Raw genomic sequence first — 56899 nt, 5'->3', positions numbered from 1 at the left:
AGTGGACGACCGGCGTGGCCGCATCGTGGGCTGTGGCGCATGAGGTCGAGCCGTACCGCGCGGTGTTCCTCACGGTGGCGGGCATGCTGGCCGCGGGCACGATTGCGTTCCTCGTGCTGCCGCGGGCGCCGGCGCGAGCTGGCTAGCGCTTGATCGCCAGCATCAGCACGCCGCCGGCGATCAGCCAAAACGCTTTCGCACCTCCCATTGGCTGAGTCTGCGCATGGCGGAGGCGTACACATGATCGCGCCCATACATCTCCCGATGATCGGCTGAACCGAAGGCCGGCTTTTCGCAACCGCCGCGCCGCGTGACCGGGCAGCGGCGCAACACGTCGTAGTACGTCACATCGAGCATCGTCCGCCGCAACTCGGGCAGCGGCGCGAGCGTGACCTCGTCGATCACATGAAAGACAGGCGCCTTGCCGGCCGGTGGCCTGCTCCGCGCAGCGCGATAAGCCAGCTTCTGCGCCTTGCGCGCTTCATGCAGGCGCCGGTTGGGCAGCAGGATGCCGGTGACCGGATGCACGAAGAGTTCCACATGTGCCGCTTCACTCAGTAGCGTGCGAAGGCGGCTCCGCCACCGCTCGGCAGGCACCCACACCTGGCCGTCGCGCAGTTCGGCCCTGCGCTCCACGAAGCCGTCGATGTGCTCGAAGATGTGCGCCTGCACCGTGCTGCGGCGGTCAATGCCGCTACAGAGTTCGGCGTACACCTTGTCCCACGGCCGGTGTACCTGCTTGTGCAACCAGCGCTTGAGCGGCGCGAGGTTTTCGCTGAGCCACTTCGGGTGGGCATGGCCACGCTTCATGCCCAGGTGCGACCCCCGGTCCTTGCTGTTGCGCCACTTGCGCCCATCTCCCTGCACGCGCCAGCCGCCTCGCGGCCGCTCGACGATGACCTTGTCCATGTCTTCACGCATCGTCGCCCCTCCCGCCCAGGCTGCGCGCAGCCTTCTGCAGCGCCACCTTCTGCGCACGCCGTTCCGCGCGGTGCGTACGCAGGTGACGTCCTGCGCCCTGGCTCGATTCGCCGCGCGCCATCGCGGCCACCACTGGATTGCGGGGTGCCGTAGTCGGCACCGAAAAATAGAACCGGCCCAGACGCTTGTCGTCGTCGCGGGCCTTTCGTTGAGCACTCATGTGCACACACTCCAAAAAACAAAAAGGCCCCGGCGAATGGCTGCGCGGGGCCTTTGTCGACGGGCCTCGGCGGATGCGTGGATGCACGTCCGGCCGGGGCGGTCGGTGTGCGGGTCAGGTGTTCAGGAAACGGTTCATTGAATTGGTTTGTCGCCCGGGAGGTTGGTCGTCGCCAGGCGCGGTGAAAAGAAACTGTTGCTGAAAAACGAAGGGCGGATTCTGTCGAGCGCGCTCGTGATGCGCAAGCGCCGCACGCGCGGTTGTGGCGCAAAGCCGACGCGTGAATCCAGTTGCGCGGCCGCGCCGTATTCGACTCAAGCGCATCGCGCCTCCGAGCTGCCGGCGGTTTCCGCAGAGAACTTCAAGAACCATTCTTTTCAGGAGCCTTCAATGAAAAAACTCATGATTGCAGTCGGCGTTTCGGTCCTGCTCGGCGCTTGCGCGGGCGGCATGGGCGGCAGCAGCGGCGGCATGTCGTCGACGAACCCGATGGTCGGCGGCGCCGCGATGTACCCGACGAAGGACATTGTCGACAACGCCGTGAATTCGAAGGACCACACGACGCTGGTGGCCGCAGTGAAGGCCGCGGACCTGGTCGGCACGCTGAAGAGCCCCGGCCCGTTCACCGTGTTCGCACCGACCAACGCGGCCTTCTCCGCGCTGCCGGCCGGCACTGTCGACACGCTGCTCAAGCCCGAGAACAAGCCCACGCTGACCAAGGTGCTGACCTACCACGTGGTGCCCGGCAGGATGGACGGCCCGGCGCTCATGAGCGCCATCAACGCAGGCGGCGGCAAGGCCACGCTGAAGACCGCGAGCGGCGGCACGCTGACCGCGACGATGAGCGGCAGCAACGTGATGGTGACCGACGCCAAGGGCGGCACGGCGATGGTGACGATCGCCAACGTCTACCAGTCGAACGGCGTGATCCACGTCGTCAACAAGGTGCTGCTGCCGGGTTGATCGTCGGTCAGCTTCGCTGCGCGGCCTCGGCTTCGTCGCGCAGCCACTGCGCGAAGTCCTGCGCGTCGCGGTTGCCCGCGGCGCGCCTCGACATCTCGATGAAATAGCCGCGGTGCGATGCGGCGCCTTCGCCGAGCGGCGCCACGAGCCGGCCATCGCGCACCAGTTCGCTCAGCAACGGCAGCCGGCCGATCACCACGCCCTGCCCCGCCACCGCGGCGGCCACGGCATCGGCGTACTGCGTGAAGCGCAGCGTGCTCTTCATGCGCAGGTCTTCCAGCCCCATCACCTTGAGCCAAGGCTCCCAGTCGGCGGTCGGGGCTTCGCTGTGGTCGGGGTATTCCACGGTCAGCAGCGTGAGCTTCGAAAAGTCCGAGAGCTGGCGCAGCGATGCGGCAAGCTGCGGCGAACACAGCGGGATGACGGACTCCTCGAACAGCGCCGGTCCGATGCCGCGGCCAATGGGCGCGAAGCGCACGGCCAGGTCGATGCGGCTGCTTTCCAGGTCGAGCACGTCGAGCGTGGCCGACACGCGCACGTCGACCTGCGGATGGCTGCCGGTGAAGCGCGCCAGTTTGGGAATGAGCCAGATCGACGCGAAACCCGGCGTGGTGGTGATCGCCACCTGGCGCGGCGCCGAACTCGCACGCACACGCGCCGTGGCGTCGCGCAGCCGCTCCAGGCTGTCGGTAACGGCTCGCTGCAGCACGCCGCCGGCCTCGGTGAGCGCCAACGCGCGGTGGCGGCGCTCGAACAGCAGCACGCCCAGGCTGGCTTCGAGCTGCTGGATCTGCCGGCTGACGGCCGATTGCGTCAGGTGCAGTTCGCCAGCCGCCAGCGTGAAGCTCAGCCGGCGCGCGGCCGCCTCGAAACTGCGCAGAAGTTCGAGCGGCGGCAGCTCGCCGCTCATGGCGCCTGGGGCTTTCGCATTCTCTGGGTGCATGCAACGAGTTCCGAATAACCGTGTGCAAATGGGAGGTCGGCTCACTATATTCATTCGTATCACGAATGCAATGGAGCTTGCCATGAGCACCTCTTCTTCCAACACCTCCCGCTTCCACGTCAACCTGCCGAAACGTTCCGTCTTCACCGTGCCCGACGGCGCGGGCGTGGGCATCGAGTGCCGCAGCGGCTCGGTGTGGGTCACGCTCGACCGCGATACGCGCGACATCGTGCTGGAGCCCGGCGACCGCTTCGAGAGCACCGACCACCGGCGCGTGCTGGTGTCGGCGCTGGAGCCGTCGTGCATCACGGTGTCTGACGCACAGCCGGCGGCCATGCCACTGCCCGCGCGTTCGCGCGCATGGTCGCCTTGGCGACTTCTGCCCCACGGGTTGTCCCCGGCTTGACCGTGCTCCATGGGCGCCGAACCATCGATGCCCATGAGCCCCGACGCACCGACACAACCCTTCATCCTCCAGGAACAGGCCGACGGCATCGCAACGCTGACGCTGAACCTGCCCGCCAAGCTCAACCCGATCGCGCACGGCCTGCAGGTCGAACTGCGTGATGCGCTGGAACGCACACGCGACGACCGCTCGGTGCGCGCCGTGATCCTCACGGGCGCCGGCAAGGCCTTCTGCGTGGGCGCCGACCTGAGCGCGATGGCGCCGGGCGACAAAGACAAGTCACTGGGCACACAGACTGCCGAGTGGATGCAGGAGCTCAGCAACCCGCTGATCGAAACGCTGCGCAGCTTGCCGGTGCCGGTAGTTGCCGCAGTCAATGGCCCTGCGGCCGGTGCCGGCGTGGGCCTGGCGCTGGCAGCCGACGTGACCATCGCGGCACGCAGTGCCTACTTCTACCTGCCCTTTTTGCCGAAGCTCGGCATCGTGCCCGACCTCGGCTGCACCTGGGCCATTCCGCGCCGCGCCGGCCGGGCGCGCGCGATGGGCATGGCCCTGCTCGACGAGCGCGTAGGCGCGGGGCGTGCCGTGCAGTGGGGGCTGATCTGGGCCTGCGTGGACGACGAGCAGTTGCTGGAAGAAGCCAAGGGCATCGCGCAGCGCCTCGCCCGCCTGCCGGCGCATGCCGTGCTCGAAGCGCGCGAAGCCTTCGAGGCCTCCGAGCACCACACGCTGAAGGAGCAGCTGCACTACGAGAGCGAGCGCCAGCGCGAGCTGATCGACCGCCCCAGCTTCCGCGAAGGCGTGAGTGCTTTCCTGCAGAAGCGGCCGCCTGTCTTCGAGAGCCGCTGACATCCTGACACGCCGGCACTGGCGCCTGCCTTAGGGCTGCGGGAGAATCCCGCGCATGCCCATCCTCAACGCCTTCTACGCCCAGTCGGGCGGCGTCACCTCGGTCATCAACGCGTCGGCCTGCGGCGTGATCGAAACGGCGCGCCGGCACCCGGACCGCATCGGCAAGCTCTACGCCGGGCGCAACGGCATCATCGGCGCGCTGACCGAGGAGCTGATCGACACCGGCGCCGAAACTGCCGAAGCAATCGCAGCGCTGCGCAGCACACCTTCGGGCGCCTTCGGCTCGTGCCGCTACAAGCTCAAGTCACTGGAGAAGAATCGGCGCGAGTACGAGCGGCTGATCGAGGTGTTCAAGGCGCACGGCATCGGCTACTTCTTCTACAACGGCGGCGGCGATTCGGCCGACACCTGCTTCAAGGTGAGCCAGCTGTCGCAGTCGTTGGGCTATGCGCTGCAGGCCATCCACGTGCCCAAGACCATCGACAACGACCTGCCGCTGACCGATTGCTGCCCGGGCTTCGGCTCGGTCGCGAAGTACGTGGCGGTGTCGACCATCGAGGCTTCGTTCGATGTCCGCTCGATGGCAGCCACGTCGACCAAGGTGTTCGTGCTCGAAGTGATGGGCCGGCACGCGGGCTGGATCGCCGCGGCGGGCGGCCTGGCGGCGGACCAGGGCATTCCGGTGGTGGTGCTGTTCCCGGAGATCGAATTCGACAAGGCACGCTTCATCGCACGTGTCGATGAACTGGTGAAGCAGCACGGCTACTGCTCGGTGGTGGTGTCCGAAGGCTGCCATCACCCCGACGGCACATTCCTCGCGGAGCAGGGCACGCGCGACGCCTTCGGCCATGCGCAGCTCGGCGGAGCCGCGCCGGTGGTGGCGCAGATGGTCAAGGAAGCGCTGGGCCACAAGTTCCACTGGGCCGTGGCCGACTACCTTCAGCGCGCGGCGCGCCACATCGCCTCTGCCACCGACGTGAAGCAGGCCTACGAGCTGGGCCAGCGCGCGGTGGAGCTGGCGCTGGAAGGCCGCAACGCGGTGATGCCGACCATCGAGCGCACGTCCGACGTGCCGTATGCCTATCGCATCGGCAGCGCGCCGCTCGAATCCGTCGCCAACGTCGAGAAGCCGATGCCGCGCGATTTCATTTCGGACGACGGCTACGGCATTACCGAGAAGTGCCGTCGCTACCTGCTGCCGCTGATCGAGGGCGAGGACTACCCGGCCTACAGCGGCGGGCTACCGGTGTACGTGACGCTGCAGAACGTGGCCGTGCCGAAGAAGCTGCCGGCCTTCGAGATCGCATGACCACTCTGGCGGCAGTCCCGGGCCTGATCGACGCCACGCGCTGTCCGCTGTGCGGCGAGCCGAACCGCTGCGCGATGGAGATCGAACGAGAGACGGGGCAAACGCAGCCACCCTGCTGGTGCATGCAGGTCGACTTCAGCAGGGCGCCGCTCACGAACCTGCCGGAAGACATGCGCGGGCTGGCGTGCATCTGCATGCGCTGCGCGACGGGCGAGTCGCCGCCTCAGGGCTGACCGGAGCTTTGCGATTGCGTCTGTGATTGCACCTGCTCGGGTGCAGGGTCGGCCACATCGCCAGCCACCACCATCGTCGGCGCATCACCCGGCCGCTGCTGCGTGATCACGCGGTGAATGAACTGCAGCTTTCCCACCGCCACGCGCGGCAGCACGAAGGGGTAGTAATCGGGCTGGCCCATGCTGCGCGACAGTTCGTTGAGCACGTTGGTGAGCAGCACCCAGCCATTGATGAAGTCCAGGAACTTGCCGGCATCGGGATCTTCCGGCTGCCACAGGTCGTCGAGGGTGAACAGGTCGCTCGTGAGCTCGACGTTGGTCGCGTCGACGCCGAAGCTCATCGCCGTGTCTGCGGTGTCGGCCATGTGCAGGTAGTGGGCCCAGGTCTCGGCCCAGTCTTCCCACGGATGGGTGCTCGCGTAGCTGCTCACGAAGCGGTCGGCCCAGTCGGGCGGCGGGCCCTGCTCGTAGTGCGTCTGCAGCGCGGCGGCGTAGTCGGCGCGGTCGTCGCCGAAGAGCGCGCGGAAGTCGTCGATCCACGGCGTGGGCAGCACCAGCAGGTCCCAGTAGTAGTGGCCGATCTCGTGGCGGAAGTGGCCGAGCAGCGTCCGGTAGGGCTCGCGCATCTCGGCGCGGATGCGCTCGCGCACGGCGTCTTCGGCCTCCTCGGCGTTGAGGGTGATCACGCCGTGCTGGTGGCCGGTCATCACGTGCGGGCCGCCCGGCATGTTGCTGAGGAAGTCGAAGGTCAGGCCGTGCACGGGATCGACATGGCGGCTCACCACCGGCAGACCGAGCGCAAGCAGCTGCGAGATGAGCCGTCGCTTGGCGGTTTCGAGCTTGCGCCAGAGTTCTCCGTTGCTCTCCAGCGAGAGATCGGGGATGGTGCGCGTGACGCTGCAGGCCAGGCAGTAGCCCGGCGCAAGGCCTTGGGTATCGGGAGGCAGTTGTTCGCCGTCGCGCGCGGCGGGCACCATCCAGCTGCAGGCGGCCGGCGTCATGAGGTTCGCGCAGCGGCGGTAGGTGTTGCCGTGCGGATCGCCGAACACGGTGAAGGTGTCGGGCTGCGCGCCCCCGCCCACGGCCGGTGCGAGCGGCATGACGCCGAGCCGGTCGATCACGTAGCCGAGCGGCGTGTGGCAGGCCAGGCATTCGCTGTTGCGCAGGAAGACGGGGCGGCCGCACTGGCAGCGATAGGCGCGGCTGACGGTCGGCGAGGCCAGTTCGGCCGCAAGCGTAGGCGCGCCTTCGGGCTCGATGGCAGCCTGCGGGGCATTGGCTTGTTCGTCGGGTGAAGAGTCCATGTTCTTGTCTTGATCTTCTTGACGCGGAGGGGACAGCGGATGCATTGTGCGGCCGCCTCGCGCAGTCCCGGCCGTGCAAAGACCGATATGCTTGTAGGACGACGGACCCCGAGACATTCCGCCGCCCCATGACCTCCCCACAGACTTCCGAAGCCGCGATCGCGCCGGCCCCGCCTTCCATCGGCTCGCTGCGCGAGCGCTATGGCGAACGCTACCGCTGGTACTTGCTGCTGTCGGTCATGGTGGGGACGATGGCGTCGATCATGTCCTCGACCATCGTCAACGTTGCGATTCCGGGCATGAGCCATCATTTCTCGCTCGGCCAGGAGCGCGCGCAGTGGGTGAGCTCGGGCTTCATGGTGGCGATGACGGTCTCGATGCTCACCACGCCGTGGCTGCTGTCGCGCTATGGCTACCGGCGCACGTACGTGGGCACGATGCTGTTGCTGCTGGTGGGGGGCATCGTGGGCGGCGTGGCCAACGACTTCTCCTTGGTGCTGTTCGCGCGCGTGGCCGAAGGGCTGGCGGCGGGGGTCGTGCAGCCCATTCCGGCCATCATCATCCTGCGCGCCTTCGAGCCGCACGAGCAGGGGCGTGCGAGCGGCATCTTCGGCATGGGCGTGGTGCTGGCGCCGGCCATCGGGCCGAGCATCGGCGGGGTGCTGGTCGATCTGTTCGGCTGGCGCTCGATCTTCTTCATGGTGGTGCCGTTCTGCCTGGCCTCGCTCTGGCTGGCCTACAAGTTCGTGCCCAAGACTGCGCCCGGCGGCGTGGCCGCGGTACGCGGCAGCGGGCTCGACGCGCGCGGGCTGGCGCTGGGCACGGTTGGCACGCTGTGCCTGCTGAACGGGCTGGTCGCGCTGCGCGGCGATTCACCGCTGCAGGCGGGCCTGCTGCTGGCCGGTGCGCTGCTGGCGTTCGGCATCTTCGTGTGGTGGCAGCGGCGACTCGCGGCCTCGGGCGGCACGCCGCTGATGAACCTGGCGCTCTTCCAGTACCGGCAGTTCGCGATGGGCAGCGTGGTCGCCTTCATCTACGGCACGGCGCTGTTCGGCTCGACCTACCTGCTGCCGGTGTACATGCAGGTGGGGCTGCACCTTTCCGCATCGCACGTGGGCACCATCCTGCTGCCGGCGGGCATCGTGCTGGCGCTGACCATCGCCGGCGTGGGCCGGCTGGCCGACAAGCATCCGACCTGGGTGCTGGTGACGATCGGGCTCGTGCTGCTGGCAGCCTCGTTCGCGCTGATGATGGTGCTGCGGCTCGACAGCGCGCTGTGGCTGCTGGTGGCCTTCGCGATCATCGGGCGCATCGGGCTGGGCTTCATCCTGCCCTCGCTCAACCTGGGCTCGATGCGGCCGCTGGCCAAGCCGCTGATCCCGCAGGGCGCGAGCGCCATCAACTTCGTGCGCATGCTGGGCGGCGCGGCTGGCGTGAGCCTGTGCGCGATCGTGCTGGAGTGGCGTCTCGCGGCGCACGGCGATTCGCTCGCCAACCCGATGACCAGCCCGGCGCGGCTCGCGGCCTTCGACGAGGTCTTCGCGATGCTCGCCGGCCTTTGCGCGCTGGCCATCTGCGCAGCGTGGCAATTGCGCCGCCCGCCACAGTCAGGGTAAGCACCAAGTAGTACAAAAGAACCCATCGTCTCTAATTGTGAAAATTTGTTAAATCAGTTGGGATGGGTCTTACATGCAACGCAGAAGTTTTATCGCCTCGACGGCCGTGGCGGCCGCCGGGCTCGCTCGGCTCTCTTCCGCGCAAGCCGCCGAAACGGGGGTGAGCGACAGTGAAATCGTGCTCGGCAGTTCGGCCGTGCTGAGCGGGCCGCTCGGATCGCAGATCAAGGTCGTGCACAACGGTGCCGCGCTGGCGTTCGATGCCGTCAACGAACAGGGCGGCGTGAACGGGCGCAAGATCAAGATGGTGGCGCTGGACGACGAGCTGAAGGCCGACAAGGCGGTAGAGAACTACACCAAGCTGCTGAACGACCATCGCGTGTTCGCCTTCTTCGGCTGCGTGGGCTCGGGCACCACGGCCGCCGCGGCCAAGCTGCTGCAGCAGAGCGGCGCGCCCAGCGTGGGCGGCTACGGCGTGGGCGACAGCGCGCGCGAACGCGTCGCGGGATCGGCTTACTTCGTGCGCGCCAGCAACGCCCGTGAAGCGCAGGCCCTGGTCGAGCACCTGGCGACCATCGGTGTGAACAAGATCGCGATCGCCCACCTCGACAACCCCGGCGGCGCCGAGGCGGTCAAGCTGATCGAGGCGGCCATGGTCCCCCACAAGCTGGTGCCGACGGCCAAGGTGGTCGCCAAGGGCGACGGCTCCGACGCCGCCGCCGCCGGCAAGGCGCTGGCCGACAGCCAGTCGCAGGCCATCCTGATGTACCTGGCCGGCACCGTGGCCGGCGAGGTGATCAAGGCCACCTACGCCGCCGGCAGCAAGCCGATGTTCTACGGCATGTCGATCGTGCCGGGCGAAGTCACGGCCAAGGTGGTGGCCCTGCAGGCGGGCGGCCTCGCGATCTCGCAAGTCATGCCCTATCCCTGGGGCGAGGTGGAGACGGTGACGCGCGACTATCGCCGGCTGGCGGAGCGGGCACAGGTACCGGTGGGTTACGGCAGCTTCGAGGGCTACCTGAACGGGCTGGTGATGATCGAGGCACTCAAGCGCACCGGCCGCGACCTGACGCGCGCCCGCCTGCATGCGACGCTGCGCGCGCTCAAGTTCCGCCTGGCCGGCATGGACATCGATTTCTCGACCGGCAACACCACCGGCTCGCGCTTCATCGAAATGGTGCGCGTCACGCCCGAGGGCCGCTTCGTGCGCTGAGCGGCGAGCGGATCCGCCGCACGGCCGGCCGGCACTCGCGCTCTAATAGCGCCATGTGCCAATTGCTAGGAATGAACTGCAACACGCCGACCGACGTGACCTTCAGCTTCACGGGGTTCGCGCAACGCGGCGGCCGCACCGACCACCACGCCGACGGCTGGGGCATCGCGTTCTTCGAGGACCGCGGGCTGCGCCATTTCGTCGACCACCAGCCGGCGAGCGAATCGCCGGTTGCGGAGCTGATCCGGCGCTATCCCATCCAGAGCCGCAACGTCGTGGCGCACATCCGCAAGGCGACTCAGGGCGAGGTCAACCTGCAGAACTGCCACCCCTTCGTGCGCGAACTGTGGGGGCGCTACTGGGTGTTCGCCCACAACGGCGATCTGAAGGAATTCCGCCCGCGGCTGCACGGCAACTTTCATCCGGTGGGCAACACCGACAGCGAACACGCCTTCTGCTGGATCATGCAGGAGCTGGCCAAGTCGCATGCGGGCGTGCCGAGCATCGAGGAGCTGACGCTCACGCTGCGCGAGCTGGCGCCACAGCTCGCGAGCCACGGCACCTTCAACTTCATGCTGTCCAACGGACAGGCGCTGTGGGCCCATGCCTCGACCAACCTCTGGTACGTGGAGCGCCGCCACCCCTTCGTGACCGCGCAGCTGTCGGACGAAGACGTGGAGATCGACTTCGCGCAGCACACCACGCCCAACGACCGCGTGGCCGTGGTCGTCACCGCGCCGCTGACCACCAACGAGACCTGGACACCCTTCGCGCCGGGCGAGCTGCATGTGTTCGTGGACGGGCAGCGATCCGGGTTCTGACGCAGATGTGAAGCCTTTCGACTGACACTTTTTTGCAACATTGCAAGAAAGTATCAACAGGTGGATGCAATCGAGTGAACAATAACCGTTCTCATTTGCATCTTATCTGGATCGTCCATGTCCGCTCCCCGCTTCTTCCTCCGGCCAACCGTGGTCGCGTCGCTGCTCGCGCTCAACACCGTGGCCGCCCTGGCCCAAACCACCACTGCCGAGCCGGCTGCGGCAGCGGCCAGCGGCACGCTCTCCACGGTGACCGTGGAAGCCAGCGCCGATGCATCCGCCGAAGGCCTGACCAAGCCCTATGCGGGCGGCCAGGTGGCGCGCGGCGGGCGGGTCGGCATCCTGGGCAACCAGGACATGATGAGCACGCCGTTTTCCAGCACCAACTACACCAACGAACTGATCCAGGACCAGCAGGCCAAGAGCGTGGCCGACGTACTGCTGAACGATCCGTCGGTGCGCCAGGCGCGCGGCTTCGGCAACTTCCAGGAGCTGTACGTGGTGCGTGGCTTCCCCGTCTACTCCGATGACGTCTCGTACAACGGCCTCTACGGCATGCTGCCGCGCCAGTACATCGCCTCTGAGTTCTTCGAGCGCGTGGAAGTCTTCCGCGGCGCCAACACCTTCCTGAACGGCGCCGCGCCCGGCGGCAGCGGCATCGGCGGCGCGATCAACCTGCTGCCCAAGCGCGCGCCCAACGAGCCGCTCACCCGCGTCGGCTTCGGCGTGCAGACCGGCGGCCAGGGCTTCGTCAACCTCGACCTGGCCCGCCGCTTCGGTCCCGACGACAGCCTGGGCATTCGCGTGAACGCTGTGCGCCGCGAAGGCGGCACCGGCGTGAAGAACGAAAGCCAGCAGCTCAGCGCCTTCGGCGTGGGCCTCGACTGGCACAACCGCAACGTGCGCCTGTCGGCCGACTTCGGTTACCAGGACTACGACCTGAAGGACGGCCGCCCGAGCCTGACGCCCTCGTCCACGCTGCCGATTCCCCGCGCGCCCGACGCCCGCACCAACTTCGCCCAGCCCTGGACCTACTCGAAGGAAAAGGACAAGTTCGCCACCTTCCGCGGCGAAGTCGACATCACCGACAACATCACGGCCTGGGCCGCCGGCGGCGTGCGCCGCAGCGACGAAGACAACGTGCTGTCGAACCCCACGCTCACCGACTCGTTCGGCAACACCAGCAACACTCGCTTCAGCAACACCCGCAAGGACCGCATCGGCACCGCCGAGCTCGGCGTGCGCGGCAACTTCGCGACCGGCCCGGTGAAACACACGGTGGTGGCCTCGGTCGCCAAGTACAGCAACGACCGCGACAACGCGTACACGATCTCGCGCGGCACCATCCGCAACAACATCTACGCACCGTACGCAACGGCATACCCGGTCGCCAACGCCTTCACCGGCAACACGCTGGAAGACCCGCGCCTGACCGACAAGATCGACACCTCGAGCGTGGCCATCGCCGACACCATGTCCTTCATGGACGACCGCCTGCTCGTCACCCTCGGCGCGCGTCGCCAGACCATCGAGCAGACCAGCTTCGCCTACACCACGCTCAAGCAGACGAGCACCTACGACAAGAGCAAGACCACGCCGGTGGCCGGCGTCGTGTTCAAGATCACGCCGACTGTCTCGGCCTACGCCAACTACATCGAAGGCCTCGTCAAGGGCAACGTCGCGGGCACCACGGTGAACAACCGTCCTGTCACCAACGCCGGCGAAATCTTTGCGCCCTACCAAGCCAAGCAGAAGGAAGTCGGCGTCAAGTACGACGGCGGCACGCTCGGCGCCAGCGCCGCGTTCTTCACCACGGACCAGCCCACCTACTACTACTCGGGCCAGACCTACGGCCTGTACGGCAAGCAGCGCAACCAGGGCCTCGAGTTCTCGGTGTTCGGCCAGCCCACCAAGGGCCTGCGCTTGCTCGGTGGCCTGACGCTGCTCGACGCCAAGCAGAAGAACACGCAAGGCGGCGCGACCGACGGTCTCACCGCCATCGGCGTGGCCAAGCAGCAGGCCAATCTCGGCGCCGAATGGGACGTGCCCGGCGTGCGCAACCTGTCGCTGAACGCACGCGTGCTGTACACCTCGAAGCAGTACGCCAACGCCACCAACACGCAGTCGGTACCGTCGTGGACGCGCTTCGACATCGGCGCGCGCTACCTGGTCGACCTCGGCAACGGCCGCGCGCTCACGCTGCGCGCACGCATCGACAACCTGTTCAACAAGTCGTACTGGGCCTCGGTGGGCGGCACGCAGGGCAGCAACTACCTGGTGCTGGGCGCGCCACGCACCTTCGCGGTGAGCGGCACCATCGACTTCTGACCTGCTGCGTCAGCGGCCCTGCGTGCGCAGGGTCTCTTCCAGCGCATCGATGAACATCGCCGGCACGTCGAAGCCGGTCTGTTCGGTGATCTCCTGGAAGCAGGTCGGGCTGGTCACGTTGATCTCGGTCACCGAGTCGCCGATCACGTCGAGCCCTATCAGCAGCAGCCCGCGCGGCGCGAGCGCACGGCCCACGGTCTCGGCGATCTCGCGGTTGCGCGCGGTCAGCGGTTGCGCCACGCCCTTGCCGCCCGCAGCCAGGTTGCCGCGCACCTCGGTGCCCTGCGGAATACGCGCCAGCACGAAGGGCGCCGGCTCGCCCGCGATGATCAGGATGCGCTTGTCGCCCTGCACGATCTCGGGCACGAAGCGTTGCACCATGATCGTCTCTGCGCCGTCCTTGTTGAGCGTCTCGACGATGGAGCCGAGGTTCAGCGCGTCCTGCCGCACGCGGAAGATGCCCATGCCGCCCATGCCGTCGAGCGGCTTCAGGATGATGTCGCCGTGCTCGGCGTGGAAGTCGCGCACGGCCTGCGAGCTGCGCGTTACCAGCGTGGGCGTGGTGAACTGCGGAAACTCCATGATCGCGAGCTTCTCGGGGTGGTCGCGCAGCGCGCGCGGCTTGTTCACCACCTGCGCGCCCTCGCGCTCGGCCTGCTCCAGCAGGTGCGTGGCGTAGATGTATTCGGCGTCGAAGGGCGGGTCCTTGCGCATCAGCACGGCGTCGAAGTCCTTCAGCGCCTTGGCCTCGGTGATGTCGACGCTGTACCAATCTTTCGGGTCGCCGGTCAGCGTGATCTGCTGCACCGTGGCCGTGACCACGCCGCCCGACTTCCACTGAATGTCCTGCGGCAGGCAGGCCGCGATGCGGTGGCCGCGGCGCTGGGCCTCGCGCATCATCGAGAAGGTCGTGTCCTTGTAGATCTTGAAATGATCAAGCGGATCGGCGACGAAGAGGATGTTTTTCATCAGGCGTTCTTTCTTGCGGTGCCGGGAGCGGCGGCTGCCACCGGGATATCGGGCGCGATGTTGCCGGAAGCGGCGATGTCCTTGCCGGCCGGGGCCTTTTCTTCATGCGTCCGGCCGGGCTTGAAGGATCGCATCGGGCGATTGTGCCGGGAGGCCGGCAGCACCAGATTGTCAACAATCTGAATTACATAATGTCAACCATCAGGCACGGGAATTGCACGAACCCAGTCGCGACATCCCGCCGTGCACCGCCATGGCCCAGCAAGATTGGAGAACCCCGTGGACGCATCCGTTTCGCAGCAGAGCAACCCCGCGTTCGACCCCGCCGCCGTGGTCGACGAGTTCCTTCGCCTGGTGATGATTCCCGACCCGCAGTCGGCCTCCCGCTTCACCGCGCCCGGCATCCGCATCCGCTTCACCGGCAACCGCCCGATGCAGGCGCCCGGCGACACCTCCGCCTTCAACGCGAAGCGCTATGCGTGGGTCAAGAAGAAGATCGAGCGCACCGAAACGGTGGCCGGCGGCACGCCCGAGGAAACGGTGGTCTACAGCCTCGGCACGCTCTACGGCGCCTGGCCCGACGGCACGGCCTTCGAAGGCAATCGCTATGTCGACCGCTACGTGGTGCGCCACGGCCTGATCGTGCAGATGGACGTGTGGAACGACAGCGCCGAATGGCTGCTGGTGCGCGCCGGCCTCGCCGTGCTGTGATGAGGCCCCAGGCATGACGACGCGCTGGCCCGACCGGCTTCCCACACACGACCGCTTCGACTACCGGCCCATCACGCGGCGGCCCGACTACGTGTGGCCGAACGGCGCGCGACTGGCGGTGTACATCGGCTTCAATGTCGAACACTTCGCCTTCGGCGACGGGCTGGGCGCATGCATCGGCCCGGCCTCGCCACAACCCGACGTGCTCAACCACGGCTGGCGCGAGTACGGCAACCGCGTCGGCGCGTGGCGCTGCCTGGAGCTGTTCGACGCGCTCGCGCTGCCCACCGGCGCGCTCGTCAACACCGCGCTGTACGACCACTGCCCCGAGTTGGTCCAGGCGCTGGTGGCGCGCGGCGACGAGCTGATCGGCCACGGCCACAGCAATGCCGAACGCCAGGGCGCGCTCGACGAAGTGCACGAACGCGCGCTGCTGCAGCGCTGCCGCGAACGCATGGTGCGCGAGAGCGGGCAGGCACCCGCCGGCTGGCTCTCGCCATGGATCTCGGAAAGCGCCGTCACGCCCGACCTGCTGGCCGAGACCGGCTACAGCTACACGCTCAACTGGTGCCACGACGACCAGCCGCTGCGCATGCGCACACGCGGCGGCGGCTCGCTGTGGTCGGTGCCATATCCGCAGGAGCTCAACGACATTCCGATGATCGTCGGCCGCCTGATGGACGCAAAGGACTTCAGCTCGATGGTGATCGACAACTTCGAGGAGATGCTCGAACAGTCGCGCACGCAGCCGCTGGTGATGGGCCTGGCGCTGCACCCGTACATCGTGGGCCAGCCCTATCGGCTGCGGCACCTGCGCACCGCACTCACGCACCTGGCGCAGGCGCGCGACCGGGGCGACATCTGGTTCACCACGCCGGGAGCGATCGCCTCGCACGTGGAAGGGCTCGCGAAGGAGCGCCCAGGAGAATTCGACTGAGGCGCCCTGCCTGAGCCTCAGATTTCGATCTTCGACCCCAGCTCCACCACCGCATTGTTCGGCAGCCCCAGGAACGCCGCCGCCCCGCTCGCGTTGTGGTGCATCTGCGCGAACAGCTTCTCGCGCCACGGCGCCATGCCGCTGCCGAGCGTCGGAATCACGACGTCGCGCGACAGGAAGTAGCTGGTCGTCATCGGCTCCAGCTGGCAGCCGCGCATGCGCGCGTTTTCGAGCGCGCGCGGCAGGTCGATGTCGTTCTTGAAGCCGTAGTGCACGATGATCTGCCAGCAGTGGTGGCCGAGCGCCTCGATCTCGATGCGCTTGTCCATCGGAATCCACGGCACCTCGTGGTTGCGCACGGTGACGAACATGTTCTGTTCGTGCAGCACCTTGTTGTGCTTCAGGTTGTGCAGCAACGCATTCGGCACGGTGCCCGGCTCGGCCGTGAGGAACACCGCCGTGCCGTCGACACGCGCCGGCGGGCTCACGAACACCGAGTCGAGAAAGGACTTCAGATCGATCGCGTCGGCATGCTGCGCCTCGCCCATCAAACGGCGTCCTTCCTTCCACGTCATCATCAGCGTGAAGACGAAGCCGCCGATCAGCAGCGGGAACCAGCCGCCCTCGAACAGCTTGAGCAGGTTCGACGCGAAGAACAGGAAGTCGACCACGAAGAAGACCGCTGTCGATGCGATGCACAGCGCCAGCGGAAGCTTCCACGCGTAGCGGATCACGAAGAAGGTCAGCACCGTGGTGATCAGCATGTCGGTGGTCACGGCAATGCCGTAGGCCGCGGCCAGGCTGCTCGACGAGCGGAACATGACCACCGCCAGAACGATGGCCACGAACAGGCCCCAGTTGACCAGCGGAATGTAGATCTGGCCCGCCGTGCGCACGCTGGTGTGCTCGATGTTCAGGCGCGGCAGGTAGCCCAGCTGGATGACCTGGCGCGTGACGCTGAAGGCGCCCGTGATGAGGGCCTGCGACGCGATCACCGTGGCCGCCGTGGCCAGCAGCACCAGCGGAATGAGCGCCCATTCGGGCGCCATCATGAAGAACGGGTTCTTCACCGCCTCGGGGTTCTCCAGCAGCAGCGCGCCCTGGCCGAAGTAGTTGAGCGTCAGCGCCGGCATCACGACCGAGAACCACGCAATGCGGATCGGGCTCTTGCCGAAGTGGCCCAGGTCGGCGTACAGCGCCTCGGCACCGGTCACGCACAGCACGGTGGCGCCCAGCAGGATGAAGCTGGTGCCCGGGTTGTCCCACATGAACTTCAGCGCATAGAACGGGTTCAGCGCCTTCAGGATCTCGGGGTGGTGCAGGATCTGCGACACGCCAAGCACGGCAATCGCCAGGAACCACACGAGCGTGATCGGCCCGAAGAACTTGCCGATGCCCGCCGTGCCGCGCTTCTGCACCACGAAGAGACAGAACAGCACGACCAGCGTGAGCGGGATCACGTAGTGCGTGAAGTGCGGCGACACCACCTCCAGGCCCTCGACCGCCGAGAGCACCGAGATGGCCGGGGTGATGACCCCGTCGCCGTAGAAGAGCGAAGTGCCGAAGATGCCGACCACCAGCAGCAGGTGGCGCAGCCTGGGCTTGTCGGCCACCGCGCGGGAGGCCAGCGCCAGCATGGCGACGAGGCCGCCCTCGCCTTCGTTGTCGGCCCGCAGCACGAGCACGACGTACTTGATGGAGACGATGACGGTGAGCGTCCAGAAGAACATCGAGAGGATGCCGTAGACGTTCTCGACGGTGAACGGCACGTGGCCGTGGCCGAACACTTCCTTGACGGCATACAGCACGCTGGTGCCGATGTCGCCATAGACGACGCCGATGGCGCCGACGATGAGGCCGGCTGAGAGATTTTTGGGGGCTGACACGAAGTCGATGGGAAAAGGGCAGGCTGCTGGAATCGACGCGTCAGACACGCCGGGGCGAGGCAAGTGTGAACTTTAGTCCACCTGCGTCACCCTCCCGCCCTTTTGTTTCCGTTGCTGTGGGGCCGCTATTTTGCCGTTGCTTGTGGTCGGCGCAAGCCGCCACAAGCCGCCCCGGCAATCATTCGTAGATTTCGGCGTCCGGATCGGTCGCTTCCATCTCGTAGCTGGCGGCCACCATGGCCAGCCGTCCGACCACGCCATACATGTAGAAGCGGTTGGGCGCGCTGGCGCCAGGCTTGGCGCCGGGCTGTGGCAAGTGCGCACTTTCAGAAAAAGCCAGCGGCACGAAGCTCGCACCCGGCAGCTTGAGGTTTTCGTCGGCGGCGCGCTCGGCATGCACGCGGTAGAAACCGCCGACCACGTAGCGATCCATCATGTAGACCACCGGTTCGGCCACGCCGTTGTGCACGCGCTCGTTGGTGAGCACGCCTTCCTGGACGATCAGCTCGGTGGGTTCGCGCAGCTCGCGGCCGGCGCCGGTCTTGCCGGCCGGGGCGCTGCTGGCGGTGCCGCGCGGCTTGCCGATCAGCGCCTCGACGTCCTTGGCATCGCGCACCGTCACCACGCCCGGGCTGCCGCTGCCGCTGTGGCCGCCCTTGACGACCACAAACGGCTTCTCGTTGATGCCGTATTCCTTGTACTTGCGGCGCACCTTGGTCAGCACCGCATCCACATGGCTGGTCAGCACGTCGATGCCGCGGCCCTCGGCCACATCCACGCCTTCGGCGCGCGCATAGATCGGGTTGATGAGCCACGGGTCGATGCCCAGCAGCTTGCCGAGGCGCTTGGACAGCTCCTCGTAGCTGTGCAGGTGGTTGCTCTTGCGGCGCACCGACCAGCCTGCGTGCAGCGGCGGCAGCAGATACTGCTCATGCAAATCTTCGAGGATGCCGGGCGTTCCCGCAGAAAGCTCGTTGTTGAGCAAAATTGTGCACGGATCGAAGTTCTTCAGCCCCAGTCGGCGCTTGCTGCGCACCACCGGCTCGAGCGTCACGGTTTCGCCGTTCGGCAGTTCGATCTTCTTGGGCGACTTGATGGCCGGATCGATTGACCCAATGCGCACGTTGAGCCCCGCCATGTGGAAGATGCGCACCAGTTGCGCGACGTTGGCGAGATAAAAGGTATTTTTGGAGTGATTTTCCGGAATGACGAGCAGGTTGCGCGCTTCCGGACAGATCTTCTCGATGGCCGCCTGAGCAGCCTGCACCGCCAGCGGCAGCATCTCCTTGGTGAGATTGTTCCAGCCGCCCGGAAAGAGGTTGGTGTCGACCGGGGCCAGCTTGAAGCCGGCGTTGCGGATGTCGACGGCACTGTAGAACGGCGGCGTGTGCTCCATCCACTCGAGCCGGAACCAGCGCTCGATGGCGGGCATCGAGTCGAGCACCCGCTGCTCCAGTTCGTTGATCGGGCCGGTCAGGGCGGTGACGAGATGCGGAACCATGCGGCGGCCTTGTTGGTTTTGTGCTTAAAGGTGGAGCGGAATTGTAGGATTTGGGGATGGCCGCCCCAATGACAAGACCGCACGCGGGCGCATCGGATCAGGTCCGGACTTCGCCCTGCCCCAGCACCACGTACTTGAGCGAGGTCAGTCCTTCGATGCCCACCGGACCGCGGGCGTGGAACTTGTCGGTGCTGATGCCGATTTCGGCGCCCAGCCCGAACTCGAAGCCATCCGCGAAGCGTGTGCTCGCATTGACCATCACGCTGGCCGAATCGACCTCGCGCAGGAAGCGTTGCGCATGCACGTGGTCGCGCGTGACGATGGCGTCGGTGTGGTGGCTCGAATAGCGGTTGATGTGCGCGATGGCCTCGTCCACGCCGGCCACCACCTTGATGCTGATGACGGCGGCCAGGTATTCCTCGGACCAGTCGGACTCGACCGCATCGACCACCCGGGCCTTCGGATCGAGCGCCTCGTCGGCGCGCAGGATGGCGGCAGCCACCGGGTCGCAGCGCATTTCCACACCCTTGGCCGCGAAGATGGCGGCAATCTCGGGCAGGAAGTCGTCGGCCACGGAAGCCGACACCAGCAGGCCTTCGGCGGCGTTGCAGGGGCTGTACTTCTGGGTCTTGGCGTTGTCGACGATGCGCAGCGCCATGTCGAACTCGGCCGTGTCGTCCACGTAGACGTGGCAGTTGCCGTCCAGGTGCTTGATGACCGGCACCTTGGCGTCGCGGCTGATGCGCTCGATCAGCCCCTTGCCGCCGCGCGGAATGATCACGTCGACGAACTCGGGCATGGCGATGAGCTGGCCGACGGCCTCGCGGTCGGTGGTCTGCACCAGCTGCACCGCTTCGACCGGCAGGCCGGCTTCGGCCAGCGCCTCGGACACCAGCAGCGCCAGCGCCTTGTTCGACTCGATGGCTTCCGAGCCGCCGCGCAGGATGGCCGCGTTGCCGCTCTTGATGGCAAGGCTCGCAGCCTCGATGGTCACGTTGGGCCGGCTCTCGTAGATCATGCCGAAGACGCCGATCGGCACGCGCATCTGGCCCACGCGGATGCCGCTGGGCTGCTGCTTCATGCCGATGATTTCGCCGATGACGTCGGCCATGCCGGCAAGCTGTTCGCAGCCGATGGCCACGGTCTCGATGACCTTGGGCGTGAGCTTGAGACGATCGACCATCGGCGCCGAGAGGCCGGCGGCGGTGGCGCGTTCCAGGTCCTTCTGATTGGCGACCGCCAGCACCGGGCCGGCTTCGCGCAGACGCCGGGCCAGCGCCTTCAATGATATGTTTTTGGTAGCTGCATCCGCACGGGCCATGAGGAATGCAGCGGCTTTGGCTTGCAGACCCAGGGTCTGCATGTGCTCGCTGACGTTGAACGCGTTCATGTACGCATTTTCCCACGCCGACCTGTGACCCGGCTTACACGGGCCTTTTGATGGCTGGAGCCATCGCGCCCAAGCGGATCAGGCGCGCCGAGGAGCGGTCGCCGCGCTGCTGCAGGCGCGGCACAGCATCAGCGCCAGCCGCTGCAGGGCCTGCCAGCCGCTAGCGGGCCAGTCGGGCTGCTTCAGCCCCTTCACGATGCCGTCCACCACATGCGCCGCACGCAGCAGCCGGGTCAGCATGCGGTCGTCCAGCCGCGGCAGCACGCGCTCGAAGGCGCGCTCACGCGGGCCCCAGATGCGGTTCTCGCGCAGCGCCATCGGCAGCGGGCGTCCCGAGGCCATGGCGTCCTTCACGCGCTTGAGCGCGCGGATGTCCTCGGCAATCGTGTAGTGCACCAGCACCTCGGCCTCGCCCTCGGCCTGCAGGCCATCGAGCATGCGCGCCACGCGCTGTGGATTACCGGCCAGCACGGCTTCGGACAGCTTGAACACGTCATAGCGCGCCACGTTGTTGACCGCGCCTTCGACCTGCTCCCAGCTCAGCTCGCCGGCCGGGTGCAGCAGCGCGAGCTTCTGGATTTCCTGGTGCGCGGCGAGCAGATTGCCCTCCACGCGATCGGCAAAGAACTGCAGCGTGCGCTGGCCTTCGTCGCCGGGCATCACGCGCTGGCCCTGCTGACCCAGGCGCTGCGCGATCCATTGCGGCAGCGCGCTGCGCTCGATCGGGTCGACCTGGATGCTCGCGCCGTTGTTCTCCAGCGCCGAGAACCAGGCGCCGGTGCGCGTGGCCTTGTCCAGCCGCGGCAGCATCACCAGCGTGAGCGTGCTGTCGTTGCCGGGCGCGGACTCGGCCATCTGCTGAAGGGCCGCGCTGCCGTCCTTGCCGGGCTTGCCCGAGGGGATGCGGATCTCGACGATCTGCTTGTCTGCGAACAGCGAGAGCGAGCCCCCGGCCGCGAGCACCGCGCTCCAGTCGAAGTGCGCGCCGGCCACGGTGTAAGAGCTGCGCTCGGTGTAACCCTGCGCGCGCGCGGCGGTGCGGATGGCGTCGGCCGCTTCCTGCGCGAGCAGCGGCTCGTCGCCGTGGATCGTGTAGAGCGGCTTCAGGCCCTTCTGCAGGTGGGCTCCGAGCTGGGCGCTGGCAAGTTGCATGGAAATGGAATGGCCGGAGCGCGCAGGCTCAGAGTTCCTTGACGGCCGCCAGGCGGCGCATCAGCTGCTGCGCGATGTCCGACTGCATGTCGCGGAACAGCAGGTCGGCTTCGCCTTCCTTGGCCAGCGCGTTGGTTTCGTTGAAGCTCAGGTCGCGCGTCTGCGAGACGTCGGTGGCCGGCAGCAGGTCTTTACCGCCCGGCGTGCGCAGGCGGAAGCGCACCTTCAACTGAAGCTGCAGCTCGCGCACCAAGCCGGCCGAGTTGGTCGAGATCACGATGCGGTTGCGGTCCTCGCTGAGGATCTCCAGCACCACGTCGGCGGCCGGCGACGAACCACCGGCGGTGGACGTGTCGGGCGTCACCAGAGTCACAGTGCCCGTCGCCCGCAGCTCGCGCCGGATCTGGTTGATCATGGCCGAGTTGCCCGACACCTGCAGCGTCTTGAACGCGAAGACAGGCGCCTTGCGCAGCTCGAAGCCGCAACCGGCCAGGCCGAGCGAAGCGCCCGCCGCCGTCAATCCGAGAAGAAAGCCGCGGCGCGGCAGCGAGACATTGCGAGTGTTCATGCTTGAGTCGTTCAAAGGACCACGTTGACCAGACGGCCGGGAACCACGATCACGCGCTTGGGCGGCGCGCCTTCGGCGAAGTTGACGAAATCGTCGCAGGCAAGCGCAAGCTTCTCGATCTCGTCCTTCGATGCGCCGGCCGGCACGCTGAGCTTGCCGCGCAGCTTGCCGTTGACCTGCAGCATGAGTTCGATCTCGTCCTGCACCAGCGCACCGACGTCGACCGCGGGCCAGGGCGCGTCGAGCAGGCCGCCCAGATCCTTGTCGTAGCCGAGTTCGTTCCACAGCTGCTGGGCGATGTGCGGCGTGGCCGGGTAGAGGCAGCGCAGCAGGATGCCGAAGCCCTCGCGCATCGCGGCCGCGTCGCCCGCGCTGCCGTCGGGCTTGAAGCCTTCCAGCGCGTTGAGCAGCTTCATCGCGCCCGACACCACCGTGTTGTATTGCATGCGCTGGTAGTCGTAGTCGATCTGGCGCAGCACGGTGTGCACCTCGCGGCGCAGCGCCTGTGCATTCTTGCCGTATGTTGGCGGCCCTCCCAGGGTCACAGGCTGTTCCGCCTGCGCCACGCCGAAATTCCACACCCGGCGCAGGAAGCGGTAGCTGCCTTCGACGGCCGCGTCGTTCCACTCGAGCGTGGCTTCGGGCGGCGCGGTGAACATCGTGTACAGGCGCGCGGTGTCGGCGCCGTATTTCTCGATCAGGTCCTGCGGGTCGACGCCGTTGCGTTCGCTCTTGCCCATCTTGCCGACGCCGCCGTACTCGACCTTCGTGCCGTCGGCGGTGGTGCCGCCGGTGATGCGGCCCTGCGCATCGAGCACCGTCGCGACTTCGCTGGGCGGGAAGTAGTCCTTGCCGCCCTTTTCATTGCGCTTGTAGAAGATGTGGTTGAGCACCATGCCCTGGGTGAGCAGCTTGCTGAAGGGCTCGTCGGCCTTCACGAGGCCAAGGTCGCGCATCACCTTGGTCCAGAAGCGCGCGTACAGCAGGTGAAGAATCGCGTGCTCGATGCCGCCGATGTACTGGTCCATCGGCATCCAGTAGTCGGCGCCGCCGGCCACCATCGCCTCTTCGTTCTTCGGGTCGCAGTAGCGCATGAAGTACCACGACGAATCGACGAAGGTGTCCATCGTGTCGGTCTCGCGCCGCGCGGGCTTGCCGCAGACGGGGCAGACCACGCCGGCGTGGAAGCCTTCGTGCTTGTGCAGCGGGTTGCCCGAGCCGTCCGGCACGCAGTCGGTGGGCAGCACCACGGGCAGGTCTTTCTCGGGCACCGGCACCGCGCCATGTTCGTCGCAATGGATGATCGGGATCGGCGTGCCCCAGTAGCGCTGGCGGCTCACGCCCCAGTCGCGCAGGCGCCAGGTGGTCTGCAGCTCGCCCAGGTCCTTCTGGCCCAGCGCATGCGCCACGGCGGCCACGGCCTCCTTGTACGACATGCCGCTGAAGTTGTCGGAATTGATGGTCACGCCGCGCTGCTTGTCGGCGTACCAGTCCTGCCACTTGTGATAGTCGAAGTGCGGCTCGTCGTCGACCAGCACCACCTGGATGATCTCGATGCCGTACTTGTTGGCGAAGGCGAAGTCGCGCTCGTCGTGCGCGGGCACGCCCATCACGGCGCCGTCGCCGTAGCCGATCAGCACGTAGTTGCCGACCCACACGGGCACCTGCTCCTCGGTGATCGGGTGCTTGACGGTCAGGCCCGTGGGCACGCCCTTCTTCTCTTGCGTGGCGAGTTCGGCCTCGGTGGTGCCGCCGCTCTTGCACTCCTCGATGAAGGCCGCGACCTTGGGGTCGAGCGTGGCGGCATGCGCGGCCAGCGGATGCTCGGGCGCCACGGCGCAGAAGGTCACGCCCATGATGGTGTCGGCGCGCGTGGTGAACACGTACATGCGGCCGTCCTGGATCAGCTTGCCGCTTGCGTCCTTGATGTCATGCGTGAAGGCGAAGCGCAGGCCCTCGCTCTTGCCGATCCAGTTTTCCTGCATCAGCTTGACGCGCTCGGGCCAGCCCGGCAGCTTGTGCTGGGTGTGTTCGAGCAGTTCCTCGGCGTAGTCGCTGATCTTCAGGTAGTAGCCCGGGATCTCGCGCCGCTCGACCGTGGCGCCGGTGCGCCAGCCCTTGCCGTCGATCACCTGCTCGTTGGCCAGCACGGTCTGGTCGACCGGGTCCCAGTTGACGACCTGGGTCTTGCGATAGGCAATGCCCTTTTCGAGCATCTTCAGGAACAGCCACTGGTTCCACTTGTAGTAGCTCGGGTCGCAGGTGGCGATCTCGCGGCTCCAGTCGATGGCCAGGCCCATGGCCTGGAGCTGGCCCTTCATGTAGGCGATGTTCTCGTAGGTCCACTTGGCCGGCGGCACGCCGTTCTTCAGCGCCGCGTTCTCGGCCGGCAGGCCGAAGGCGTCCCAGCCCATGGGCATCAGCACGTTGTAGCCGCTCATGCGCAGGTGGCGCGTGAGCATGTCGTTGATCGTGTAGTTGCGCACATGGCCCATGTGCAGCTTGCCGCTGGGGTACGGCAGCATCGAGCAGGCGTAGTACTTCTTGCGGCTCGTGTCCTCGGTGACGCGGTAGGCATCGGCGGCGCTCCATTGCGCCTGGGCAGCGGACTCGACGTCGCTGGGTTTGTAGCTGGGATTCATGGCGGTTCGGCAAGAGCCCGGCTCGGAGCGGCCGGGAACGCGGGATTATCGCGCCCGGGCGAAAGCCCCGGCCGGCAGACTCTAGACTCGGGGCACGTAACCTGCGTGTTGCGCGGGTAACGCCTGCCGTCCGACAGGTTTTTCGCACCGCCTGGAACACCATGAAACTGCGCCTGAAACACCTCGCCCTGGGCCTGGCGGCCGCCGCCGTCGGCCTCGCCGCCACGCCCCTGTGGGCCCAGCAGAACGACAAGCCCCTGCGCATCGTCGTGCCCTTCGCCACCGGCGGTGCGCAGGACGTGATCGCCCGCTACCTGGGCGCCAAGCTCACCGACAAGCTCGGCCAGCCCGTCATCATCGACAACAAGGCCGGCGCTGGCGGCATCGTGGCCGCCGACGCGGTGGCCAAGGCGACCGACGGTGCGACGGTGCTGCTGGCCACTGGCGGTGCGATCACGATCGCCCCCCACCTGCAGCCCAAGCTCCCCTACGACCCGGTGCACGAGCTGGTGCCGGTGGCCCTGGTGGCCGACACGCCGATGACGCTGTCCGTGCGCACCGAGAGCCCCTACAAGACGGTGGCCGACGTGCTGCGCGATGCCAAGGCCAAGCCGGGCCAGGTGACCTATGCCTCGACCGGCAACGGCACCGTGTCGCACCTGACCGGGGCACTGCTGGCGCAGGCGAGCGGCACGAACCTGCTGCACGTGCCCTACCGGGGCGCCGCACCGGCCATGACGGACCTGCTGGGCGGCCAGGTGGCCGCCATCGTCACCAGCGTGGCCTCGATCGAACCCATGGTCGCCAGCGGCAAGGCGCGCGTGCTCGGCACCTTCTCCCGGGTTTCCCTTCCCAGCATGGGTTCGGCCCCGACCATCGGCGAGGCCACCGGCCTGCCGGGAATGGAAGTGCCGGTCTGGGTCGGCGTGATGGCGCCGGCGCGCATGCCGGCGGCGAGCGTCGAGAAGCTGTCGGCGGCGCTGCTCGAGGTGTGCAACCTGCCGGAGACGAAGCAGCGCTTCGCCCAGTCGGGCGCGGTGAACACCTGTGGCGGCCCGGCTGCCCTGGGCAAGGTCGTGACGGAAGACAGCCAGCGCTGGGCGAAGGTGATCAAGCAGGGCGGGATCAAGGTTGACTGAGTTTTCGGGCAAGAAGTACCGCGTCGGCATCGCGGGCACCGGGGCAATCGCGCTGGCCAGCGCGGCTTGGCTGCGACAGGCGGGCCACGGCGTCACCGTGTGGTCGCCGGGTGGCCAGGGAGCAGAAGCCTTGCGCACGCAGGCACTGGAGGCCAGCGGCATCCAGTCGTTTTCAGTGACCGTCGAGGTTGCCGACGACGCGGCCGGACTGTGCGCGGCCTCGGATGTGCTGCTGCTGGCCCTGCCGGTCAACGGCCACAAGCGCGTGATGGATGCGCTCTTGCCCTCTCTGCGCGACGGCCAGACCGTGATCGTCAGCTCGATGGCCTCGCTGTCGTCGCTCTATCTCCATGAAGCAGCCCGCCGCGCCGGCCGGCAGATCACTGTCGCCAGCTTCGGCACGACCGTTCTGACCGCGCGCCGCGAATCGGGCACGCAGGTCAGGGTGATGACGCGACGCAAGGCCGTCGGCGTCTCCGCCCTGCCCGGCTCAAAAGTCGGCGAAGCCGTCACGCTGTGCACCGCCCTCTTCGGCGACGGCTTCTCCGCGCAGGACGGCGCCCTTGCCAGCGCCCTGGCCAACGTCAACCCGCAGTCGCACGGCCCGCTCGCGGTCTTCAACTGGACCCGCATCGAGCGCGCCGAGAACTGGCCGCAGTACCACTGCATGACGCCCGGCGTGTCGCGCGCGATCGAGGCACTTGACCAGGAACGCCGCGCCGTGGCGGCAGCCTTCGGCATCGAGCTCGGCCCCATCGAGGCGCACTTCGCGCGCTCCTTCGGCACCACGTCGGAAAAGCTCGAAGACATTGCCGCCGAACTGCACGCCAAGCGCGGCGGCCCGCCCGGCCCCACGCAGGTCGACACCCGCTACGTGACCGAGGACATGCCCTACGGCCTGGCGTTCGTCGAGGCGCTGGGCGCCATCGCCGGCGTGCCGACACCCGCGACGCGCACCATCGTGGAAGCAGCCTCGCTGGTCAACGGCGTCGACTTCCGCCGCGAGAACGATTTGCTCGAACCGCTGGGCCTGGCGAGCGAAACCGTCGCCGGGCTGCTCGCGCGCCTATGAACCGTCTGCTTCGGGGAACACCGGCTCCCCGAGGTTGAGCATCAGCCGGTTGGCCCAGGCGAAGATGGCAACCGAATGGATCAGGTCGAGTATTTCCAGCTCTGTCAGCCCGACCTCCTTCAACCCGCGCACGTCGTCGGCCGAGACCTTGTCGGGTTCCGCGCCAAGACGGATCGAAAACTCGACGATGGCCTTCTCGCGCGCCGTGGTGCCGGCGCCCGCCGGCTCCTCGAACACCTGCGAGATCACGTCGTTGCGCTTGGCCAGCTGCTCGAAGCGCTGCGCATGCACCGAGGCGCAGTACACGCAACCGTTGACGCGCGACTCCACCGTGGCACCCAGCTCGCGCTCGGCGCGCGGCATGCCGCCCGGCGCGAACATGATCGCGTTGAAGGCAATCGAGCGCTGCAGCAGTATCTCGGGCTGATGCGCCAGCACCAGAAAGTACGGCGACGTGCGCGCCTGCGGGCTCATCTCGTCGAGCGCCGCCAGTTGCGCCGGCGTGGCGGTGTCGACGTTCACCGTGTCGAGCCACGGCTTCCACTTCAGCACCTCGTTGGTGAAGCCCTTGATGCGGATCGGGGCCGTCATGCCGCCACCTCCACCGCTGCCAGCGCCTTCAGCCCCGCGGCGACGCGGATCTGGTACGACAGGAAGGCGATCAGCTGGCTCATCGCCACGATGGCGGGCGTCGACAGACCGCTGTCGACCAGCGACTGCACAGCCGCCTTGTCGCCCTCGATGGGGCGTTCGATCAGCTTGCCGGTGAAGGCCAGCACGGCCTGCAGGCGCGCATCGGCCACGGGCTTGCCGGCGTCCACCGCCGCCGTCAGGGCGCTGTCCGCGCCTTCGGCCGCCAGCCGGTCGCGGTAATGCGCGGCAAGGCTGTCCGCCTTCGACACGCGGCAGGCATGCAGCGCCACCAGCAGCCGCTCGCTCACTGACAGGCCTTCGACGGCCGGGGAAAACATCGCGTCGTAGCTGCCTTGCGTCGCGGCGACGACCTTGTCGCGCTGGCGCCGCAGCGCCCAGGTGGGGTGGTCTGGCGCCAGCGGGACGGCGGCATCGATCACATCGGAAGTGGGAGTGCTGGTTGTCATGGTTCAGTTTCTTTCCTGAGGCGGCAGCGCGGGCGTCCATTCGTCGCCGAAGAGTTCCGGCTCGGCGTAGGCCTCGAGGTTGGCGTAGTGGTGGTCGAAGTCTTCGCGGTAGAACAGGCTGGCGATGCCGCTCGCCAGCCGCTTGGCGCCGTCGCTGATGGCCGGGATGTCGCCCGACACCGTGCCGTGCGACAGCGCCGCCGGGTAGCAGAAGCAGTGGATGCGCCCGAGCCCCGGGCATTCGCCCGGCAGGCGCTCCTGGAATTCGAAGACCGGCCCGAGGTCGGGCGAGTCGGCCAGTTCCTGGTCTTCGTCGCCGGGAGCGGGCACGAAGCGGTCTTTCCAGGTGCGCACCTGGGCGGCGATGCCGTCGAACTCGGGGCGGTTCGGCCAGTCGACCTTGAAGCCGGTCGAGACGATGAGGAAGTCGAATTCGAAGTCGCCCTTCGGCGTCGACACGCGCATCGAATCGCCCTTCGGCTCGATGGCCAGGATCGGGCAGTCGAAGTTGAAGAAGGCATTGGCGTGCCCCGACACCCGCAGCGTGCTGCCGTGCGGCGGCGGCACGTTCGCCACGTTGATGTAGTGGCGGATGCGCCACTTGAGTTCGTCGGGCAGGTCGTAGTGGCCCTGCGTGAGCCCCGGCACGCCCGCGCCCTTGCCCTTGTTGACGCGCGGCAGGTCGGGCCGGCGGATCAGCAGCTCGACGCTGTGCGCACCGGCCTCCAGCGCGGTGCCTGCACTGTCCATGGCCGAAGAGCCCGCGCCGACCACGCCCACGCGCAGGCCCTTGAGCCGGCCGTAGTCCATCTCGTCGGAGGAGTGCGCCCACTTCGAGCGCGGCAGCGCGTTGACGAAAGCGGGAATGGCCGGCCCGCCCAGACCGTCTCGCCCGGTGGCGAGGACGACCCGGCGCGCCGGCACGCTGCGTTCGCCTTGCGGCGTGCGCAGGTCGAGGCGCACGCCGGTGGCGTCGGGCAAAGGATGAATGCCGGTCACGGCCGTGTCGTTGCGTACGTCCACGCCCATCACGCGGCGGTACCAGACCAGATAGTCCATCCACTGCAGGCGCGGGATCTTGTCCATCGCCGTCCAGGCCTCCAGCCCGAACTGGGCCTCGAACCACGCACGGAAGGTGAGCGACGGCAGGCCCAGCGCGGGACCGGTGAGCTCCTTGGGCGAGCGCAGCGTCTCCATGCGCGCCGTGGTCGCCCAGGGGCCTTCGCTGCCTGCGGGCGAGCGGTCGAACACCACCGCGCGAATGCCCAATTGCGCCAGCGCGACCGAGGCAGCCAGGCCGGCCTGCCCGCCGCCGATGACGGCCACGTCGAGCACCGGTTCACCGCCGACTTGCCGCGCGGGCATCCAGTTGCGCCCGGGCCAGCCGAGGTATTCGAGGTCCTGGGCAAGCCGCGCTTCGAGCGCGGCGAGGGAAGAAGAGGCGGAATCTGATGTCGTCATTTTGAAAAGCGGGAGCGGCGCCCAGTGTAGAAAGCTTCACGGGTCTTCGCGCCATGCACCGCCGCCCCGCACCTGCGTATCACTGGCCCGAATTTCGCATGCCACAATGATTTCAGACCACAGGGACCGGCATGGGCAGCAATACCGACAGCAGCGAATGGTGGCGCGGTGCGGTGATCTACCAGATCTACCCGCGCAGCTTCATGGACAGCGACGGCGACGGCATCGGCGACCTGCCGGGCATCACGTCCCGGCTCGAGCACGTGGCCAGCCTCGGCGTCGACGCCATCTGGGTTTCTCCTTTCTTCCGTTCGCCGATGAAGGACTTCGGCTACGACGTGGCCGATTACCGCGCCGTAGACCCGATGTTCGGCACGCTGGCCGACTTCGACGCCATGCTGGCGCGGATGCACGAACTGGGCCTGAAGCTCGTCATCGACCAGGTGTTGTCGCACACGTCCGACCAGCACGCCTGGTTCGCCGAGAGCCGCTCGAGCCGCGACAACCCCAAGGCCGACTGGTACGTGTGGGCCGACCCCAAGCCCGACGGCACGCCGCCCACCAACTGGCTGTCGGTGTTCGGCGGCTCGGCCTGGCAGTGGGATTCGCGCCGGCGGCAGTACTACCTGCACAGCTTCCTGGCGGAGCAGCCCGACCTCAACTTCCATTGCCCCGAAGTGCAGGAGGCGCTGCTGGGCGAGGTGCGCTTCTGGTGCGAGCGCGGCGTGGACGGCTTTCGCTTCGACGCCTGCAACCACCAGTTTCACGACGCGCAGCTGCGCGACAACCCGCCGGCCTCGCTGGCCTCGATAGGCGAAGTCAGCACGGTGCGCGCCGACAACCCCTATGCGATGCAGCAGCATCTGTACGACAAGAGCCAGCACGAGAACCTGGCGTTCCTCGAGAGCCTGCGCCGGCTGCTCGACGGCTACGGCGCGGTGGCGCTGGGCGAGGTCGGCGACGAAAACGCGCCGCCCGTCATGGCGCAATACACCGATCGCGGCAAGCGGCTGCACCAGGCCTACAGCTTCAGCCTGCTGACGGCCGACCACAGTCCCAAGCACCTGCGCCACCAGGTCGAAGCCCTTGACGAAGCACTCGAACCCACGAACGGCTGGGGCTGCTGGGCGATGTCGAACCACGACGTGCCGCGCGTCGCCACGCGCTGGAGCGACGGCGGCGCACCCGACACGTGCCGCGACCGGCTCTGGCTGACGCTGCTGCTGGCGCTGCGCGGCAGCGCGAGCATCTACCAGGGCGAGGAACTGGGCCTGCCCGAGGCCGAAGTGCCGTTCGAACTGCTGCAAGACCCGTACGGCCGCGCTTTCTGGCCCGAGTTCAAGGGCCGTGACGGCTGCCGCACACCGATGCCATGGACCGCCGAGGCGCCGAATGGCGGCTTCACCACCGGCGCGCCCTGGCTGCCGGTGTACGGCGCCCACCTGCCGCTGGCCGTCGAACGACAGGCCGCGGACCCTGGGTCGATGCTGGCCTTCAGCCGTAAGCTGCTGCACTGGCGGCGCACGCAACCGCTGCTGCGCACCGGTGGCATCCGCTTCGTCGACGCACCCGAGCCACTGCTGCACTTCGAGCGACGCGACGGAAAACTCTCGCTGCGGGCGGTCTTCAACTTAGGGAGCGAGCCGGTATCGATGCCGCTGCCCGACGGGCTGATGCCTCTCGTCGGACAGCCGCTTGAGCACACCGCCGTCATGCAGACCGTGGATGAAAAGCGCATGCTGACGCTGGCGCCGTACGGCGTCTTCTTAGGCACACCCGCCGTTGAAGGACGAAGCTGACCACCATGCCCTTGAAGCCGCTGCCCGAGTCCGAAGTCCATGCGCTGATGCGCGCGGAGCACGGCGATCCGTTTGCCGTGCTGGGCCCGCACGAGAGGCCCGAGGGCCTGGAAGTGCGCGCGCTGCTACCCGGCGCGCAGCGCGTGGCCGTAGTGCATTCGCGCACCGGCTGGCCGCTGGCCATCCTCGCGCGGCACGAAGGCTCGGACCTGTTCAGCGGGCTGGTTCCGGCGGCCGAAGCCCGCATGGGCTACTCGTTCCAGGTCGACTGGGAGGCGCACACCTCGCGGCTGGAAGACCCGTATCGCTTTCCGTTCGTGCTCGGCGAAACCGATGTTTGGCTGCTGGCCGAAGGCACGCACCTGCGGCCGTGGGAGCGGCTGGGCGCGCACATCCGCGAGATGGACGGCGTGAAGGGCGTGGCCTTCGCAGTCTGGGCGCCGAATGCGCGGCGCGTGTCGGTGGTCGGCAACTTCAACAACTGGGACGGCCGGCGCCACATGATGCGGCTGCGCCGCGAGTGCGGCGTGTGGGAGATCTTCGCGCCGCACGTGACCGTCGGCGACAGCTACGAGTTCGAGATCCTGTCGGCGCAGGGCGAGGTGCTGCGCAAGGCCGATCCCTTCGCGTTCTCGTCGCAGCTGCGGCCCGACACGGCCTGCGTGGTGCAGCCCCTGCCCGCGCCGGTGAAGATGCCCGAAGGCCGTGCCTCCGCAAACGAGCGCCACGCGCCGATCAGCATCTACGAAGTGCACCTGGGCTCGTGGCGCCGCAAGAACGGTCACGAATGGCTGGACTACCGCGACCTGGCCGACACGCTGGTGCCCTACGTGCGCGACCTGGGCTTCACGCACATCGAGCTGCTGCCGATCACCGAGCACCCCTTCGACGGCTCGTGGGGCTACCAGCCGATCGGCCTGTACGCGCCGACCTCGCGCTTCGGCACGCCGGGCGACTTCCGGCATTTCGTCGAGGCCGCGCATGCGGCCGGGCTGGGCGTGATCCTCGACTGGGTGCCCGCGCACTTCCCGACCGATTCGCACGGCCTCGGCCGCTTCGACGGCACGGCGCTGTATGAGTACGCCGACCCGCGCGAGGGCTTCCACAACGACTGGCAGACGCTGATCTTCAACTACGCCCGCACGGAGGTGCGCAACTACCTGGTCGGCAATGCGCTGTACTGGCTGGAGCGCTACGGCGTGGACGGCCTGCGCGTGGATGCGGTGGCTTCGATGCTGTACCGCGACTACAGCCGCAAGGCCGGCGAGTGGGTGCCGAACGTGCTTGGCGGACGCGAGAACCTGGAGGCCATCGACTTCCTGCGGCGCATGAACCGCGTGGTGGGTATTGAGCGGCCTGGGGCGGTGACGCTGGCCGAGGAGTCGACGAGCTTCCCCGGCGTGACCCGTCCGCCGGAAGACGGCGGGCTGGGGTTTCACTACAAGTGGAACATGGGCTGGATGAACGACACGCTGTCGTATGCGGGCACGGACCCGGTCTATCGCAAGCACCATCACCAGCAGATCACCTTCGGGCTGATGTACGCGCACAGCGAGAACTTCGTGCTGCCGCTGTCGCATGACGAGGTGGTGCATGGCAAGGGCTCGCTGATCGGGCGCATGCCCGGGGACGAGTGGCAGAGGTTTGCTGGCCTGCGCAACCTGTACGGGTACCTCTGGGCGTATCCCGGCAAGAAGTTGTTGTTCATGGGCGGGGAGTTCGCGCAGTACGCGGAGTGGAATGCGGACCGCGGCCTGGACTGGCATCTGCTGGAGCATGCCTCTCATCAGGGAGTGCGGCGGCTGGTGCGCGACTTGAACAACGTGTATCGGCACTTTCCTGCGTTGCACGAGCTTGACCATGACGGGGCGGGGTTCGAGTGGATCGTGCATGACGATGCGGATCAGTCGGTGTTTGCGTTCGTGCGGCGGGGGCGGGATGGGGCGTTTGTTGTGGCTGTTTGCAACTTCACGCCTGTGCCTCGGCATGGGTATCGGTTGGGGGTTCCTGCTTCGGGTTCCTACCGGGAGGTCATCAATACGGATGGGGCGGTTTATGGGGGGAGTGGGGTTGGCAATGGGATTGTCGAAAGCGCTCCTGTTGCTTGGCATGGGAAGGCGGATTCGATCTCGATCAGCGTGCCTCCGTTGGCTACTGTGATGTGGGTGTTGGCTTGAAAGCTTGTGACTTGGTTTGCTTCCCGGAGCCGGGTCTCGGCCCGGCGGCCGACCTACTTTTCTTTGCTTCGCCAAAGAAAAGTAGGCAAAAGAAAGGCGACCCTGCTGTCTGCGTCCCTCCGCTTCGCTACGGGCAACCTGCGGTGCTCGACGTAGACGGGGGTCCGCAGAACTCGCTTCGCTCAAACAGCTGCGGCCCTGATCCCGTCTACGTCTGCGCTCCTCGGCGCAGCCAGAAGGGATTGGGGAACCCAGCAGGCCATCGCTTCGCTCGGCCCCCGAACATCCAACAGCCAATACCAAGCCGAGCGAAGCAAAGGCCCGTTCCGTCTCCCCTCCCCTCTGGCTGCGCCGAGGAGCGCAGCGTTTCGCGGATCAGGGCTCGCCCTTGTCTGAGCGAAGCGAGTTTGGGCGAGACCCCGCGAAACGCGAGCACCACAGGTTGCCCCTTCGCAAAGCGAAGGGGTCGCAGACAGTGGGGTCGCCTTTTCTTTGGCTACTTTCTTTTGGCGAAGCAAAAGAAAGTAGCTCGCCCGCCGGGGCGAGTCCCGGCCCCGGAAAGCAAACCCACCCAAAGGCCAGCCAAATGCTGAGCCCAGGCACCCCCTTCCCCTTGGGCGCAACACCTTCACCACAAGGCGTGAACTTCGCCTTGGCAGCCCCGACAGCAGAAGCAGTAGAACTCTGCATCTTCGACACCACAGGCAAAAACGAACAACAACGCCTGAAACTGCCAACACAAACAAACGGCATCTGGCACGGCCACCTCCCCAGCGCATCTCCAGGCCTGGTCTACGGCTACCGAGTCCACGGCCCCTGGTCCCCTCAAGAGGGAACCCGCTTCAACCCAGTCAAGCTGCTGCTCGATCCCTACGCCAAAGAGATCGTGGGCAACTACGACGGCAGCGACATCTTCCTGGGCCACGACCCAACGAATCCAGACAAGAGAGACACCCGAGACAACGCCGCAGTCGCCCTCAAGGCCCGGGTAGCTGCACCCGGTCCGGCACCAGCAGCCACTCCCGGCCACGCTCGCATCGCAGCAGGCGACCGAGTCCTCTACGAGCTGCACGTAAAAGGCCAGACAAAGCTCCACCCCGCCGTCCCCGCAGCCCTGAGAGGTACCTACGCCGGCCTGGCGGAACCCGCCGTACTCGACCACCTCCAGGCCCTGGGCATCACAACCCTGAGCCTCATGCCCGTCCAGCACCGAGCAGACGAGCAGCGCCTGCAGCACATGGGCCTGAGCAACTACTGGGGCTACACCACTATCGGCTGGTTCGCCCCCGAAGCCCGCTACTGGAGCGGCCGCCCCGGCACCACCCCCGCCGGCGAATTCCGCGCCATGGCCGACGCCATCCACGCGCGCGGCATGGAACTGGTGATAGACGTCGTCTACAACCACAGCGCCGAAACCGACGAGCTCGGCCCCACGCTCTCGTTGCGCGGCATCGACAACGCCCTTTACTACCACCTGCGCCCCGACGACCGCGCCCTCTACGAGAACTGGACCGGTTGCGGCAACTGCCTCAACCTCGGCGAGCCGCGCGTGCTGCAGCTGGTGATGGACAGCCTGCGCTTCTGGGCCTGCGAGATGGGCGTGGACGGCTTCCGCTTCGATCTCGCCCCGGTGCTCGGGCGCGATGCACAACGGGGGTTCGATGCGCGCGCGCCCTTCTTCGCCGCCATCGCCCAGGACCCGGTGCTCTCGCGCACGCTGCTCATTGCCGAGCCATGGGACATCGGCCCGGGCGGCTATCGCCTGGGCGAGTTCCCGCCCGGCTGGCTCGAATGGAACGACCGCTACCGCGACACGCAGCGTGGCTTCTGGCTGCGGCAGGTCCACGACGACAGGGCGAGCCTCGGCGACTTCGCCCATCGCTTCACGGCCTCCAGTACCCAGTTTGCGCACAACGGCCGCGCGCCGACCGGGAGCGTCAACTTCGTCACCGCGCACGACGGCTTCACGCTGCGCGACCTCGTGAGCTACAACGAGCGCCACAACCTCGCCAACGGCGAGGACAACCGCGACGGCCACGGCCACAACATGAGCAACAACTGCGGCGTCGAGGGCCCGAGCGACGACCCCGCCGTGCTGGCATTGCGCATCCGCCTGCAGCGCGCGCTGCTCGCCACGCTGATGCTGTCCCAGGGCACGCCCATGCTGCTGGCCGGCGACGAGCTCGGCCACAGCCAGCAGGGCAACAACAACGCCTACTGCCAGGACAACGAAACCACCTGGCTCGCATGGATCGGCGCGTCCGCCCCCGGCAGCGACGCCGCCCGCATGAGCGCCTTCGTGGCGCGCCTGGCCGCCTTGCGCCGCGAGGCCCCGGCCCTGCGCAGCACCCGCTGGTGGCCGGCCGAAGCGCCGCAGGGCACGCCACCGGGCATCCGGTGGCTGCGCCCCGACGGCGAACCGATGACGCCCGCCGACTGGAACAGCACGGGCACGGCCCTTGCGATCCTCTTTGGCGATGGCACCGACGACAACAGCAGCGCGTGGCTGGTGATGGTGAACGCAGGTCCGCAGACCGTGTCCTTCACGCTGCCCGCGGGTACGTGGCGCCTGAGCCTTTCCACCGATCCCGGGCACGACCCGGGCGAGGTGGGCCAACCGCTCGGCGACACGGCACAAGTGCCTTTTTCAAGCATCGGGATTGCAAGAACGTAGGAGCCAGGCGCACGGCGCGGTGCTAGTCTCGATGCAGAAACTCTGACGACGAATTCCAACAAGCGAATAGACGAACGAACGGAGACACAGGATGGACAACCTCACACCGCAAGCGCACCCGCAGCAGGAGCTGCAGGCCCATCAACTGGTACGCCGCACCATCGCCCTGGTGCTGGCCGGCGGGCGCGGCTCCCGCCTCAAGCAGCTGACCGACCGGCGCGCCAAGCCGGCCGTGTACTTCGGCGGCAAGTTCCGCATCATCGACTTCGCGCTGTCCAACTGCCTGAACTCGGGCATCCGGCGCATGGCGGTGGTCACGCAGTACAAGTCGCACTCGCTCATGCGCCACCTGCAGCGCGGCTGGAGCTTCTTGCGCGCCGAGCTCAACGAGATGGTCGACGTGCTGCCCGCGCAGCAGCGCGTGGGCGACGAGCACTGGTACCGCGGCACGGCCGATGCGGTGTTCCAGAACCTCGACATCATCCAGACCCGCTCGACCAAGCACGACTACGTGGTGGTACTTGCCGGCGATCACATCTACAAGATGGACTACTCGATCATGGTGAAGGACCACGCCGAGCACGGCCTGGGCTGCACGGTCGGCTGCATCGAGGTACCGCGCATGGAAGCCACGGCCTTCGGCGTGATGGCCATCGACGACGGCCGCCAGATCACTGCCTTCCTGGAAAAGCCCGCCGATCCGCCCGCCATGCCCGGCCACCCCGACGTGGCGCTGGCGAGCATGGGCATCTACGTGTTCGACTCCGAGTACCTCTACCAGCTGCTCGAAGAAGACAGCGTCAACCCCGATTCGAGCCACGATTTCGGCAAGGACATCATTCCCCGCGCCGTGGCCCAGGGCCGCGCGCTAGCCCATCCTTTCGGCATGTCGTGCGTCACGCGGGCCTCGCGCGGACCCGACGCCAAGGCCTACTGGCGCGACGTGGGCACGATTGATGCATTCTGGGCAGCCAACCTCGATCTGGCCTCCATCACCCCGGAGCTCGACATCTATGACACGGACTGGCCCATCTGGACCTACCAGCGGCAGCTGCCACCGGCCAAGTTCGTGCTCGACCGGCACGGCCAGCACGGCATGACGGTCAACACCATCGTCTCGGGCGGCTGCATCGTCTCGGGCTCCAAGGTCAGCAGCTCGGTGCTGTTCTCGGGCGTGCGCATCCATTCCTTCTGCGAGATCAACGAGGCCGTGCTGCTGCCCGACGTGGAAGTCGGCCGCGGCGCCCGGCTCAACCGGGTGGTGATCGACCGCGCCTGCGTCATACCCGACGACATGGTGATCGGCGAAGATGCCGCGGCCGACGCCGCCCGCTTCGAGCGTACCGAGAACGGCGTGGTGCTCGTGACACGCGAGATGCTCAAACGACTGGCCGCCTGAGGCCACAACGCCCCACGATGCGAATCCTCCAGGTCAGCGCCGAGCTCTTCCCCCTCCTCAAGACCGGCGGCCTGGCGGATATCGCCGGCGCCCTGCCCCTGGCGCTCATGGCCGAAGGCGAGGACGCGCGCGTGCTGCTGCCGGGCTTTCCAGCCATCGTGGCGGGCGTGCGCGACCTGGCGCCCGTGGACGGTTTCAACGCGCCCTGGGGCGAGCGCTTCGGGCTGCGCCTGGGGCACATCGACATCGACGGGGCGCCCGGCATCCCGGCCTACGTGATCGACGCACCGGCGCTCTACGGCCGGCCCGGCAATCCTTACGAAGACACCTCGCGCCAGCCCTACGGCGACAACCACCGCCGGTTCGCCTTGCTCGGCTGGGCCGCGGCGCAACTGGCGCAAGGGCTCGATCCGCAGTGGCGGCCGGAGGTGGTGCACGCGCACGACTGGCACGCCGCGCTCGCGCCGGCCTACCTGCACTTCGCGCGGCAGGCCGGCGGCCCGCACGTAGGCAGCGTCTTCACCGTGCACAACCTGGCCTACCAGGGCATCTTCGCGCCCTGGAACTTCACCGAGCTCGGCTTGCCCGGCGCCGCGTTCCAGATGGACGGGCTCGAATACCACGGCCAGGTCTCGTTCATGAAGGGCGGCCTGTATTTCGCCGACCGGCTCACCACGGTCAGCCCGACCTACGCGCTCGAAATCCAGACGCCCGAGCAGGGCTGCGGACTCGACGGCCTGCTGCGCCAGCGCAGCGGGGTGCTCAGCGGCATCCTCAACGCGGTCGACGACAAGGTCTGGAACCCGGCGACCGACGCCGCGCTGATGCAGGGCTATCACACGCCCGAAGGCCGCCACATGGCCGGCAAGGCACGCTGCAAGTCGGTGCTGCAGCATCAGCTGGGGCTGGCCGAGCGGCCGGATGCGCCGCTCTTCATTCTCGTGAGCCGGCTCACCGAGCAGAAGGGCCTGCACCTGGTGCTGGGCGGGCTCGATGCGCTGCTCGCCCAGGGCGGCCAGCTGGCGCTGCTGGGCAGCGGCGAGACCTGGCTGGAGGAAGCCTTCCGGCAGCGCGCGGCTGCCACGCCGCAATCGGTCGGCGTCACCATCGGCTACAACGAGACGCTGGCGCACCAGATGTTCGGTGCGGGCGACGTGACGCTGGTGCCGTCGCTCTTCGAGCCCTGCGGCCTCACGCAGATGTACGGCCTCAAGTACGGCAGCCTGCCGCTGGTGCGCCGCGTCGGCGGGCTGGCCGACACGGTGGTCGACAGTTCGCTCGAAGACATGGCCAGCGGCGAGGCCACCGGCTTCGTCTTCGACAGCTTCGAGGTCACCGACTACGAGCGCGCGGTGCGCCGCGCCTTCGCGCTTTACGAGCGTGCGCCCGACTGGCGGCGCGTACGCGGCAACGCCATGCGGCGGCCGGCCGACTGGGCCACTGCGGCCGCGCAGTACATCGATGTCTACCGGCAGGCGCTCGAACAGCCGCGTGCCTGACCACCACAACAACTTCCACGCAACAAGGGCGCCCATGACGATCAAAGACTTCGCCTATGACCACCCCGACCGCGACGTCGCGGCCTTCAAGCGCGCGGTGGCCAACAAGCTGATCTACGCGGTCGGCAAGGACCCGGTCGCCGCCAGCCAGGACGACTGGCTCAACGCCACCTCGCAGGCGGTGCGCGACCAGCTCGTCGAGCGCTGGATGATGACCACGCGCGCCAACTACGCGCAGGACCTCAAGCGCGTCTACTACCTGTCGATGGAATTCCTCATCGGGCGCACCTTCACCAATGCGCTGCTGGCCGTGGACCTCTACGACACGGTGCGCGAGGCACTGGCCGACTTCGGCGTCGACATGGACGCGCTGGCCGAGCGCGAGCCCGACGCTGCGCTGGGCAACGGCGGCCTGGGCCGGCTCGCAGCCTGCTTCCTCGACTCGATGGCCACGCTCGGCGTGCCGGGCATGGGCTACGGCATCCGCTACGAATACGGCATGTTCCGCCAGCGCATCGTCGACGGCCAACAGGTCGAGACGCCCGACTACTGGCTCACGCGCGGCAACCCGTGGGAATTCCAGCGGCCCGAAGTGAACTACCGCGTGCGCTTCGGCGGCCACGTGCAAAAGCGCGAGGGCACCAACGCCCCTTACGGCGCGGCCGACTGGGTCGACACGCACGACGTGCTGGCCGTGGCCTACGACACCATCATCCCGGGCTACGGCACGCAGGCCACCAACACGCTGCGCCTGTGGTCGGCGCGCGCCACCGAGGAAATCGACCTCTCGGCCTTCAATCGCGGCAACTACATGGGCGCGGTCGAGAGCAAGAACCAGTCGGAGAACGTCTCGCGCGTGCTCTACCCCGACGACTCCACGCCCTCGGGCCGCGAGCTGCGGCTGCACCAGGAGTATTTTTTCTGCAGCGCCAGCGTGCAGGACCTGCTGCGCCGCTACCTGCGCAACCACAAGACCTTCGACCAGCTGTCCGAAAAAGTCAGCATCCACCTGAACGACACGCACCCCGTGCTGGCGGTGCCCGAGCTCATGCGCCTCTTGCTCGACGAACACGGCCTCGCGTGGGACGTGGCCTGGGCGCACACGCAAAAGGTGTTCAGCTACACCAACCACACGCTGATGCACGAGGCACTGGAGACCTGGCCGGTGGAGATGCTGGGGCGCATCCTGCCGCGGCACCTGCAGATCATCTACGACATCAACGCGAAGTTTCTCGCCACCGTGACGCAGAAGGTCGGCAACGATGTGGAGCTGATGCGCAGGCTGTCGCTGGTCGACGAGGCCGGCGAGCGGCGCGTGCGCATGGCCTACGTGGCGGTGCTGGCCAGCCACTCGATCAACGGCGTGTCGGGGCTGCACTCGGAGCTGATGAAGCAGTCGATCTTCTCGGATTTCGCGAAGATCTTTCCCGAGCGCTTCAACAACAAGACCAACGGCGTCACGCCGCGCCGCTGGCTGGCGCAGGCCAACCCGCCGCTGGCGGCGCTGCTCGACCAGCGCATCGGCAAGGGCTGGCGGCGCGACCTGTCGCAGCTCGAGGCGCTCAAGCCCATGGCCGCGCAACCGGCCTTCGTACGTGCATTCCGCCATGCCAAGCGCGAGAACAAGCTGCGGCTGGCCAACTGGGTCGAGCAGCACCTGAAGCTCGACATCGATACCGACGCGATGTTCGACGTGCAGGTCAAGCGCATCCACGAATACAAGCGGCAACTGCTCAACGTGCTGCACGTGGTGGCGCGCTACCACCGCATCCTCGACGCTCAGGCGGCGGGTGGGCCGATCGACATCGTGCCGCGCGTGGTGGTGTTCGCGGGCAAGGCGGCTTCGGCGTATGCGATGGCCAAGCTCGTCATCCGGCTCATCAACGACGTGGCGAGCACCATCAACGCCGACGCGCGCGTGGGCAAGCTGCTGAAGGTGGTGTTCCTGCCGAACTACAGCGTGAGCCTGGCCGAGATCATCATGCCGGCGGCCGACCTGTCGGAGCAGATTTCCACGGCGGGCACCGAGGCCTCGGGCACCGGGAACATGAAGTTCGCGCTCAACGGCGCGCTCACCATCGGCACGCTGGACGGCGCGAATGTGGAAATGCGCGAGAACGTGGGGCCGGAGAACATCTTCATCTTCGGCAACACCACGCCCGAAGTGGCCGACATCCGCGCACGGGGCTACCAGCCGCGCGAAATCTACGAAGAGAACGCCGAGCTCAAGCGCGTGCTCGACGCGATCCGCGACGGCGCGTTTTCAGCAGGCGAACCGGCGCGCTACCAGGGCATCTACGACGCGCTGGTGAACTGGGGCGACCACTATTTGCTGCTGGCCGACTACGCGAGCTACGTGGCCAAGCAGGCCGAAGTCGATGCGCTATACCGCGACTCGGATGCGTGGACGCGGATGGCGATTCTCAATGTGGCGGGTATGGGTGCGTTCTCGTCGGACCGCACGATTGCGCAGTACGCGCATGAAATCTGGCACACCAAGCCCGTGGTGCTGGGCTAGGCTAGCTTCCGGGCTTCTTCGGCGGCTCGGCCTCGGTCACAAAGCCGATGCGGCTCAGCCCGGCCTTGTTCGCGATGCCCATCAGCGCCACCACCTTGCCGTAAGGCACGGTCTGGTCGGCGCGCAGTTGCACTTCGGTGTCCTTGTTGTCGGCAGCGGCCTTTTCGAGGCGGGTGGCCAGTTCTTCGTCGGTCACGGCCTGGTCGTTCAGGAAGACCTTGCCCGAGGCATCGACGGACAGACTCACGAACTTGGGCGCGTCGTTGGGCTGGCCAGCGTCGGTCTGCGGCAGGTCGAGCTTGATCGAGCTGGCCATCAGCGGCGCAGTGATGATGAAGATCACCAGCAGCACCAGCATCACGTCGACCAGCGGCGTGACGTTGATGTCGGACAGCGGCCGCTGCGCGCCCGCTCCCATGGCACGTCCACCGCCGCCGGCGCTGCTACCCAGTGAAGTGCGACCGAAGGCCATGGTGCTGAGTGCTCAGACCGGCATTGGCCGCGCGGGCGGCGGCGCAGCGGGCTCCGGCGGGGTGCCGAAGCTGCCCAGCAGGTCGTGCGCGAAGCCTTCGAGCTCGGCCTCGATGCGGCCGATGACGCGGCCGAAGACGTTGTAGGCCAGCACGGCCGGAATAGCCACGGCCAGGCCGAAGGCCGTCATGATGAGCGCCTCGCCGACCGGTCCGGCCACCTTGTCGATGGTGAAGCCGCCGGTCTGGCCGGCAATGCCCGTCAACGCGCCGTAGATGCCCCAGACCGTGCCCAGCAATCCGACGAAGGGCGCCGTGGCGCCGACCGTGGCGAGCAGGATCTGCCCCGCCTGCAGCCGGCGCAGCGCGCCGTGCAGGGCGTCGCGCAGCACGCGCGTGAGCCGCTGGTTGCGATCGACCGTGGCGCCCAGCGTGCCGGCCGGCGCACCGGCGGCCACGCTCTTGATGGCCGACACCGCAGGCGACACGAGCGTCGCGCGGTCGAAGGCCTTGAGCTTCTGCTCGGCGTCGGCCAGGGTGGACGACTGCCAGAACGCCGCGATGCTGCGCAGCACGTCGCGCGTGCCGCCGCGCAGCAGCCACGCCTTCCAGAGAATGATGACCCAGCTCGCGATCGACATCGCCAGCAGCAGCGCCGCCACCGAACGGCTGACGCCGTCGCCATGGGTCAGCAGATCGAGCACGCTCATCGGCGGTCCTTTTGGTTAGCGCAAGCCCAGCACGTCGTACATGTCGAACAAGCCGGCGCGCTGTTCGGCCAGGAAGCGCACCGCGCGCAGGCTGCCCTGGGCGTAGGTGGTGCGGCTCGACGACTTGTGGGTGATCTCGATGCGCTCGCCGGTGCCCGCGAACAGCACGGTGTGGTCGCCCACGATGTCGCCGCCACGGATGGCCGAGAAGCCGATGGTGGAAGGGTCGCGCTCGCCGGTGATGCCTTCGCGGGCGTACACGGCGCAGTCCTTGAGGTCGCGGCCCAGCGCATCGGCAATCACTTCGCCCATCTTGAGCGCGGTGCCCGAGGGCGCGTCGACCTTGTGGCGGTGGTGCGCCTCGATGATTTCGATGTCGTAGCCCGTCGACATGGCCTTGGCCGCCATTTCGAGCAGCTTGAAGGTGACGTTGACGCCCACGCTCATGTTGGGCGCCATCATGATCGCGATGTCTTTCGCAATCTCGGCGATCTCGGCCTTCTGCTCGTCGCTGAAGCCGGTGGTGCCGATGACGGCCTGCACGCCAAGTTCGCGGCAGACCGCGAGGTGCGCGAGCGTGCCTTCGGGGCGGGTGAAGTCGATGAGCACCTGCGCGTCCTTCAGGCCAGTGCGCAGGTCGGACACGATGGACACGCCGCTGTCGAAGCCCAGGAAGGCGCCGGCATCGGTGCCGAGGGCCGGGCTGCCCGCGATGTCGAGTGCGCCGGCCAGGCGCAGGTCGGGCGCGCTGCGCACGGCCTCGATCAGCATGTGGCCCATGCGGCCCGACGCCCCGGCGACGGCGACACGGCGCGGCGCAGTGGAGGAACTGGAAGGAGTGGTGGTGGATTCAGTCACGCGGATTCAGTCTTCGAAATTTCGAAACGGCCAATGGCATGCATGGACACGGGACGGACGCCGCCTGACTCGGCGGGCGCCGCCCGCTGCTGCTTGTGCTGCGCTCAGCGCGCGGCTTCGAGCGGGGGGTAGGCGGCCGGCAGCGGCGGCAGGGAGGCCGACGTGCCTGCGGCGGCGTCGGCTTTTTTATCGTCCTTGGCGGGTGCGAATTTCTTGAGCTCGTCTTCCGAGGCCTCGAGCGTCGGCACCTTGCCCGATTTCTTGCGGGTGTCGAGCGTGGCGACGAATTCTTCTTCGCTGGGCATTTCGTCGCCCTCGAAGCGGTCCAAGAGCTCGCCATTGAAGAACACGGTCAGGTGGCGTTCCTGCGGGTCGACGCCCTGGCGGCGGATCGTGAACACGTAGTCCCAGCGGTTGGCGTGGAATACGTCGTTCAGCAGTGAGGTGCCGAGGATTTCACGCACCTGCTGGCGCGACATGCCCGGCTTGAGCGCCGCGACCTGTTCCTTCGACACGAAATTGCCCTGCACCACTTCGACTTTGTAAGGAGTTACAGCGGCCAGCGCGCCACGCGTGCGATCGCTGAAACCGCTGCAGGCACCAAGGCAGAGCGTTGCGGCAACGGCAGCAACCAGCAGCCAGGGACGGCGTTGGAGAATGGCAGGCATGGGAGGAAAAAGGGGGTAGCGATATGATCGGCCATTGTAGCGGCTGGCCTTTTTCGGGGCCTTTTTGCCGCAGCCCCAGGGCGCAGGAACCAACATGGCCAACATCGACGAACTGAAGAACACCGGCCTCAAGGCCACTCTACCGCGCCTGAAGATCCTCGAGATCTTCCAGACCGGCAGCCAACGGCACATGACGGCGGAAGACGTGTTTCGCGTGCTGCTGAACGAACATTCCGACATCGGCCTGGCCACCGTCTACCGGGTGCTGACGCAGTTCGAGCAGGCCGGCATCCTCGAGCGCAGCCACTTCGAAAGCGGCAAGGCCGTATACGAGCTGAACGAAGGCACGCACCACGATCACCTGATCTGCACCTCCTGCGGCAAGGTCGAGGAGTTCTACGACGCCGAGATCGAACGCCGCCAGCAGATGATCGCCAAGGACAAGGGCTGGATCCTGCAGGACCACGCCATGTCGCTCTACGGCCTGTGCGGAGACTGCGCAAAGAAGCGCTGATCCGTCTCCCTCGTTTTCAGTCCCCGTCGCGGGAGTTTTCCATCGCCTTGTGGTGGCGCGCCACGAAGTCGGCGTACGTGTCGATGCCGCGCAGCTGCAGGATCGAATTGCGCACCGCCGCTTCCACCAGCACGGCGATATTGCGCCCCGCCACCACCTGGATGATGACCTTGCGCACCGGGATGCCCAGCACGTCCTGCGTGAGCGGCGCCGAGGGCATGCGCTCGTAGTCGCGCTCGAAGCTGTCGCGCCGCACGAGGTGCACGATGAGCTTCAGCCGCATCTTCCGGCGCACCGCCGTCTCACCGAAGATCGCGCGGATGTCCAGCAGGCCGATGCCGCGCACTTCGAGCAGGTTCAGCAGCAGGTCGGGGCAGCGGCCTTCGATGGTGTTCTGGTTGATGCGGAACAGGTCGACCGCATCGTCGGCCACAAGGCCATTGCCGCGCGAGATCAGCTCCAGTCCCAGCTCGCTCTTGCCCAGGCCCGACTCGCCCGTGATCATCACGCCCATGCCCAGGATGTCCATGAACACGCCGTGCATCGAGGTGCGCTCGGCAAAGTGCTTGGACAGGTACGCGCGCAGCAGGTCGATCACGAAGGCCGACGACTCGCGCGTGGCGAACAGCGGCAGCTGGGCGCGCTCGCAGATCGACAGCAGTTCGTCGGGCGCAGCCTGGCCGTCGGCCAGCACCAGCATCGGCGGCTCCAGCGTGACGATGCGGGCGATGCGCCGCGCGCAGTCTTCCTCGCTGCCGCGCGTCAGGTAGGCCACCTCACGGGCGCCGAGGATCTGCACGCGGTACGGGTGGATGTAGTTGAGATAGCCAACAAGGTCGGCCGCCGACTGGGCGCGGCTGATGACTTCGGGGTCGAACTGGCGCTCTGAAGCACCGAGCCCCGCGAGCCATTCCCAACGGAGCGAACCGCGGAACTCCTCGAACATGGCATCGGCGCTGATGACGGTCGGCTTCATGCGTTCAGGAGACGGCGCCCGGCGCCGGCATTGGATGAGTGACGGGAAGAAGTGCCGCGCAGCTTATCAGCAGCCGCACGCGCCGACACATGCGCTCAGGCGACTTGGGTCGACTGCCAGCCGGCAATGAGGCCGTGCAATGCAGAAGCGTCGGTGCTGGACTTGATCTGTTCGCGCAGGCTGGCGTCGCTCAGCAGTTCGGCGATTTCAGAGAGGATTTCGAGGTGCTTCTGCGTCGCCGCTTCGGGCACCAGCAGGAAGATCAGCAGCGCGACGGGTTGCTCGTCGGGTGCGTCGAAGCCGATGGGGTTGGCCAGCTGGAACACCGCGGCCATCGGCGCCTTGAGGCCCTTGATGCGGCCATGCGGAATGGCAACGCCGTGGCCCAAACCGGTGGAGCCGAGGCGCTCGCGGGCAAACAGGCTGTCGGTGATGAGGGCACGGCCCAGACCGTGAAGGCTTTCGAACAGCAGGCCGGCTTCTTCGAAAGCACGTTTCTTGCTAGTAGCGTCAACGCTCACAAGCACTTGAGCGGGCGGCAGGATGGACGCGAGGCGATTCATGGTGGGTGCAGAGCGGGGGCGATTATGCACCCGCTTGGTAAAAACCCCCAGTCCCCCTATTTACTTTCTGTCTACATGTTGTCCTGAGGCCTCGTGCTTCCCTCTGGGGGCTTGCCAAAGCCCTACCGCAACAGTCGGAAAACAAAAAGCCGCCCGAAGGCGGCCTTGATGCGAGCCGGGGGCTCTTACATCACGCGCTTGGGCGCCGCGTGATGGTGGTCCTGCAGGCGATCCTTGTGGCGCACCACCTGGCGGTCGAGCTTGTCGACCAGTTCATCGACCGCAGCGTAGAGATCAGCGTGGCTCGACTCCGCGAACATGTCATTGCCCTTGACGTGAATGTTGCACTCCGCCCTTTGGCGGCGTTCCTTTTCCTTCTGCTTTTCCACCGTGAGGATCACCTTCACATCGACAACCTGGTCGAAATGTCGGGTGATCCGGTCCAGCTTGCTCGTGACGTAGGTGCGCAAGGCAGGGGTGACGTCGAGGTGATGACCGCTGATCGTCAAATTCATGAATGACCTCCTGGAATTGACGGTTGGGGAAATGACCGCGCTACGGAATGCAGCGTGGCCGGCGAAAAACGGGAGTTTTGAGAGGGGGAACGGAGGGAAGGGAAGAAGAGGAAAGAGGGGTGGGTCGATTCACTATGCCCAAGCTGTCACGGTATTGCAATACCTGAGTTGCCCGGGGTTTTGCGGCTTCGTGCGCAGCTTTTCACACGCTAGCGAATCAATAGCAGCTGGCGCTCGCGGGGCAGGCGATGCAGCGCTTCGAGAACAAATGTTTCAGCCCCGGTCCACGTGTGACCCTGCCACCGGAAGGGCCAGCGGCCCGCTCAGCGATTCAGCGCCAGGCCGCGCGCATCCGGTTGCGCAGGTCGATCACCTCGCTCGGCGGCGGCACGGCCGGCGGGCGCACCGGCGGAGGCGGCCAGGTCTGCTGCTCGAAGCCTTCGAGATCGGCATCGGCGATGAAGCGCGTGCGGTTGGCATACAAGTGCCGGTCGCCGCGCGCCGCCTGCTGCGTGATGTGGAAGCGCTGCGGTATCAGCAGGTGCAGGTGGTCGCGCGCCCGGGTCATTGCCACGTAAAGCAGCCGGCGCTCTTCTTCCAGCTCGTGCGCGCTCTGCGCCACGTCGGCCGGCAGGCAGCCGTCGACCACGTTGAGCACGTGCACCGAATTCCACTCCTGCCCCTTGGCCGAATGGATGGTCGAGAGGATCAGGTAGTCCTCGTCGAGCAACGGCGGGCCCGGACGGTCACTGGTGGCTTCGGGCGGGTCGAGCGTGAGTTCGGTGAGGAAGCGTTCGCGCGAGGCATATCCGGCCGCGAGCCGCGCCAGTTGCTCCACGTCTGCGCGCCGCACGCCGGAGGTGTCTTCGTACAGCCGCTCAAGGTGCGGCAGATACCAGTCCATTGCCAGCTCGACATCGGCCGGCCACTTCAGCGCGGGTGCGCGCAAGGCGGCGTAGGCCTCGGCAAAGTCGGCCCACTGCGCGCGTGCCGCGGAAGGCGGCACGAAGTCGCGCACCGCTGCGGCGGGGTCGGCCGCCTGGTCCATTGCATCGAGCAGGCGCGCGCCCGTGACAGGGCCGATGCCCGGGATCAGCTGCGTCACGCGAAAGCCCGCCATGCGCCCGCGCGGGTTCTGCGCAAAGCGCAGCACCGCGAGCAGGTCTTTCACGTGCGAGGCCTCGAGAAACTTGAGCCCGCCGAACTTCACGAACGGGATGTTGCGCCGCGCCAGTTCGAGTTCGAGTGCCGCGCTGTGCGTCGAAGTGCGAAACAGCACCGCCTGCGACTTCAGCGCGAGCCCGCCTTCGCGATGCGCCAGCACCTTGTCGGCCACCCAGCGCGCCTGCCCCGCTTCGTCGGGCACGAGCACCAGCAGCGGCTTGCCGGCCGAGGGCTTGTCGGTCCACAGCGTCTTGGCATGCCGCTCGGCCGCATGCGCGATCACGCGGTTCGAGACATCGAGGATCGGCTGCGTCGAACGGTAGTTGCGCTCCAGCGTGACCACGCGCGCGGCCTGCGTGAACTGCGACGGAAAGTCGAGGATGTTGCGCACCGTCGCGCCGCGAAAGGAATAGATCGACTGCGCGTCATCGCCCACCACCGTGACGCCGCGCCCGTCGGGCTTGATCGCGAGCAGGATCGAAGCCTGCAGCAGGTTGGTGTCCTGGTACTCGTCGACCAGCACGTGGTCGAAGCGCTCGCCGATGTGCGCGGCCAGCGCGGGCTCGGCGGCCATCTCGGCCCAGTAGAGAAGCAGGTCGTCGTAGTCGAGCACGTTCTGCCGCTGCTTGGCCTCTACGTAGGCGCCGAACAGCTTCTTCAGTTCGGCCTCCCATTCACCGCACCAGGGAAAGGCCTCCTTCAGCACATCGGCCAGCGGCGCGCGCGTGTTCACGCAGCGCGAGTAGATCGACAGGCAGGTGCCCTTGCGCGGAAAACGATTGACGGTAGAAGACAGGCCCTGCTCGTGACGCACCAGCCCCATCAGGTCTTCGGCATCGCCGCGGTCGTGGATGGTGAAGTTCTCGTCGAGCCCGATCTGCGGCGCGTACTCGCGCAGCAGCCGCGCGCCGATGCCGTGGAAGGTGCCGGCCCAAGGCAGCGCGGGCGGGGCTTCAGACTTCAGGCCGAGCACGCGTGCCAGCACCTGGCCTGCGCGGCGCTCCATCTCCTGCGCGGCACGGCGCGAGAAGGTCAGCAGCAGCAGGCGCTGCGGATCGACACCGCCGGCAATGAGGTGTGCGACACGGTGCGCCAGCGTGCTGGTCTTGCCCGAACCGGCGCCGGCAATGACGAGCAACGGCCGCTCGTCACGCTCGGCAATGGCTGCTCCCACCCCATGTTCGACCGCCGCGCGCTGCGCGTCGTTGAGCGTGGCCAACGCGGCGGCCAGGCGCTCGGCCTGGGTCTTCGCGGCAGCGGAAAAAACGGGGAGCGCAGCGGTCTGCATGGGCACGACTTTACTGTATGCCCGTCCAGTCCAGCCACCGTGCTGCCATGTGGCCGGTGACATAATCGCGCCTCGCTGCAACCGGAGATTCTTCCCAATGGAAACCGCCCCGTCTCGGCAGCTTTCAACTCCCTTTCACTGACGCGTTTTTCTTAGCGCACGTCGGGCCCGGGAATTGAAAGCGCCCCTCCCTCGCCCATCGTTCAGTCATTCCCGGGAGTGAGCCAATGCTCAACATCTTCACGCTCGCCAACGGCCGCCTCGTTCAGGAAGAAATCGAGGCGCTCGAAGAGCTCTCCAAGTTCCAGCCGATCTGGGTCGACCTCGAGTCGCCCACGCTCGAAGAAAAGCGCTGGATCAAGCAGTACTACGGCCTGTCCATTCCCGAAGACGCGATGGACGAGGACATCGAGGAGTCGGCCCGCTTCTACGAAGAAGACAACGGTGAGCTGCACATCCGCTCCGACTTCTTGATCGACGACGACGAAGACCCGCGCACCGTGCGCGTGGCCTTCATCCTCAACCAGCACAACACCGACCTGCGCAGCCGCGGCGTGCTGTTCTCGATCCACGACGAAGACGTGCCCGTGTTCCGCCTGCTGCGCATGCGTGCGCGCCGCGCACCGGGGCTGATCGAAGACGCCAAGGAAGTGATGCTCAAGCTCTTCGACGCCGACGCCGAATACTCGGCCGACACGCTGGAGAACATCTACGACGAGCTCGAAGTGGCCGGCAAGAAGGTGCTCTCGGGCAATGTCAGCGACGAGCTGGCCGGCGAAGTGCTCGGCGCCATCGCGCGGCAGGAAGACTTGAACGGCCGCATCCGCCGCAACGTGATGGACACGCGCCGCGCGGTCAGCTTCATGATGCGCAGCAAGATGCTCAACGCCGAGCAGTTCGAGGAAGCCCGGCAGATCCTGCGCGACATCGAGTCGCTCGACAACCACACGGCCTTCCTCTTCGACAAGATCAACTTCCTGATGGATGCGACCGTCGGTTTCATCAACATCAACCAGAACAAGACCATCAAGATCTTCTCGGTGGCCAGCGTCGCGCTGCTGCCGCCCACGCTGATCGCGAGCATCTACGGCATGAATTTCAAGTTCATGCCGGAGCTCGACTGGGCCATGGGCTATCCGTATGCCATCGTGCTGATGGCGGCCAGCGCGCTGGTGCCGATGTGGTACTTCCGCCGGCGCGGCTGGCTCAAGTAGCCTGAGCGGGGCGCGCCGGCGCGCGCAGCCTCACGGGCGCTTTCCTGACAGGGCGGTGCGCATGCGCGCCGCATGATGGTTCGATGGCCGGCGCCGCTTCGGTCCATCGGAGCCGTCCCCATGCCACATTCCCCTTCCCCTGCCATCCCCGCGCGCTTCGCGCTGCTCGACGCCTGGTGGCGCGCCGCCAACTACCTGTCCGCGGGACAGATCTACCTGATGGGCAACCCGCTGCTGCGGGAGCCGCTGGCCCTCGAGCACATCAAGCCGCGCCTGCTCGGGCACTGGGGAACCACGCCGGGGCTCAACTTCATCTACGCCCACATGAACCGCGCCATCAACGCGCGCGACCTCGATGCCATCTTCATCGCCGGCCCCGGCCACGGCGGGCCGGGCGTGGTGGCCAGCACCTACCTCGAAGGCACCTACACCGAGGTCTACCCGCACATCTCGCGCGACACCGAAGGCCTGAAGCGGCTGTTCACGCAGTTCTCGTTTCCGGGCGGCATCCCGAGCCATGTGTCGCCGGAAACGCCGGGGTCGATCCATGAGGGCGGCGAGCTCGGCTATTCGCTGCTGCATGCGTACGGCGCGGTGTTCGACAACCCCGAGCTGCTGGCCTGCTGCGTCATCGGCGACGGCGAGGCCGAAACCGGCGCGCTCGCGGCCAGCTGGCATTCCAACAAGTTCCTCAACCCCGCGCGCGACGGCGCGGTGCTGCCGATCCTGCATCTCAACGGCTACAAGATCGCCGGCCCAACCGTGCTCGCGCGAATCGGCGACGAGCAGCTCACGCAGCTGATGCGCGGCCACGGCTACGAACCGCGCTTCGTGTCGGGCCACGACCCCGCGCTGATGCACGGCCTGATGGCGGACGCACTCGACGCTTCGCTCGATGCGATCCATGCAATCCAGGTGGAGGCGCGCTCGGACGGCTTGGGACAGCGGCATCGCTGGCCGATGATCGTGCTGCGCTCGCCCAAGGGCTGGACCGGGCCGAAGACGGTGGACGGCGTGCGCATCGAAGGCACGCAGCGCGCGCACCAGGTGCCGCTGACCGGCTTCGCCGAGAAGCCGGCCCACATCGCGCTGCTGCAGGAATGGATGCAGAGCTATCGCCCCGAAGAACTGTTCGATGCCGACGGCGCCCTGCGCGCCGACATCGCCGCCCTCGCGCCTCGAGGCACGCGCCGCATGAGCGCGAACCCGCACACCAACGGTGGCCTGCTGCTCAAGAACCTCAAGCTGCCCGACTTCCGCGACTACGCCGTGGCGGTGCCGAAGCCAGGCGCCGTCGACGCCGAGGCCACGCGCGTCACCGGCGAGTTCCTGCGCGACGTGATGCGGCTCAACGCCGGCGAGCGCAATTTCCGGATCATGGGCCCGGACGAGACCACGTCGAACCGCCTGGGCGCGGTCTTCGAGGCGACCGACCGCATGTCGAGCGCCGAGATCCTGCCGGGCGACGACCACGTGGCACCCGACGGCCGCGTGATGGAAGTGCTCAGCGAACACCTCTGCCAAGGCTGGCTCGAAGGCTACCTGCTGACCGGACGGCACGGTTTCTTCTCGTGCTACGAGGCCTTCATCCACATCGTCGACTCCATGTTCAACCAGCATGCGAAGTGGCTGAAGGTGACGCGCAACATCCCCTGGCGGCGCCCCGTCGCGTCGCTGAACTACCTGCTGACCAGCCATGTCTGGCGCCAGGACCACAACGGCTTCAGCCACCAGGACCCGGGCTTCATCGACCACGTCGTCAACAAGAAGGCCGAGGTCGTGCGGGTCTACCTGCCGCCCGACGCCAACACGCTGCTGTCGGTGACGGACCATTGCCTGCGCAGCCGCAACTACGTCAACGTGATCGTGGCGGGCAAGCAGCCCGAGGCGCAGTGGCTCGACATCGCCGCGGCCGAGCGCCACTGCAGCGTGGGCCTGGGCATCTGGGACTGGGCCAGCAACGACAACGGCGTGGCGCCCGACGTGGTGATGGCCTGCGCCGGCGACGTGCCCACGCTGGAGACCATGGCGGCGGTGGACCTCCTGCGGACGCTGCTGCCGGACCTCAAGGTGCGGGTGGTGAACGTAGTCGACCTGATGGCGCTCGAATCACCCTCGGGGCATCCGCACGGCCTGCCCGATGCGGTCTTCGACTCGATCTTCAGCACCGACGCACCGGTGATCTTCGCCTTCCACGGCTATCCCGCCCTGGTCCACCGGCTGACCTACAAGCGGCGCAATCACGGCAACTTTCATGTGCACGGCTACCTGGAAGAAGGCACGACCACCACGCCCTTCGACATGACGGTGCTGAACCGGCTCGACCGCTTCCACCTCGCAGCCGACGCCATCGATCGCGTGCCCCGCATCCGCGACACGGCGGGCCACGTGCAGCAGCACCTGCGCGACCGGCTGCTCGAGCACCGGGCCTACATTACCCGGCACGGGCAGGACATGCCCGAGATCGCCGACTGGCGCTGGGTGCGACACTGAGCGCTTGCGGGGCCGACCGACGCCGCCCCGGGAGACCACCGTGCGCAGACTTCGTTTCCTCACCAACCGCCATCGAGCGCCGTCTACCAACACCGCGCTCGGCCTGCTGCTGGCCTTCAATGCCGGGGCCGTCAACGCGGGCGGATTCCTTGTGCTGCACATGTACACCTCGCACATGACCGGCTTCGCGTCGCAGCTCGCGGACGGCATGGTGCTGGGCAACGCCACGCTGCTGCTGAACGCGCTGGGCGCGATCCTGGCGTTCCTGAGCGGCGCCGCGGTATGCGCGGTGCTTGTGAACTGGGCGCGGCAGCACCGGCTGCACGGCGTCTATGCGCTGCCTCTGCTGCTGGAAGCCGCGCTGATGTTTCCGTTCGGACTCGCGGGAGCCATCACGCTGACCTGGCCAACGCCGTTCGCGGTGCCGCTCACGGTGCTGCTGCTGTCGTTCATCATGGGCCTGCAGAACGCCGTGGCGTCGAAGACCTCGGGCGGCAGCACGCGCACCACCCACATGACCGGCAACATCACCGACATGGGGATCGAGCTGGGCAAGATGCTCTACTGGAACCGGCGCATGCCGTCGACACCCCTGCCGGTGCGCCACGACCGCAGCAGGTTGCGCCGCTGCGGCGGGCTGGTCGGCATGTTCGTGCTTGGGGGAACGGTGGGCGCGCTCGGCTTCAAGCACGTGGGGTTCGTCTGCGTCGTGCCGCTGGCCGCCCTGCTGCTGGTGCTGTCGATCCCGCCCCTGCTTCGCGACCTTCCGCGTTGGCGGCGGGCCACGCCTTAGCTCAGGCCCTTTTCGCGTCCCGACCGGCCAGCCACGCGTTCACGAGCGCGAGGCTGTAGCGACTCGCGACCTCGGCCACGAACCGTGCGAAGTCGCCATGCGCCTCATCGTCCGCGCGATCCGAGATCGTCCGCATGGCCGCGAAAGGCACGCCGTAGTCATGGCACACCTGCGCCACCGCGGCGCCTTCCATCTCGACCGCGAGCGCGTCGGGCAAGCTGAGGCGCAGCGCTTCGCTTTCGGCGGCGGTCGAGACGAAGCGATCTCCACTCACCAGCAGGCCGCGATGCACCTTCGGCGACTGGAGGCCGAACTCGTCGACAGCCTCTTGCCCCACCAGGGCCACCGGATCACGCAGCGTCACTTCGACCACACCCGCCAATGCGTCGCTGATCGCCGCATCGGCCGTGAAGCGCGAAAGGCCCAGCAAGGGCACTTCGTATTTCGGAAAGATGGGCGAGGCATCGAGGTCGTGCTGCAGCAACTGCGTGGCAACGACCACGTCGCCGACATTCACGCCCGGCGCGAGTCCGCCCGCGACGCCGGTGAAGACGATGGCCCCGACGGCGAATCGCTCGAGCAGCATCGTGGCCGTCACTGCCGCCGCGACCTTGCCGATGCGCGACAGCACCGCGACCACAGGCTGGCCATGCAGATGGCCAACCCAGAAGTCGCGCCCGGCGATGCGCACGCGCTGCTCGTCGGGCATCTGCGCGAGGAGCGCACTCAGCTCCTCGTGCATTGCCGCGACGATGGCGATGGGCGCGGCCACCTGTTACTTGATGTCCACGCCGTAGAAGGTGTGGCGGCCGAAGGGGCTGAGCTTGAAGTCGACCACTTCCTTGCGTACCGGCTTCAGCTGCACCGCATGCGCGATCGTGAACCACGGCGCCTGCTCCTTGAAGATCAGCTGGGCCTTCTTGTAGAGCGCGTCGCGGTCGGCCTGCTTGGTCGTGCTCTTGGCCTTCACCACGAGGTCTTCATACGGCTGGTAGCAGAACTTCGAAATGTTGCTGCCGCTGGCCGACTTGGCCGAGGCGCAGCCCAGCAGCGTGTACATGAAGTTGTCCGGGTCGCCGTTGTCGCCGGTCCAGCCCAGCATGCCCATCTGGTGCTCGCCAGCCTGCAGGCGCTTGCGGTACTCGCCCCACTCGAAGCTCTTGATCTCGGCCTTGACGTTGATCTTGGCGAGGTCTGCCTGCATCAGCTCGGCAATGCGCTTGGCGTTCGGGTTGTACGGGCGCTGCACCGGCATGGCCCACAGGTCGGTCGAGAAGCCGTCGGGGAAGCCGGCCTGCGCCAGCAGCTTCTTGGCGGCTTCGGGATCGTACGGGTCGTCCTTCACGGCATCGTTGTAGGACCACATGGTCGGCGGAATCGGGTTCTTCGCAGCCACGCCGGTCGAGAGGTACACGCCGTCGATGATCGCCTTCTTGTTGATCGCCATGTTGATGGCCTTGCGCACGCGCACGTCGTCGAAGGGCTTCTTCGTGGTGTTGTACGAGAGGTAGCCGACGTTCAGGCCGGGCTGCTCCAGAAGCTGCACGTTCGGGTCCTTGCGGATCGCGTCGAGGTCGGCCGGGTTCGGGTAGGGCATGACGTGGCATTCGCCCTTTTGCAGCTTGGCCCAGCGCACCGAGGCATCGGGCGTGATGGCGAACACGAGGTCGTCGATCTTCGCCTTGCCGCCCCAGTACTGCGGGAAGGCCTTGAAGCGGATGATCGCGTCCTTCTGGTACTGCACGAGGTAGAAGGGGCCGGTTCCGATCGGGTCCTGGTCGACCTTCTCGGGCGTGCCGGCCTTCAGCATGGCAATGGCGTATTCCTTCGACTGGATGCCCGCGTACTGCATGGCCAGGTTCGCGAGGAGCGGCGCCTCGGGCTGGTTGAGCACGATCTTCACCGTGTAGTCGTCGATGCGGTCCACCGTCTTCAGCAGCTTGGGCATGCCCATGTCGTTGAAGTAGGAGTGGTTCTGGCTCGTGACCTTGAAGAAGGGATCGCTCTCCTTCCACTGGCGCTCGAGCATGAAGATGAAGTCGTCGGCGTTGAAGTCGCGCGTGGGCTTGAAGCTCTTGCTCGTGGTGTGCCACTTCACGCCCTTGCGCAGGTGGAAGGTGTAGACCGTGCCGTCGGCGGAGATGTCCCACTTCTCGGCCAGGCCCGGCACGACCTTGGTGCCGCCGCGCTCGAACTCGACGATGGTGTTGTAGACCTGCGTGGTCACGTCGAACGAGGTGCCGGTGGTGTTCATCCCCGGGTAGAAGTTCTCGGGGCTGCCTTCCGAGCAATACACCAGCGTCTTGGCAGACACTGCGCCACAGGCCAGGGTAAGGGCCGCAAGCGCTGTCGGTGCCAGGAGCGCCAGGCTTCGTGAGCGGCGCGAAACGGTGGGCTGGGTCTTCATGTGGACTCCTTGAGACACGGTTGAAAAAGCGAACGTTAAGGGTTCGTCGCCATCGCGATGGCGGCGGAGGGAACATCGGCGCGCACGAGCGGCGCACCGTCGAGAAACTTCTCGGAGAAGTGGCAGGCCACCAGCCGCTCGTCGAGCATGCGCAGCAGCGGCCGCTCTTCGTGGCAGCGCGGCGCCACGTGCGGGCAGCGCGTGCTGAACACGCAGCCCGAAGGCGGATTCAGCGGCGACGGCAGCTCGCCCTTGAGCACGATGCGCTGGCTGCTCAGGCCCGGCGTCGAGGCCAGCAGCGCCTGCGTGTACGGATGCAGCGGCCGCGCGAAGATGCGCGACTTGGGGCCCTGCTCCACCGCGTGCCCGAGGTACATCACGAGCACGTCGTGCGCGATGTGCCGCACCACGCCGAGGTCGTGCGAGATGAAGAGATACGCCAGCCCCAGCTCGGCCTGCAGGTCGGCCAGCAGGTTCAGCACCTGCGCCTGGATCGACACGTCGAGCGCCGACACCGGCTCGTCGGCCACCAGCAGGCGCGGG

50 protein-coding genes (2 of these 50 running past the window's edge) are annotated in these 56899 nt (G+C 67.1%); 24 read left to right on the top strand and 26 right to left on the bottom strand.

Annotated elements, in window-relative coordinates; translation table 11 throughout:
- Positions 1–146: the final stretch of an MFS transporter gene (locus BLV60_RS10530; protein ID WP_093054050.1), read on the top strand. 1144 nt of this gene lie to the left of the window's left edge; the window shows 146 of its 1290 coding nt (coding positions 1145–1290); the start codon falls outside the window, past its left edge; the stop codon is at positions 144–146.
- 34 nt (positions 147–180) lie between these two features.
- On the opposite strand, the gene BLV60_RS10525 is transcribed toward BLV60_RS10530, so the two are convergent.
- Both BLV60_RS10525 and BLV60_RS10520 read right to left on the bottom strand, forming a co-directional pair.
- Positions 181–909 carry a hypothetical protein gene (locus BLV60_RS10525; protein ID WP_256328958.1) on the bottom strand — a complete coding sequence of 243 codons (729 nt, stop codon included), beginning with the start codon at positions 907–909 and terminating at the stop codon, positions 181–183.
- A gap of 4 nt (positions 910–913) precedes the next feature.
- Complete coding sequence (locus BLV60_RS10520) at positions 914–1141, bottom strand: hypothetical protein (protein ID WP_093054046.1); 228 nt, start codon at positions 1139–1141, stop codon at positions 914–916.
- A gap of 390 nt (positions 1142–1531) precedes the next feature.
- On the opposite strand from BLV60_RS10520, the gene BLV60_RS10515 reads away from it, so the two are divergent.
- Positions 1532–2104 (top strand): fasciclin domain-containing protein, encoded by a 573-nt coding sequence (locus tag BLV60_RS10515; protein ID WP_093054272.1) that lies wholly within the window; start codon positions 1532–1534, stop codon positions 2102–2104.
- 7 nt (positions 2105–2111) lie between these two features.
- On the opposite strand, the gene BLV60_RS10510 is transcribed toward BLV60_RS10515, so the two are convergent.
- A complete protein-coding gene (locus tag BLV60_RS10510) occupies positions 2112–3047 on the bottom strand; it encodes a LysR substrate-binding domain-containing protein (protein ID WP_093054044.1) in 936 nt (311 codons plus the stop codon).
- 82 nt (positions 3048–3129) lie between these two features.
- Here BLV60_RS10510 and BLV60_RS10505 point away from each other — a divergent pair, with 82 nt between their 5' ends.
- From BLV60_RS10505 to BLV60_RS10490, 4 genes are read left to right on the top strand one after another with little or no spacing between them, the layout of a single operon-like run.
- The gene (locus BLV60_RS10505; RefSeq protein WP_093054270.1) at positions 3130–3453 is read left to right on the top strand and encodes a DUF2917 domain-containing protein; all 324 of its coding nucleotides are present in this window, start codon (positions 3130–3132) and stop codon (positions 3451–3453) included.
- Positions 3454–3486: 33 nt separating this feature from the next.
- Positions 3487–4302 (top strand): enoyl-CoA hydratase-related protein, encoded by an 816-nt coding sequence (locus BLV60_RS10500; protein WP_093054268.1) that lies wholly within the window; start codon positions 3487–3489, stop codon positions 4300–4302.
- Positions 4303–4357: 55 nt separating this feature from the next.
- Complete coding sequence (locus tag BLV60_RS10495) at positions 4358–5614, top strand: 6-phosphofructokinase (RefSeq protein WP_093054042.1); 1257 nt, start codon at positions 4358–4360, stop codon at positions 5612–5614.
- The gene (locus tag BLV60_RS10490) at positions 5611–5847 is read left to right on the top strand and encodes a cysteine-rich CWC family protein (RefSeq protein WP_093054040.1); all 237 of its coding nucleotides are present in this window, start codon (positions 5611–5613) and stop codon (positions 5845–5847) included. The genes BLV60_RS10495 and BLV60_RS10490 overlap by 4 nt, the downstream gene beginning before the upstream one ends.
- Here the strand turns inward: BLV60_RS10490 and BLV60_RS10485 are convergent.
- Positions 5838–7151: a zinc-binding metallopeptidase family protein gene (locus tag BLV60_RS10485; protein ID WP_093054266.1), complete on the bottom strand. Its 1314-nt coding sequence runs from the start codon at positions 7149–7151 to the stop codon at positions 5838–5840. The two genes, BLV60_RS10490 and BLV60_RS10485, sit on opposite strands and share 10 nt — an antisense overlap.
- 128 nt (positions 7152–7279) lie before the next feature.
- On the opposite strand from BLV60_RS10485, the gene BLV60_RS10480 reads away from it, so the two are divergent.
- The 4 genes from BLV60_RS10480 to BLV60_RS10465 all read left to right on the top strand — a co-directional run bounded on the left by BLV60_RS10480 (position 7280) and on the right by BLV60_RS10465 (position 13129).
- Entirely contained in the window at positions 7280–8767 is a 1488-nt protein-coding gene (locus BLV60_RS10480; RefSeq protein WP_093054038.1) for a DHA2 family efflux MFS transporter permease subunit, read from the top strand.
- Between the two features lie 73 nt (positions 8768–8840).
- Positions 8841–9980, top strand: coding sequence for an ABC transporter substrate-binding protein (locus tag BLV60_RS10475; protein WP_093054036.1), 1140 nt, complete (start codon positions 8841–8843; stop codon positions 9978–9980).
- 53 nt (positions 9981–10033) lie between these two features.
- The gene (locus tag BLV60_RS10470) at positions 10034–10801 is read left to right on the top strand and encodes a class II glutamine amidotransferase (RefSeq protein WP_093054034.1); all 768 of its coding nucleotides are present in this window, start codon (positions 10034–10036) and stop codon (positions 10799–10801) included.
- A 117-nt stretch (positions 10802–10918) separates the two neighbouring features.
- On the top strand, positions 10919–13129 hold the full coding sequence (locus BLV60_RS10465) for a TonB-dependent receptor (protein WP_093054032.1): 2211 nt from the start codon (positions 10919–10921) through the stop codon (positions 13127–13129).
- A gap of 9 nt (positions 13130–13138) precedes the next feature.
- On the opposite strand, the gene gshB is transcribed toward BLV60_RS10465, so the two are convergent.
- Both gshB and BLV60_RS34635 read right to left on the bottom strand, forming a co-directional pair.
- On the bottom strand, positions 13139–14098 hold the full coding sequence (gene gshB / locus BLV60_RS10460; RefSeq protein ID WP_093054030.1) for a glutathione synthase: 960 nt from the start codon (positions 14096–14098) through the stop codon (positions 13139–13141).
- The gene (locus BLV60_RS34635) at positions 14098–14232 is read right to left on the bottom strand and encodes a hypothetical protein (RefSeq protein WP_256328954.1); all 135 of its coding nucleotides are present in this window, start codon (positions 14230–14232) and stop codon (positions 14098–14100) included. The genes gshB and BLV60_RS34635 overlap by 1 nt, the downstream gene beginning before the upstream one ends.
- Before the next feature lie 145 nt (positions 14233–14377).
- On the opposite strand from BLV60_RS34635, the gene BLV60_RS10455 reads away from it, so the two are divergent.
- Both BLV60_RS10455 and BLV60_RS10450 read left to right on the top strand, forming a co-directional pair.
- Positions 14378–14809, top strand: a complete 432-nt coding sequence (locus tag BLV60_RS10455; protein ID WP_093054264.1) for a hypothetical protein — start codon at positions 14378–14380, stop codon at positions 14807–14809.
- Between the two features lie 13 nt (positions 14810–14822).
- The gene (locus BLV60_RS10450) at positions 14823–15746 is read left to right on the top strand and encodes a polysaccharide deacetylase family protein (protein WP_093054028.1); all 924 of its coding nucleotides are present in this window, start codon (positions 14823–14825) and stop codon (positions 15744–15746) included.
- Between the two features lie 17 nt (positions 15747–15763).
- On the opposite strand, the gene BLV60_RS10445 is transcribed toward BLV60_RS10450, so the two are convergent.
- The 6 genes from BLV60_RS10445 to leuS form a co-directional block, all read right to left on the bottom strand.
- Positions 15764–17632 (bottom strand): potassium transporter Kup, encoded by a 1869-nt coding sequence (locus tag BLV60_RS10445; RefSeq protein ID WP_093054026.1) that lies wholly within the window; start codon positions 17630–17632, stop codon positions 15764–15766.
- Positions 17633–17810: 178 nt separating this feature from the next.
- Positions 17811–19133, bottom strand: coding sequence for a glutamate--cysteine ligase (gene gshA, locus BLV60_RS10440; protein WP_093054024.1), 1323 nt, complete (start codon positions 19131–19133; stop codon positions 17811–17813).
- Between the two features lie 97 nt (positions 19134–19230).
- Entirely contained in the window at positions 19231–20523 is a 1293-nt protein-coding gene (locus BLV60_RS10435; protein WP_093054022.1) for a glutamate-5-semialdehyde dehydrogenase, read from the bottom strand.
- 78 nt (positions 20524–20601) lie between these two features.
- Positions 20602–21675: a DNA polymerase III subunit delta gene (gene holA / locus BLV60_RS10430; RefSeq protein ID WP_093054020.1), complete on the bottom strand. Its 1074-nt coding sequence runs from the start codon at positions 21673–21675 to the stop codon at positions 20602–20604.
- 28 nt (positions 21676–21703) lie between these two features.
- A complete protein-coding gene (lptE, locus tag BLV60_RS10425) occupies positions 21704–22243 on the bottom strand; it encodes an LPS-assembly lipoprotein LptE (protein WP_093054018.1) in 540 nt (179 codons plus the stop codon).
- 11 nt (positions 22244–22254) lie between these two features.
- Positions 22255–24885 (bottom strand): leucine--tRNA ligase, encoded by a 2631-nt coding sequence (gene leuS / locus BLV60_RS10420; protein WP_093054016.1) that lies wholly within the window; start codon positions 24883–24885, stop codon positions 22255–22257.
- A gap of 161 nt (positions 24886–25046) precedes the next feature.
- Between leuS and BLV60_RS10415 the strand changes: the two genes are divergently transcribed.
- Together BLV60_RS10415 and BLV60_RS10410 are read left to right on the top strand one after the other, a co-directional pair.
- Positions 25047–26024 (top strand): Bug family tripartite tricarboxylate transporter substrate binding protein, encoded by a 978-nt coding sequence (locus BLV60_RS10415; protein WP_093054014.1) that lies wholly within the window; start codon positions 25047–25049, stop codon positions 26022–26024.
- The gene (locus BLV60_RS10410; RefSeq protein ID WP_093054012.1) at positions 26017–27096 is read left to right on the top strand and encodes an NAD/NADP octopine/nopaline dehydrogenase family protein; all 1080 of its coding nucleotides are present in this window, start codon (positions 26017–26019) and stop codon (positions 27094–27096) included. The genes BLV60_RS10415 and BLV60_RS10410 overlap by 8 nt, the downstream gene beginning before the upstream one ends.
- On the opposite strand, the gene BLV60_RS10405 is transcribed toward BLV60_RS10410, so the two are convergent.
- The 3 genes from BLV60_RS10405 to BLV60_RS10395 are packed head-to-tail and all read right to left on the bottom strand — an operon-like array spanning position 27091 to position 29657.
- A complete protein-coding gene (locus tag BLV60_RS10405; protein WP_093054010.1) occupies positions 27091–27687 on the bottom strand; it encodes a peroxidase-related enzyme in 597 nt (198 codons plus the stop codon). The two genes, BLV60_RS10410 and BLV60_RS10405, sit on opposite strands and share 6 nt — an antisense overlap.
- A complete protein-coding gene (locus BLV60_RS10400) occupies positions 27684–28196 on the bottom strand; it encodes a CMD domain-containing protein (protein ID WP_093054008.1) in 513 nt (170 codons plus the stop codon). The genes BLV60_RS10405 and BLV60_RS10400 overlap by 4 nt, the downstream gene beginning before the upstream one ends.
- A 3-nt stretch (positions 28197–28199) precedes the next feature.
- Positions 28200–29657 carry an NAD(P)-binding domain-containing protein gene (locus BLV60_RS10395; protein ID WP_093054006.1) on the bottom strand — a complete coding sequence of 486 codons (1458 nt, stop codon included), beginning with the start codon at positions 29655–29657 and terminating at the stop codon, positions 28200–28202.
- A gap of 131 nt (positions 29658–29788) precedes the next feature.
- Between BLV60_RS10395 and BLV60_RS10390 the strand changes: the two genes are divergently transcribed.
- From BLV60_RS10390 to BLV60_RS10360, 6 genes are all read left to right on the top strand, one after another.
- Positions 29789–31456: an alpha-glucosidase gene (locus BLV60_RS10390; protein WP_093054004.1), complete on the top strand. Its 1668-nt coding sequence runs from the start codon at positions 29789–29791 to the stop codon at positions 31454–31456.
- Positions 31457–31461: 5 nt separating this feature from the next.
- A complete protein-coding gene (glgB, locus tag BLV60_RS10385) occupies positions 31462–33633 on the top strand; it encodes a 1,4-alpha-glucan branching protein GlgB (RefSeq protein ID WP_093054002.1) in 2172 nt (723 codons plus the stop codon).
- Positions 33634–34219: 586 nt separating this feature from the next.
- The gene (glgX, locus tag BLV60_RS10375) at positions 34220–36307 is read left to right on the top strand and encodes a glycogen debranching protein GlgX (RefSeq protein ID WP_093054001.1); all 2088 of its coding nucleotides are present in this window, start codon (positions 34220–34222) and stop codon (positions 36305–36307) included.
- Positions 36308–36398: 91 nt separating this feature from the next.
- On the top strand, positions 36399–37706 hold the full coding sequence (gene glgC / locus BLV60_RS10370) for a glucose-1-phosphate adenylyltransferase (RefSeq protein ID WP_093053999.1): 1308 nt from the start codon (positions 36399–36401) through the stop codon (positions 37704–37706).
- Positions 37707–37723: 17 nt separating this feature from the next.
- A complete protein-coding gene (gene glgA / locus BLV60_RS10365) occupies positions 37724–39205 on the top strand; it encodes a glycogen synthase GlgA (protein WP_093053997.1) in 1482 nt (493 codons plus the stop codon).
- A gap of 34 nt (positions 39206–39239) precedes the next feature.
- Positions 39240–41723: a glycogen/starch/alpha-glucan phosphorylase gene (locus tag BLV60_RS10360; RefSeq protein WP_093053995.1), complete on the top strand. Its 2484-nt coding sequence runs from the start codon at positions 39240–39242 to the stop codon at positions 41721–41723.
- A 1-nt stretch (position 41724) separates the two neighbouring features.
- Here BLV60_RS10360 and BLV60_RS10355 read toward each other — a convergent pair whose 3' ends face one another.
- The 4 genes from BLV60_RS10355 to BLV60_RS10340 form a co-directional block, all read right to left on the bottom strand.
- On the bottom strand, positions 41725–42195 hold the full coding sequence (locus tag BLV60_RS10355; protein WP_093053993.1) for an ExbD/TolR family protein: 471 nt from the start codon (positions 42193–42195) through the stop codon (positions 41725–41727).
- A 12-nt stretch (positions 42196–42207) separates the two neighbouring features.
- Positions 42208–42903, bottom strand: a complete 696-nt coding sequence (locus tag BLV60_RS10350; protein ID WP_093053991.1) for a MotA/TolQ/ExbB proton channel family protein — start codon at positions 42901–42903, stop codon at positions 42208–42210.
- 15 nt (positions 42904–42918) lie between these two features.
- Positions 42919–43761, bottom strand: a complete 843-nt coding sequence (gene dapB / locus BLV60_RS10345) for a 4-hydroxy-tetrahydrodipicolinate reductase (RefSeq protein WP_093053989.1) — start codon at positions 43759–43761, stop codon at positions 42919–42921.
- Between the two features lie 104 nt (positions 43762–43865).
- Positions 43866–44429, bottom strand: a complete 564-nt coding sequence (locus BLV60_RS10340; protein WP_093053987.1) for an outer membrane protein assembly factor BamE — start codon at positions 44427–44429, stop codon at positions 43866–43868.
- A gap of 94 nt (positions 44430–44523) precedes the next feature.
- On the opposite strand from BLV60_RS10340, the gene fur reads away from it, so the two are divergent.
- Positions 44524–44943 (top strand): ferric iron uptake transcriptional regulator, encoded by a 420-nt coding sequence (gene fur / locus BLV60_RS10335; protein ID WP_019655576.1) that lies wholly within the window; start codon positions 44524–44526, stop codon positions 44941–44943.
- A gap of 16 nt (positions 44944–44959) precedes the next feature.
- Here fur and hprK read toward each other — a convergent pair whose 3' ends face one another.
- The 4 genes from hprK to BLV60_RS10315 form a co-directional block, all read right to left on the bottom strand.
- Positions 44960–45919 carry an HPr(Ser) kinase/phosphatase gene (gene hprK, locus BLV60_RS10330; protein WP_093053985.1) on the bottom strand — a complete coding sequence of 320 codons (960 nt, stop codon included), beginning with the start codon at positions 45917–45919 and terminating at the stop codon, positions 44960–44962.
- Positions 45920–46014: 95 nt separating this feature from the next.
- Complete coding sequence (locus tag BLV60_RS10325; RefSeq protein WP_093053983.1) at positions 46015–46482, bottom strand: PTS sugar transporter subunit IIA; 468 nt, start codon at positions 46480–46482, stop codon at positions 46015–46017.
- Between the two features lie 185 nt (positions 46483–46667).
- On the bottom strand, positions 46668–46997 hold the full coding sequence (hpf, locus tag BLV60_RS10320) for a ribosome hibernation-promoting factor, HPF/YfiA family (RefSeq protein ID WP_056515121.1): 330 nt from the start codon (positions 46995–46997) through the stop codon (positions 46668–46670).
- A 331-nt stretch (positions 46998–47328) separates the two neighbouring features.
- Positions 47329–49449: an ATP-dependent helicase gene (locus tag BLV60_RS10315; RefSeq protein WP_093053981.1), complete on the bottom strand. Its 2121-nt coding sequence runs from the start codon at positions 49447–49449 to the stop codon at positions 47329–47331.
- Positions 49450–49676: 227 nt separating this feature from the next.
- On the opposite strand from BLV60_RS10315, the gene corA reads away from it, so the two are divergent.
- The 3 genes from corA to BLV60_RS10300 all read left to right on the top strand — a co-directional run bounded on the left by corA (position 49677) and on the right by BLV60_RS10300 (position 53949).
- Entirely contained in the window at positions 49677–50663 is a 987-nt protein-coding gene (gene corA, locus BLV60_RS10310; RefSeq protein ID WP_093053979.1) for a magnesium/cobalt transporter CorA, read from the top strand.
- Between the two features lie 120 nt (positions 50664–50783).
- Positions 50784–53156, top strand: coding sequence for a phosphoketolase family protein (locus tag BLV60_RS10305; protein WP_093053977.1), 2373 nt, complete (start codon positions 50784–50786; stop codon positions 53154–53156).
- A gap of 40 nt (positions 53157–53196) precedes the next feature.
- Positions 53197–53949 carry a YoaK family protein gene (locus BLV60_RS10300; RefSeq protein WP_093053975.1) on the top strand — a complete coding sequence of 251 codons (753 nt, stop codon included), beginning with the start codon at positions 53197–53199 and terminating at the stop codon, positions 53947–53949.
- A 1-nt stretch (position 53950) separates the two neighbouring features.
- On the opposite strand, the gene BLV60_RS10295 is transcribed toward BLV60_RS10300, so the two are convergent.
- The 3 genes in view from BLV60_RS10295 to BLV60_RS10285 are tightly spaced (at most 35 nt apart) and all read right to left on the bottom strand, a layout consistent with a single transcriptional unit that may run on beyond the window.
- Positions 53951–54721: a 5'-methylthioadenosine/adenosylhomocysteine nucleosidase gene (locus tag BLV60_RS10295; protein WP_093053973.1), complete on the bottom strand. Its 771-nt coding sequence runs from the start codon at positions 54719–54721 to the stop codon at positions 53951–53953.
- 3 nt (positions 54722–54724) lie between these two features.
- Positions 54725–56356 (bottom strand): ABC transporter substrate-binding protein, encoded by a 1632-nt coding sequence (locus BLV60_RS10290; protein WP_093053971.1) that lies wholly within the window; start codon positions 56354–56356, stop codon positions 54725–54727.
- 35 nt (positions 56357–56391) lie between these two features.
- A protein-coding gene (locus BLV60_RS10285) for a dipeptide ABC transporter ATP-binding protein (RefSeq protein WP_093053969.1) crosses the window boundary here: on the bottom strand, positions 56392–56899 show its 3' end. Its footprint extends 530 nt past the window's final position; only the last 508 of its 1038 coding nucleotides appear in the window; its start codon lies beyond the right edge, outside the window; its stop codon occupies positions 56392–56394.

The sequence above is a fragment of the Variovorax sp. YR634 genome, assembly GCF_900106655.1.
Taxonomy (GTDB): domain Bacteria; phylum Pseudomonadota; class Gammaproteobacteria; order Burkholderiales; family Burkholderiaceae_C; genus Variovorax.
Note: the sequence above shows the minus strand (reverse complement) of the source record. Positions and strands in the feature narration are given on the sequence as shown.

Excerpts from the sequence above, each read along its gene's own strand:
- BLV60_RS10525 (WP_256328958.1), bottom strand. The coding sequence starts at position 909 with ATGGACAAGGTCATCGTCGAGCGGCCGCGAGGCGGCTGGCGCGTGCAG.
- BLV60_RS10520 (WP_093054046.1), bottom strand. The coding sequence starts at position 1,141 with ATGAGTGCTCAACGAAAGGCCCGCGACGACGACAAGCGTCTGGGCCGG.
- BLV60_RS10515 (WP_093054272.1), top strand. The coding sequence starts at position 1,532 with ATGAAAAAACTCATGATTGCAGTCGGCGTTTCGGTCCTGCTCGGCGCT.
- BLV60_RS10510 (WP_093054044.1), bottom strand. The coding sequence starts at position 3,047 with ATGCACCCAGAGAATGCGAAAGCCCCAGGCGCCATGAGCGGCGAGCTG.
- BLV60_RS10505 (WP_093054270.1), top strand. The coding sequence starts at position 3,130 with ATGAGCACCTCTTCTTCCAACACCTCCCGCTTCCACGTCAACCTGCCG.
- BLV60_RS10500 (WP_093054268.1), top strand. The coding sequence starts at position 3,487 with ATGAGCCCCGACGCACCGACACAACCCTTCATCCTCCAGGAACAGGCC.
- BLV60_RS10495 (WP_093054042.1), top strand. The coding sequence starts at position 4,358 with ATGCCCATCCTCAACGCCTTCTACGCCCAGTCGGGCGGCGTCACCTCG.
- BLV60_RS10490 (WP_093054040.1), top strand. The coding sequence starts at position 5,611 with ATGACCACTCTGGCGGCAGTCCCGGGCCTGATCGACGCCACGCGCTGT.
- BLV60_RS10485 (WP_093054266.1), bottom strand. The coding sequence starts at position 7,151 with ATGGACTCTTCACCCGACGAACAAGCCAATGCCCCGCAGGCTGCCATC.
- BLV60_RS10480 (WP_093054038.1), top strand. The coding sequence starts at position 7,280 with ATGACCTCCCCACAGACTTCCGAAGCCGCGATCGCGCCGGCCCCGCCT.
- BLV60_RS10475 (WP_093054036.1), top strand. The coding sequence starts at position 8,841 with ATGCAACGCAGAAGTTTTATCGCCTCGACGGCCGTGGCGGCCGCCGGG.
- BLV60_RS10470 (WP_093054034.1), top strand. The coding sequence starts at position 10,034 with ATGTGCCAATTGCTAGGAATGAACTGCAACACGCCGACCGACGTGACC.
- BLV60_RS10465 (WP_093054032.1), top strand. The coding sequence starts at position 10,919 with ATGTCCGCTCCCCGCTTCTTCCTCCGGCCAACCGTGGTCGCGTCGCTG.
- gshB (WP_093054030.1), bottom strand. The coding sequence starts at position 14,098 with ATGAAAAACATCCTCTTCGTCGCCGATCCGCTTGATCATTTCAAGATC.
- BLV60_RS34635 (WP_256328954.1), bottom strand. The coding sequence starts at position 14,232 with ATGCGATCCTTCAAGCCCGGCCGGACGCATGAAGAAAAGGCCCCGGCC.
- BLV60_RS10450 (WP_093054028.1), top strand. The coding sequence starts at position 14,823 with ATGACGACGCGCTGGCCCGACCGGCTTCCCACACACGACCGCTTCGAC.
- gshA (WP_093054024.1), bottom strand. The coding sequence starts at position 19,133 with ATGGTTCCGCATCTCGTCACCGCCCTGACCGGCCCGATCAACGAACTG.
- BLV60_RS10435 (WP_093054022.1), bottom strand. The coding sequence starts at position 20,523 with ATGAACGCGTTCAACGTCAGCGAGCACATGCAGACCCTGGGTCTGCAA.
- holA (WP_093054020.1), bottom strand. The coding sequence starts at position 21,675 with ATGCAACTTGCCAGCGCCCAGCTCGGAGCCCACCTGCAGAAGGGCCTG.
- lptE (WP_093054018.1), bottom strand. The coding sequence starts at position 22,243 with ATGAACACTCGCAATGTCTCGCTGCCGCGCCGCGGCTTTCTTCTCGGA.
- leuS (WP_093054016.1), bottom strand. The coding sequence starts at position 24,885 with ATGAATCCCAGCTACAAACCCAGCGACGTCGAGTCCGCTGCCCAGGCG.
- BLV60_RS10415 (WP_093054014.1), top strand. The coding sequence starts at position 25,047 with ATGAAACTGCGCCTGAAACACCTCGCCCTGGGCCTGGCGGCCGCCGCC.
- BLV60_RS10405 (WP_093054010.1), bottom strand. The coding sequence starts at position 27,687 with ATGACGGCCCCGATCCGCATCAAGGGCTTCACCAACGAGGTGCTGAAG.
- BLV60_RS10400 (WP_093054008.1), bottom strand. The coding sequence starts at position 28,196 with ATGACAACCAGCACTCCCACTTCCGATGTGATCGATGCCGCCGTCCCG.
- BLV60_RS10395 (WP_093054006.1), bottom strand. The coding sequence starts at position 29,657 with ATGACGACATCAGATTCCGCCTCTTCTTCCCTCGCCGCGCTCGAAGCG.
- BLV60_RS10390 (WP_093054004.1), top strand. The coding sequence starts at position 29,789 with ATGGGCAGCAATACCGACAGCAGCGAATGGTGGCGCGGTGCGGTGATC.
- glgB (WP_093054002.1), top strand. The coding sequence starts at position 31,462 with ATGCCCTTGAAGCCGCTGCCCGAGTCCGAAGTCCATGCGCTGATGCGC.
- glgX (WP_093054001.1), top strand. The coding sequence starts at position 34,220 with ATGCTGAGCCCAGGCACCCCCTTCCCCTTGGGCGCAACACCTTCACCA.
- glgC (WP_093053999.1), top strand. The coding sequence starts at position 36,399 with ATGGACAACCTCACACCGCAAGCGCACCCGCAGCAGGAGCTGCAGGCC.
- glgA (WP_093053997.1), top strand. The coding sequence starts at position 37,724 with ATGCGAATCCTCCAGGTCAGCGCCGAGCTCTTCCCCCTCCTCAAGACC.
- BLV60_RS10360 (WP_093053995.1), top strand. The coding sequence starts at position 39,240 with ATGACGATCAAAGACTTCGCCTATGACCACCCCGACCGCGACGTCGCG.
- BLV60_RS10355 (WP_093053993.1), bottom strand. The coding sequence starts at position 42,195 with ATGGCCTTCGGTCGCACTTCACTGGGTAGCAGCGCCGGCGGCGGTGGA.
- BLV60_RS10350 (WP_093053991.1), bottom strand. The coding sequence starts at position 42,903 with ATGAGCGTGCTCGATCTGCTGACCCATGGCGACGGCGTCAGCCGTTCG.
- BLV60_RS10340 (WP_093053987.1), bottom strand. The coding sequence starts at position 44,429 with ATGCCTGCCATTCTCCAACGCCGTCCCTGGCTGCTGGTTGCTGCCGTT.
- fur (WP_019655576.1), top strand. The coding sequence starts at position 44,524 with ATGGCCAACATCGACGAACTGAAGAACACCGGCCTCAAGGCCACTCTA.
- hprK (WP_093053985.1), bottom strand. The coding sequence starts at position 45,919 with ATGAAGCCGACCGTCATCAGCGCCGATGCCATGTTCGAGGAGTTCCGC.
- BLV60_RS10325 (WP_093053983.1), bottom strand. The coding sequence starts at position 46,482 with ATGAATCGCCTCGCGTCCATCCTGCCGCCCGCTCAAGTGCTTGTGAGC.
- hpf (WP_056515121.1), bottom strand. The coding sequence starts at position 46,997 with ATGAATTTGACGATCAGCGGTCATCACCTCGACGTCACCCCTGCCTTG.
- BLV60_RS10315 (WP_093053981.1), bottom strand. The coding sequence starts at position 49,449 with ATGCAGACCGCTGCGCTCCCCGTTTTTTCCGCTGCCGCGAAGACCCAG.
- corA (WP_093053979.1), top strand. The coding sequence starts at position 49,677 with ATGCTCAACATCTTCACGCTCGCCAACGGCCGCCTCGTTCAGGAAGAA.
- BLV60_RS10305 (WP_093053977.1), top strand. The coding sequence starts at position 50,784 with ATGCCACATTCCCCTTCCCCTGCCATCCCCGCGCGCTTCGCGCTGCTC.
- BLV60_RS10290 (WP_093053971.1), bottom strand. The coding sequence starts at position 56,356 with ATGAAGACCCAGCCCACCGTTTCGCGCCGCTCACGAAGCCTGGCGCTC.